Source organism: Clostridium aromativorans, from assembly GCF_020908015.1.
GTDB lineage: Bacteria > Bacillota > Clostridia > Clostridiales > Clostridiaceae > Clostridium_B > Clostridium_B aromativorans.
The window spans coordinates 57,672-102,616 of record NZ_JAJJPB010000013.1 but is presented as its reverse complement, the minus strand read 5'-3'; the positions used below and the strand labels follow the sequence as shown (position 1 = coordinate 102,616).

Below are 44,945 nucleotides of genomic sequence, written 5' to 3'. Positions count from 1 at the left end.
GAATGATTATTTGTATCTAAATCCATTTATTTTACCTCATTTATATATTTACCACTGATTTTAGAATACATCATATATAATAATTCGTCAAGTAGCTATTATTTTAGGCATCGAACCTAAAATAACAAGGACTATTCATCTCCCACTTATAGAAGATAGGAGAATTACGCCCTTTTTGTTAAATGAATCTATAACAAATTTAGGTAAAACATATAATATTTCGGAACCAATAAACGTAAAAATAGTAATAAAAGTAATAGAAACTAAAACTGAGCTAGCTATTCCTATTGTTGACATAACATCTCCCCTTTGAGTTCCTGATTCCACGCCTGATACCTCTTGAGCCATTGTAACCGCAGGAAGCCTAATATCTGCAACACTACCTGATAACCAGGCAATGTATGTTCCACTCGTTCCTAGAATACTATAGTATGCAATTGGCTGTACAATCCAAGATATACCAAATGTTCCTGCAGCCAGTCCCCATATCTTTAAAATATCCTTTCCTGAAGGTATTACTCCATAAGCTATCCATAAATATAACGCAGGAATAAAGTTAGCTATTATTGCAAAACATAAACTAATTATACCTATCTTTATTAATTTTCCATTAAAATCAGTTTCTTGATCAATCTTACTCATTATAATTTCCTCCTCTAGATAAAACATAAAAGCCTAATATATAGCATGTGTAACTAACATTCCTACTAACATAGCGATACCCAAAGACAACTCCTTAAGCCTCTGATGTCTTTTAAATAATTTCAACATAATTAACATAGTAATACCTGAAATAAAAGCAGCCACTAGGAAATCTACTTTGAAACCTGTATTAGTAACTAACTGACTTGATAGTAAAAATGCAAATAAACCTATAGATGCTCCAAACATTAAAAGTTTTATCCATTTTGGATCATATTTTGAATATAAAATTTTAACACCTTTACTCATTCTATGTGTAAGAAATAAAGCAACCAACAACCATCCTAAATCATTTAACGCCATGCCCCAAACAGAATAAGAAAATGCTTTCATCCCAAACCCTACAGATGATGGAGATACACCAAGTAATCCAGACGCCAATGTGACCATTGATAATTCTGTACGAGCTGCTCCAACATCACTTAATCTCATCCAAGTAGTAGGGGCTCCAATAACTGTAATTAAAGATATCAGAATAATGGCAGGAGAGAGAGATGGTCCAATTGAAGTGATAATTGCTGAACGAATACCACTTACATATTTATCCTTTGGAATTTTTATTCTCTTTGCTTCCTTTAAAGCTGCTTTTAAAAATATTACACTTTGAACAGCAACTGCAATAACAGTAAAGCACGATGCTATCCACAAACCTGGGCTATCCATTATATATTTTAAATTCATAAATGCTCCTCCTATATCAATTATCAATTAAAATTTTCAAAACATTTTATCCTATTTTAATTACATATATAGAAAGTGGAGTTATATCTATATAATTATAAATTTAAAATTATAACTCCAACTTTCTCATTTAGCTCTTATTATGCATTAGTTATTTATTTTAAAAAGCAACTATGCTACAAGCAAGAAGTTTTGCACGCTCATTAAGGCTATAAACTTGAATATATTCTCTTTCTCCATGATTTAATTCGCCGCGAGCCCCCATAGCACAAACTGATGGGACTCCCGCCATAGTAGTCCAACAAGCATCAGAGCCTCCTCCTACAAAGATCGGTTTTATCTCTGGTTCTATTCCAAGCTTACGTCCTTGTTCTTGAACTACTTTAAAAAGCTTCATTCCTTCTTCTGTTTGTTCCATAGGCATAAATGAAACTTTTTCGTGAGAAATAGTTGTATGAGTTCCTGGTACATATGTCTTTTTTACAACCTTTCTTAAATCATCAAGAGCTTTTTCTCCTTGTTCACAGGTTTTAAATCTTATATCAATCTTAGCATGTGCCTCCCCAGCAACAGCATTAGCTACCGTACCACCTTCAATAACACCTACATTATATGTTATGCCTGATTCATAATCTGTTAGATTATGTAAAGCTATAATTTTATGAGCTAACTCTAAAACTGCAGAAGCTCCTTTTTGAGGATCCTTACCAGCATGTACATCTATTCCCTTTACTGTCATGTCAGGATACATTACACCTTTTCTAGCTACAACTACAGCTCCATCGTCTGAACCAGTTTCCATATTGAATACAGCATCTTTCCCCTCTGCCTCTTTGGTAAATAATTCTGGTGTATCTAATACTGGATGACCTGATTCTTCATCACCACAAAAAAGTACAGTAATATTTTTTTCATTCCAATTTAAGTCGTGAAGCGCCTTAAGAGCTGAAAGTGCTATAACTACACCGCCTTTCATATCTAAAACGCCAGGACCATAAGCCTTGTCTTCTTTAATAGTAAAAGGTCTTTTTGCTGCTGTTCCTTTTGAAAAGACAGTATCTATATGACCTATCACCATAACATTTTTCTTTCCAGTACCTTCTTTGTGAGCTAAAACATGAGTACATATTCCTGGATGTTCTAAATATTCAACTTTAAATCCAATACTATTTAATATATCTCCTACAGCATGTGCAACCTTGTCTATCCCTTCCGGATTATCACGACCTGAATCAATATTAACCAATTTTTCTAGTAATAAAGCCATATCATTATTGTATTCGTCAACCTTTTTACTAATTTTCTCTATCATCTTTGCTCCTCTCCTTGTCTTCAGCTATTATGAATATTTTAATATTTTATTTAACTTTTTTGCTGTAAACAGCTTTTTTCACTGTAAACTTATCCATATAATAAATATCTGGATCAAAGCCAATACCACTTCCTTTGGGAACATCAATAAATGTGCCATCAAGCTTAATCATCGGATTAATGATATCATGTGCATAATAACGCTCTGATGCTGCAATATCATTCGGTAAAGTATATCCCCATAGTGTTGCTGCCGCAATATTATGAGCTCTAGCTATTCCAGAATCCAACATTCCACCACACCAAATGCCAATGCCATTATCATAACCTAACTTTTGAATCTTTTTAGCTTCAGTTAGTCCTCCAACTCTAGCCACTTTAATATTAATGATTCCGCAGCTTTTAAGCTTAATAGCCTTTCTAGCATCTTCCAGTGTTACAATACTCTCATCCAAACAAATCTTTGTTTTTATTTGGGACTGTAATTCAGCATGATCGACTATATCATCATGAGCTAAAGGTTGTTCAATCATTATCAATCCAAGTTCATCCAATTTTTTAAATGTATCAACATCATCTAATGTATACGCTGAGTTAGCATCAGCCATTAACATTATATCTCCAAATTTCTTTCTAACAGCTGTCATATACTCTACATCTTTTCCAGGTTTGATTTTGATTTTAACCCTGTGATAGCCATCTTCAATATATCCTTTAACTGCATCTAATAAGCTTTGAACATCTTTTTGAATTCCAATACTAACCCCTGTTTCGACCTTGTCCTTAGTACCTCCTAAAGCTTTAGCTAATGGCAATTTATTTTCTTTTGCATATAAATCCCAAAGTGCACAGTTAATTGATGATTTTGCCATTTCATTACAACGGTATCTTGAAAACAATTTAGATGTTTCATCTGGATGTTCCATTTTAACTGCTAACGTTTGCGGAATTAATGAATTTTCTAATAGTGCCCAAGCACCATCAATAAATTCTTCATTGTAATATGGTTTTGTAAAAGTTGAACACTCGCCATATCCAACATTGCCATCCTCATCATGGATTTCCACAATTAAGCAATTTTTAAATTTCATTGAATCAAAGCTTGTTTCAAATGCTTTTTTAAATGGCATTTGAACTTGTCTCATTACTATTTTGTTAATTTTCATAATACCCTTACTCCTTTTTAAAAATTATATTGTTTCTATCTCAAATTTCTCAGCATTTTTAGATTTTTTTCTAATTTCATTACTGTTTAACGTAAGTGAAACAACAAATGCAACCCCTACTGAAAACACTAAAAATAGAAAAGCTGCATTATAGGATCCATTAAACATATCAACCAAGAAACCCATTGCAAGCGGAGAAATAAAACCCGCCATTTGGCTTCCAAAATTCAGCAATCCAATTGATGAACCATAATTATCTTGTGTTATTATTTTGCTAAACAATGCGTACGTAGATGCAAATGTAATTGACTTGAAGAAATAGGTAATTACTTCAAAAATAATAACCGAAGCAAGCGATTCGGCATTATACATTTCGAAAACAAAAATCATAGTTAATAAACTTGAAAGAGCAATAATAAGTTTTTCTTTATTCTTGAAAAACCTGTCCATAATCCAACCACTGCTAAAAGCGCCTATACCTGCACCAATAAATGGAAGTGGTACCAAGTAAGAGATACTCTTTATGTTAATGTCACGCACTTTTAATAAATAAGTTGGCATCCATGAATCCAAACCTTTATTTACCATACTAATTCCAAGTGCAATAATAATAAATTGCCATACCATTTTACTTGTGAGTATACCCTTCCAATCAACTTTCTTATTTATCTTTTTATCATCACTTATAACCTTGCTTTTTCTAATTGGACGAACTGTAAGATAATAAATAGCTACAAACGCAATGCCTAAAATTCCAATTATGTGGAAAGTCGCTCTCCAACCCAAGGCAATAATAAGCGGCGCCACAATTATAGGAGCTATTGCACTGCCCACATAGTTGGAAGATAACATACTGGACGTTGCCTTTGAACGATCCCTATAATCAAAAACTTCAGATGTTTCCGACAAACTTGCAGCTGTATAAGGCCCTTCACCTATTCCAAACATAAAACGAATTATAAGTAACGATGTGAATGACCAAGAAAACCCAGTAAACATAGTGAATACTGACCACATTAGGATAGAAATGATAATTACCACTTTAGAACCAAATTTATCTGACAGCCACCCCCCTGGGACTTGTATAAAGGCGTAGCTTATATAAAAAGCACTTAAAACCAGCCCTGATTGTGATGCATTTAATCCAAAATCTTTACCTATAGATGTAAGTGCAATATTCATTGCTGCTCTATCGACATACAGTATACAATAGGCTATATAAAGCAATGCAAATATTAAATATTTCGAATTCTTTTTTGTCATTCTAATTAAATTTCCCCCTCATTTATATCAAATCAGCTATTTACAAAGCCATAGAACTATTAAAGTTCAGTGTTTTCCAATTTATATTAAAAATCTTTTCCGAATTCTTTTATCAAATAATAACTTGACTTAATACCATTAATGAATACACATTTATTCATATTTTCATTAGGTGCGTGATTATTTTGATCTGAATTTGCATAAGGTATAGTTAACGTTGGTTTCTTTAAAATATCCGTCCATACATAATTGGGCACTGTTCCAGCCATAACTGGCTCCACAATGGCTTTTTTATCTGAAGCAGCTTCCAGCGCTTTAATAGCTGTTTGAATATAAGGTGAATTTGAATCAGTCATAGTTGGTGGATATGATACAAATTCTCGTATAGTTGCAAATGGTGAAAATTCTTGTACTACTTTCTTAATATTAGACATGATTTCAACAGGATTCTGCTTTCTAACTAAACGTATGTCAAATTTTGCAACAGCCTCACTAGGTATAATATTTTTAGCCCCTTCTCCAGAGTATCCTGAATAAATTCCAGAAATATTAAAGGTTGGATTAAACATAAGTAAATCATAATATTGCCGTTTATTAAATTTAATTCTGGAAACACCAAATCTCTTTTCCACACTCGACTTGCCATAGGGTATTGCATCTATCCATTTTTTCTGCAGCTCAGTTGGCTTAATAACACCATCATAAAAATGTGGAATAGTAATACAGTCCTTATCAAATGAATATAATTTATTGATAATCTTGTTCAGCAATATAACTGGATTTTTAATAATATTTCCAGCATTTCCAGAATGGTTATCAAAATCAGATACCTTTACTTTAATTTCAAAACAAATTAGTCCTCTATTTCCCAGTCTCAAAACGGGTCGTCCAGATTCATGTATAGATCCATCAACAACCACAACAAGATCTGTATCTAAGAGAGTATCTCCATATTCTTTTACAACATTAGGCAAATGTACACTTCCCTGTTCTTCTTCACCTTCAACAAGAAATTTTATATTAAAAGGAAATTTTTTATGTAACTTTAAATAGCTATACATACCTAAAATTTGTGCAATTAACTGTCCCTTATTATCCCCAATACCACGGGCATAAAACTTGCTGTCTTTTTCTGTAAGTTTAAATGGATCTGAATTCCACTTATCTACTGGTTCTGGAGACATTACATCATAATGCCCATAGAATAGTACAGTAAATGAACTTTCTCCCGGCATACTTGCATATATTGCTGGATTTCCATTTGTCTTTAATATTTTAGTTTCAGTGTTCAACAAATTCATAAAAAGTGATTGAACATAGTCTACGGTATCTTGTATACCTTCACCGGTTGAACTCACCCCTTTCTTAGTAATCAATTCTTCAAGACTTCTTCGAAAAAAGTCAAAATTGTTTGAAACAAATTCATCAATATTTGCCAAGTTTAAAATCCCCCTTTTCATTAGGCGTTAACCGCTGTCAAAACTTTCAGTCCGTTATAAATTTAAAATTAAATAGCAAAACAATTTAACTACTTTTAATTTTAGTGCAAATATAATGTCTCTAAAACGTCTTAAATTTGACTTAAACAATAAAAAACATTGCATTATCTCCACGAGATATTAAACCTATTTTTAATACACAGACAATAATTTTACCGTCCTGTTCACATATAAGGCCAAAAAAATGCAGTCATTATAAATATTTATAATGACTGCAAATATCTTAATATTAAAAACTATGAATTCCCAAACTAAAATTTATCCTACCAACTGGCAATTCTTCTTTAAGGAATTGAAATTTTCAACCAACTTATAACCTGTTTCCAAAGCACGTTTATTTAAATCTTCTGTTCCCTTCGGAACCCTGTTTAACACAGCAGCTTCCAGAGATTTTTTTGAAGCAATGTGTAAAATGCCATTAATAGCTCCAATCGAAATTATATTGGCTACCATCAATTTACCTATTACTTTATTGGCAGTTTCCAATATAGGAATTTGCACAACTCTCTCGGCTCTATTAGTACCTGGAACTATCACAGATGAATCTACAAGCAGTATCCCTTCACTATCAAGTGATCCAATATATTTATTACAGGATTTTTGTGTTAAAGTCAAAAGCAAATTCGTTTTCAGAACCTTTGGAAAATCAATTTCCTCATCACTTATTATAACTTCAGCCTTGCTGGAACCTCCTCTGGCTTCTGGTCCATAAGACTGGGATTGAACAGCTTTTTTACCCTCCATTATTGCGGCTTCTGCCAAAATAACTCCGCCCAGGATAAGTCCCTGCCCTCCTGAACCCGTCAACCTCAATTCCAATTTATTGCTCATAATTCATTTCCCCTTTATAAATTACTTATTTTACAAATCTATCTATTATTTTCTGATATTCTTCAGTATACTCAGGTTCTGTAGTGTTTTTAAACTCACCGATTAAAAACTTCCCTTCAAGTTTTTCTGGTGAAAGATTTTTTGCTGCATCAATGCTTACAGCATTATCTCTTTGCCATTTCATCATGTTTACAGCAGAACCCTTTTTATTTTTTCTTCCATAGTATGTAGGGCATATGCTCACACCCTCTATTAATGAAAACCCCTTATTCCGGATACCTTTCTCTATAAGAGAAATCAACTGCTTCGTATGATAAACAGTACCTCTGGCTGCATAAGTTGCTCCTGCACCTACAGCGAGCTGCGGAATATCAAAAGGTTTGTCAACTGTACCATAAGGTGCAGTAGTTCCCTTATCACCCCTCGGTGTAGTTGGTGAATACTGTCCGCCGGTCATTCCATAGATATTGTTGTTAAAAATAACCGTTGTAATGTCAATATTTCTCCTGGCCGCATGAATCAGATGATTCCCTCCAATAGCTGCAGCATCACCGTCTCCTGAAATTACAATAACCTCAAGCTCTGGATTTGCCAGTTTCACTCCCGTGGCAAAAGCCAATGCCCTGCCGTGAGTAGTATGGAGTGTGTTAAAATCCATATATCCTACAGCTCTTGAAGAACAGCCTATTCCAGATACAATACATACTTTATTTTTGTCCAGTTTTAAATTATCTATGGCCTGTATAATAGCTCTCATCAATATCCCATGTCCGCATCCCGGGCACCATATATGCGGTAAATTTTCCATTCTTAAATAATTTTCAACCAGTGTACTAGCCATTTTAAATTACCTCCCTGATTTTAGATAGTATTTCCTGGGGGGTAATAACTTCACCGTTGATCTTTCCTATTTTAAAAATACTCGATTTGTTCTTCACAATTCTCTCGACTTCCAGAGCTAACTGTCCGTGGTTAAGTTCTGCTACAATTATATTCTTAGCCTGTTTACTAAGTTCTTTAACTGCCTTTTCCGGAAAAGGCCAGATAGTTATGGGCCTGAACAATCCAACTTTTAGGCCGCTTTTTCTTGCCTGTTTTACTGCACTTCTGGCGCTTCTTGCTGTCCCTCCATAGGAAATCACTACAGTTTCGGCATCTTTCATATAGAGTTCATCATAGGTTACAATATCATCTATATTGTCTTCAATCTTCTTTAAAAGCCTATTACAGAGAACATCAGCTACTTCAGTGCTGTTAGTTGTGAACCCTGATTCAGTATGAACAAGTCCTGTAACATTAAACCTGAATCCTTCTCCAAAAACTGCCATAGGAGGAACAAGCTCCCCTTCTTTAACATGGTAAGGCAAATAATCCTCATCACCTTTTTGAGGCTTTTTGCGGTTGATAATCTCTAAATTTTCCGGTTCAGGAATTTCGATTCCCTCTCTCATATGGGCCACAATTTCATCCATTAATAATATGACGGGTGTTCTATATTTTTCTGAAAGATTAAAAGCCCTGACTGTTAAATCAAAAGTTTCTTTGACTGAAGAGGGTGTTATCACTATTATTGGATGATCTCCATGAGTGCCCCACCTTGCCTGCATTACATCCCCCTGGGATGGTGACGTTGGGAGCCCCGTGCTAGGGCCGTGCCTCTGTACATCTACAATTACACAGGGTATTTCGGCCATTGCTGCATAGCCTATATTTTCCTGCTTTAGCGAAAACCCAGGCCCGCTTGTAGCTGTCATTGATTTTACTCCTGTAAGTGAAGCACCTACAGCCGCAGCCATCCCTGCTATTTCATCCTCTGTCTGAATAAATTTTCCTCCCACCATAGGTAATCTTTTAGCTGAAAGTTCTGCTATTTCAGTAGAAGGTGTTATCGGATATCCTGAGTAAAACCGCATTCCTGCTGCAATTGCTCCTTCTACACAAGCTTCATTTCCCTGCAGCAGTTTAATATTGTTTCCCATCTTTATTTACCTCCCAAAAAAATTGCATAATCAGGACAGCGCAGTTCGCATAGGCCGCATTTTATACATTTATCCTCATCTGCAATTGAAACCTTCCCATTTTTTAAAATCAGTACACTTTTAGGGCAGAATTCCACGCATATTCCACAGCCCTTGCACCAATTTTTTTCAAGCTTCAGATGCACATCATCTTCTACGCTAATCAATTTAAACATTACCTCTTTTCAAAAACATAAATTCTTATATTGCCCTTATTGGCTAAATTACTTTTTAAAATAAATTTTTTGAATTTTATAAAACCGCATACAATTGCAAGTTTTATTTTATTTCCACCATATGAAAATAGCTTCCACTAAATTATGTTTAGTATATCACACTCTTTTTGAATTTTCAACTTCATTATCAGTATCAATAAGAGCATTTTTACTGAAAAATACAAGTTTAGCGTCAAAATTTACTTATACTGTATTAAACGCGCTGGATGTTCTTTCATTTTTCAAAATTAAAATTGATAAGTTCTATACATTTTAAGTCCACATTAATATTGTATAAATTTTGTTATCATTTCTTGAATTTTTATATACATACATTTATAATTTAACCTATATAATATAGTAATTGTATCTTTAAAATATAGTAATTATATCCTTAAAAATACAATTACCGAAATCAAATAACTTCACAAAGGAGGCTAAAATGAATCTAACAGAATTATCCGTAAAGAGGCCAGCTGCAATAACGATGTTAATACTTTTCCTATTAGGTCTTGGTATATTTGGCTACACCCACATTGGGGCGGATCTTCTGCCATCTATCGATGTGCCTATAATCTCTATATCCACTACATATGCCGGTGCCAGTGCTGAGGACATCAAAAGTGATGTAGTAAAACCCATTGAAAATGCCGTTTCAGGTATAAGCGGCATTGATAAAATTCAATCTACATCCAGAGAAGGAATCGGACAAACTATTATAACCTTTAAAAGCAGCGCAAATATGAACACAGCCTTTTTAGACGTACAAAAGGCCATAGACAATGCCCAATCTCAACTTCCCAAAAATGCGGACAAGCCTGTATTATTTAAAATAGATACAAATTCCATGTCCGTATTGATGCTGTCCATATCAGGGAATGTATCCCAGGATGAACTCTACAATGAGGCAAATAATATAGTTGAATCTCTTCAAAAAGTGCAGGGTGTTGGAAATGTAACTCTACAGGGAATACAAAAAAAACAGCTTATAATAAAGTTGAACAAATCTGCCATGGAATTCAACGGTGTAAATGCAAATACACTGATTTCAAAATTGCAGGCTGACAATATAAATATTCCTGCCGGACAGATAAAACAGGAAAATTTAAATCAATCCGTAAGAGTTATGAGTGAATTTCAAAATATAGATGAAGTCAGGAACTTATTGATACCCACTTCCGCCGGAGGTACAGTTCGTCTTTCTGACATAGCAGATATCAACCTGGAATATCCTGAAGAAAATCAGCATATGAGGATCAACGGTAAAAACACTATAGGAATAAGTGTTCAAAAACAAAGTGATGCAAATGTAGTAGAGGCCGTAGACAATATAAAGGCGGAACTTGAGAAAATTAAAAAGCAGCTGCCAAGTGGCATTAAGCTTGAAACTGCCTATGACAGCACTACATTTATAAAGTCTTCTCTTTCCCAGATAAAACATACTTTACTAGAAGGTATATTTACAACAGCTATAGTACTATTGATATTTTTAAGGAGCTGGAAATCTTCACTCATAGTTCTAGTGGCAATACCAACCTCCCTTGTATCCACTTTCTTCATGATGTACGTTCTTAAATTTACCATGAATATGATGTCTCTAATGGCACTATCTCTCTGCATAGGTATCCTTGTGGACGATTCTATTGTTGTACTGGATAACATACAGCGGCATCTGGCCATGAAAAAGGATCCAAAATCCGCTGCCATAGATGGACGTATGGAAATAGGACTTGCAGCCATTGCAATAACCCTCTGCGATGTAGTTGTATATACTCCTGTGGCGTTTATATCTGGTATGGTAGGTCAATTTTTCAAGGAATTTGGTCTTACTATAGCTGTTGCGTCATTGTTTTCCCTGTTTGTATCCTTCACAATAACTCCTATGCTGGCATCCAGATTCTTTGGCAAAGTAGATGACAGACGCAAGTTATCCTCTGAAAGGCTGGAAAGATTCAAGAAGGGCAGGTTATACAAGATTTTCAATGCAATTTCCTCTTCCATAGATAACGTAACTGTGGTATATAAGAAGGCCCTTATATGGTGTCTGGATCACAGAAAAAGAGTGCTTTTACTCAGCATAGCAGGCCTAGTAGGCAGCATTTTGCTGATACCAGCGGGTGCCATTGGTACTGAACTCATGCCAGTTACGGATCAGAGTATGTTTACCATAAATATGACTTTTGATTCAGGCTCTACCTTAAATCAAATGGATAAAGCTGTTAAACAAGTTGAGGATCGCCTTCATAAAGTTCCCGAAGTATCCATGTATTATTCTTCTATAGGCTCTGATATAAGCAGTATAACAGGAGGAGGCAATACAAACTCCGCAAGCATATATGTAGAACTTAAACCCAAAAGCGAAAGAAAAAAATCTCAATCGGAGGTAGCAAAAGAGGTTAGAAACTGGGGTGCTTCTTCTCTATCCGGAACAGATTTTTCTGTAACTGAATCCGATACGGGAACCGGAAGTTCCAAACCCATATCAATCCAAATATTAGGTAAGGATACTGATACAATAAATGAAATATCCAGCAAAGTTGAAGACATAGTTAAAAACACTCCAGGAATTACAGATGTAAGCAATTCCTCTAAAGTCAGTGAAAGTGAATTGAGGGTGCAAATAGACAAATTGGCTGCTTCCCAGTATGGAATATCCACATCGGACATATCATCAGTACTCAGAATGGCAATTCAGGGTTCCTCCGGCGGTATATACAGAACAAATGGAAATGACTATGATATAACAGTAAAATTTCAGGATGGAGACATAAAAACTCCGTCAGATATAGGATTTATAAATGTACTCAATCAATCAGGTACATCTATACCACTAAATGAAATTGCCACTGTAGTAAAAGCAGATAGTCCACAGTCCATATCAAGAGAGGACAGACAAGACGTAGTTACCATATCTGCAAATATCCAGGGAAAAACTCTTGGAGAGGTAAATAAAATTCTATCTAAAAAATTGAAGTCATTTTCCATGCCGAACGGATACGAGATCAAATTTGGCGGAAATCAGGAGGATATGGCAGACAGCTTTACATCTCTTATAGAAGCATTGATTATTTCATTAGTTTTAATTTATATGATACTTGTTGTGCTCTACGAATCATTCCTCACCCCTTTTATAAGAATGATATCTCTGCCCTGCGCCCTAATTGGAGCCTTTGGTATATTGGCCATCACAGGAAAAACTTTAAATATAATGTCCATGATAGGACTTATAATGTTAGATGGTCTGGCATCTAAAAACGGCACTCTCCTAATTGACTATACAAATACACTCATGAAACGTGGAAAGAATTTAAGAGAAGCTCTAATAGAATCCGGTGAAAGAAGATTAAGACCTATCATAATGACTTCTGCAACTATGATTGTGGGTATGCTTCCTTCCGCTTTTTCCATAGGAGAAGGCAGTGAAATGAAATCAAGTATGTCCGTTATAGTTATTGGAGGTATGATTGCTTCCACTATTTTTACCCCTATAATATTGCCTATAGTTTATACATTGATGGATGATTTAAAGAACCACATATTCAAAAAGAAAAAACATGTAGAAATTGAGGAGGTATAATTATGAAGCCTAATATTTTTAAATCCAAAAAAATTATATGGAAAATAGTATTGCTTGTATTAATAGCTTTAATGGTATTTGCCATAGTTCACAATATAATTAAAAATAAAAAAACAGAATCTCAGAATCAAATTAAAAACGTAAAAGTAATTCAGGCAAAACTCGGTTCCATATCTACGACTGTAGATTATCCTGGAGAATTGGATGTAGATAAGCAAGTTTCTATATCTCCTAAAACACCTGGCAAAATCCAAAATTTAAATGTAAAAGTGGGCAGTTCAGTAAAAAACGGTGACATACTGTTTACCCTTGATTCAAGTTCGCTGCAGGCTCAGCTGGAACAGCAACAGGCAGGTGTAGATTCCGCCAACGCCAATTTAAATAAAACCCAGAGTTCCGGAGTTGAACAGCCTGTAGTACAAGCCCAACAATCTTTAAAAACAGCACAGATAAATTACAATGATGCAAAGACCAACTACGATAGAACCAAAAGTCTGTATTCTGCCGGTGCCGTGGCAAAGCAAGATTTAGACAATGCCAGTACAAAATTAAACACTGCATCTGCTGCATTATCTGCTGCACAGCAGAATTTAAATTTATTAAAACAAAAAGTTGGTCCTGAATCAGTTGCAGTTGCCCAAGCTCAAGTAGATCAAGCAGAAGCCGGTGTTAAATCAATTCAGTCCCAAATTGACGATACTATAATCAAATCCCCTCTTTCTGGAATTGTATCAGCTGTAAATATCCATGAAGGAGAAATTTCTCCCACGGCAGAACCATCCATAACCATACTGGACTTAAGTTCAACTATTGCAAAGGTCAGCTTACCTGACAGCATGCTTTCCAAAATTAAGGTAGGACAATCCATAGATATAACTATTCCCTCTGCCAAAAACAAGAAGGTCTCCGGCACTATAGACAATATATCTTCCAACATAGACAGCAAAACTCAAAAATATCTGGTTAAAATAAAAATAAACAATTCTGATGGCAGTTTAAAACCAGGTATGTTTTCTAAAATATCATTTGCCGATAAAAGGAAGGATAATATACTTGTAGTGCCCAACGAGGCCATAAAAGTTGAAAATGGAGTTTCTTATCTATATACAGTAAAAAATAGCAAAATAAAGAAAGTATCTGTAAATACGGGACTTTCAGATGATAAAAACACTGAAATAGTATCTTCAAAAATAAATCCAGAAGACAACATAGTATTGGGTGGATTGACTTTCCTCAATGATGGTGACAAGGTTAAAGTTTTAAATTAACTTAAAATTATAAACAGATTTAAAAGACATGAACCAGCTAAAATGGTTCATGTCTTTTATTATATTTTCTTAAATTTTAAAATTAATGTCACAAATTAACTCTAAATCATATTATAAATTAAGACTAGAATCCTGTACCTTACATTCAAAAATGGCACCATTAAAAAGGTGATGCCTAAATATCAAGTTCTCTTTAAGTTCAGGTGGAGTGAGTATTTCTCCATCTGAATCTTAAAGTAAATCATTCAAAAGTAAAACATTGCTTACTCCTAACTTTAAAAGAAATTAAAATGTTAGCAATGTGGTTCACCATATAAAATATGGTAATTTCCTATTATTTATGGAAAGGAGTTGAAGTATATTGAGCAGACACCACAGAAGTCATTCTAGAAGACAGCGTTCAAATATCAAAGACATTAACGATGAAAGCTATTATATTGACGATGAAAGATCAATTAAAAATTATGATCCCACAGACATAGATGAAAATCAAGAAGAAAGTAATACTACAAATTCAAATGATGAAAACACCTTAAATAACCTATCTGAAAATACTTCTATTGTTGGAGTTAACAATTCATCTTACAGCAACCATGAAAAACATCATTCTAATAGCCGCACTAGTATAAGATCCATTAGTTTTATAGATAACTTAAAAAAATATATAGGAAAGACAGTAACTGTATATACAACTGGTGGGGATTCCTGCAGATATAATTTTACTGGAACATTATTAGGAGTAAATAATTATTTTATAAGACTTGCAATTAAATCATGCCCATCTCCAGTTTATCAAACAAGAACTAATTTCAATGATAATTTAGATATCTCCAGCGATCCCTATTCTTCAGCTGACAATTGTAATTCAGAATCCAACCCATGCCCCGAAGATACAAACAGTGGTACCATAGCAGATATACCTATTGATAAAATTGCTGCTCTTCTTCGCAGCAATTTTTAAAAAAATGTAAGGGGTCTGACCCCCTTACAAAAAATGTAAGGGGGTCAGACCCCTTACATTAGTGAATGAATAACTCCATCTCTGCATTGATTTGGTGTAATCACATATGGTATGCTTTTGGAATCCCTCATATTGTGAGACCCAAGGAACCCCCCCGGCTCATACGGGAACATGGCAGTATCATACATATTTCCCAGAGCGGATACAATCTTTACAAGGATAACTTTACGCTTGCCCGGCCGCATAACATCGTTGAACTCTTCTCTTGTATAGGGCATATTATCCAGATTCACAAGTGCCTTCCGGATTTCCTGGACAATCCGGTCTGCTGCCCGATGTCCCGCCATAACACCTTCTGCCGTTCTTCCTTCACCCTCTTCAAACAGCACATCAACATGAAAGATATAATCAGTTGACTTTGGCGTGCCAGCACGGTCCAATACAACCTGATTTTTCAGTATTCCTTCTGAAGAACCAATATTGCAGGGCTGAAATCCGCTCTTATCCTCAACACCAGTTATCATGACGGTTATTCCTGAAAGCAAATGCGTAACGCCCTCCCCCAGTTCTCCCCGCACCTTGCAGGCAATGGGAGAGTAGTCCAAATTTGAATTGACAAATATATCATAATTTCCCGGCTCAATAATGCTGACCTTGATATCCTTGATCCTGGGTTCCGATTGAATAAGACTCTTTTCAATTCCCTTTCGTATAGTCAGCACACTATGGTCAATCTCTGTCTTATCACCCAAATGGACTTCATTAATGTGAAATACTTTGCGGGTCAGCCTGCGGAGATTCTGTTCCTGTTCATCCGGTGCCGTATCCAGCGGTTTTCCGGCTTTCCGGAGCTTATTTTTCACCAGTGCAACAGCCTTCATTGCGTCATAATCCGTCAGATTGTTCTCTCCCACAACGCAGGATTCATATCCGGATTCACTTTTATTAAAATCTATGACACAGTCCACGTAGCTGTTGGTGCAGACAAGCCGTCCCTGCTGGGCGATATAGCTGAGTCCAACACTGGGAATTCCCCGTATACCGAGCTGCTCAATTACATTGACAAAATCCACATGATGATTTCCCCATCCATCAATTGCAACAATTGCAGCATCTGCACGCATAACCTGTGCTATATCAGCCACCCGTTTTGCCGTATAAATTTTGTCATCGCAGACTTCGGATACACCATCTACAATAATACCTGTGAATTCAATATCTTTTTCCTTTGAAAGTGCCTCCGTTACCGGACACCGGAAGTGATGCAGTGTTGTCATTTTAATACTTGGCCCCAGCCCCATAATATACCTCCATTCTACATAATTCCTTATTCTGTATCTATAACGAAATTTACACAAGGAGGCTCGCCATAATATGGCAAGCCTCTTTGTAGTATTTTAATAAAACAGATTTATACGTTATGACGGTATTCGTAAGGCAATACTTTTGTCTGATTAAAACTTGGACAATCACGAACCCATTCCAGAGATTCTTTTACGATTGCTGTCTGCATTTCCACATTGTTTGGTTCGCCGGCATTTGATCCTATTGGCACATGAGGAGCTGTAATTCTAGGTGCTCCCTGCTGTCTTGCAATAGGAGGCAGTGCAGCAATTACGCAACAGCTCATGCCTGCTTCTTCGCAGCATCTGGTAACAATTGTTGCTGAACGATGGCAGGTTCCGCATCCACCTGTGCAAAGAACGATATCTACACCCTGTTCCCTTAACTTTCGGGCAATTTCCGGACCTGTCTCATTTCTGAATTTTTCAACATTTCCACCGCCGCCCATGAATGTATAAGTCTCCTTGGGCAGAGAGCCAATAAATCCTTCGTCTACTAGTTCATGAAGACGATCTATTGGAAACATAGCATTAACGTCTTTATTGATATCGGAGTTATCAAATCCGCCATGCGTTACCATCAACTGATCAGACGGCGTATCAAATGGAATTACACGATAAGAGAAATCACCAGATGTATTATATGGTGTCTGGTCTTTTTTATGAATTCCACCTGCTGTAATAAAAGCAACCTTGCACTCATTTAATGGTTTTTTCAATTCTGTAAATACTGGTTTCGGTGTAACCGGTACAAAGATCTCGGATTGCATTCCTTTTTTTGTTGTTAAACTCATTGTTTTTCCTCCTTAAATTGATTTTGCTGGGATATCCCGTTTGCCAATCACTTTCAAACAACTGAAATAAAACTCCACATTCTGTCCCTCTTCCATTGTAACTGGTGTAAATGCCCAACGTCGCGGCACTCCTATGGTTCCCAGATTATTCATTATTGCCACCTCTATGGCAGTATCATTTACCTGTGTTATTTTCCCTCCCAGTAAGCATGGAGTTATCTCATGATCCGTTTTCATATCCGAGCAGTCATAATCATATGGTTCTTCCACCACCTGAATATAGCTGAAATAAAATTCAAGCTCATGACCGATGACCAGAGCTTCATCGCTCATAATCAGACGCTTTGGAACCGTAATAACTCCCAAACGGCCATGAAGATGAACCTTTACCTGATCTTCAGACAACTCTTTCACAAGTCCTCCCATTTTCACGGGATTAATTATATAATCATAATCCATTAATGCAATGTTCCACTTTCAACAAGTTTTGTTTCTGGGAGCCCTAAAATCTTGTTGTTTGCATTAATAACATCATTGTTCCATTTCTTTTCAGCAGGTTTGATTTCCACGCCCTCCATTTTATTCTTCAGCATCTGGATTGCACGTGCAGCTACTTCTGGAGTTACACATGAGCAGCCTGCAATATCATTTTCAAATCCGCCCTTATCCATGTTTTCTTCAACCATTGCTGTAGCATATTTATTACCAACTACCAATTGACCCTGATATGCACAGAAGGATACACCAACTACCGGGATACCTCTCTTTCCTGCCTGGCCAATGTGCTGAATGAAATCAATATGGTTATTTCCAAAACCTTCTGTTGTGATGATGGCTCCATCAAGATCCAGTGATTCAAGCATAGAACCAAGTCTTTCGGATACCCAGAGTTTTTCATCGTTAACCTGTGGTGATCCAACAAAGATAACACCTACCAGATCCAGCTCATCATCTTTTGCCAGACCTTCTACCAGAGGTTCTCTGATGTAATGACGCGTCATTTCTTTTGTTGCAGGTCCAATGCAAGTCAATGCATGTATGGATCCGTCTCTTACCTGATTTGGCGTTAATATAATTGGAACATTACCGCAGTCTACATTCTTCTGTCCACCAAGAACTCCGGAAGGCTCTCTCGGGCAGATAATATTATCATGCATAGCTCCCTGTCCCATAATTTCTTTTACTAATACTACACGGGGATTTCCTTCTCTACGCACGTCTTCACAGATTTCTTCACGAACAACTTCACCTTCATAATTTTTGAGCTCATCACGAACTGCCTGAATAATGTGGTCCTGGCATTTATGTGCAGCAAATGGACCTGGTCTTGTCATGCCTGACAGTCTTTGAACAACTGCATGGCAACGGATAATAATATCATTTTCATCTGCGCATCCCGGATGTCCGAAATACATCTTCTCATCCAGATATCCTTCGGAGGAACCAAACTCATGAATCTGCACGCCGTCTTCATCTACACCGGTAAGCATGAATACAACACCATCAGCAACCTTTGTGATACCTTCGCCAAGCTCCCCTTCAACTTTTGTAGCAATTGGGCAAACATCCATGATTGTATCTGTATAGATATGCCTTTCATCTGGATGAATAACGTCCAACTTAAGCCTCTTGCACAGCACATCTTCTTTTACTGCACTCTTAACAATGTCTTCATCAATAGTAATAACACCATCTTTAATGAAAGTTTTGCTACCGAGCTTTACATCTGAAATTTTAATGTGCTTTTTCACAAGCTTATGAATGACCTTTTTCTCTCCAATTTTCTCTGCCTCTTCAACAGGTACTGCAGGTGCTGCTCCGGCAAATACTGGTACATCCAGCTTTAAACCTTCAAATTTTTCTGCCTTTCCAATTTCAATGTGAATCATTCCATTACCTCCTACTGACTGGATTTCCGAAACCTTTTCGATTTTCTGTGGTGCTTCAGATTCATCTACTTCTTTTACTTCTTCTACCTCATTGATCTTATCAAGTACATCTTTTGTAATCGGTGTAAGGGCCTCAACATCCTCCGTCAGTGTACTTCCGATTACCTGCTCAATACGCAGACCATCCGGACTCAATTTTAGGAGACCCGCATCCTGCATATCGTCAAATAATTCTGGATCTTCCAGATCTGCTGCACTTATGACCAAGCCTTTTTCTCTTCTGCAGCAAAATATTGCAGGATCTTTCAAGTGCTTCTGCAATGTTTCTTTTGTAATAGACATTTTTTGATTCCTCCCTGCTCTTATTTTCTAAATCTTCTTATCATCTTGCAATTAACAGCGCACAATCACACCGTCAGTACAATGATAAGCAAATGATTTTAACTATAGGCATTTTTAATTCCTCCTTATTCTTCTTCTCTTCTGAATCTTCTTATCATCCTGTAATTAACAGCCCGCAGCGCACCGTCAGTACAATGATAAACCGGTAATTTCAGCTGTGGCGCACAGGACATTACAGTATTGGTGCAGTCTGTACAGTTGCTGATGAGCACAGCCTGTGCTCCTGACTTCTTCAATGCCAGCACCTTTTGTACCTGTCCCGGACATTTCCCCGGATTCTCACATTTTCGGGTATTTTTAACTTGTTTTGCCTGCTTGCAGTACTCAACTCCCACTACCTTGGAGCCCATACTTGATGCCTGTTCTTCAAGACGTTCTTTGTTTGCACCGCAGGCACAGACCAAAAGCCCTATCTTTGGCGGTCCCGGCATAAAATTCTCAGCTGCAATAATTCCTCCAGTTGTCTTGATAATCGGTGCCTTCAAAGAAGTCCTCTTGCCGGTAAACGGACCTCCCATAATAAGCTCACCGTATTCGTCGCCAAGTCCTCCTGCCCTTTCCAAGGCCCCTGCTACACTTATTCCAAGCGGAACATCCAGTAATACATGAATAGATGCATTTTCCCTTAGCTTTCCACCTACGGTCACATCCTTGTCGATGAGCGGCTTTTTGTCTTCTACCGCTTCCCGAATACGAAATGTAGTTTCTGAATTAATGACTACTGCATCCGCTGCCATGGGAAGCTGTTCCGGCTCCAGAAGGATTCCAAGCGTCTCTCTTACAATTGCACGCTCTTCACCCATGGGATAAATATTATCCAGTGCATGAATGGAAACCCTGCCGTCTGTATTTGCCTTCTCCAGTTTTTCAATGGCTTCTTTATGGATTCCTTTCACAGCCACAATCCCTTTTTCGGCATTGACAAGCTTCATGACAATGGACAGTCCATCCAAAAGCTTTTCCGGTTCCTTTTGGATTCGTGTTATATTGTGTGACAAAATTGGTTCACATTCAGCTGCATTAACGATGACAGTTCCTTTTCCTTCAAAATGGAGATTCAGTTTCACAGAAGTCGGAAATCCAGCACCACCTAATCCTACAATTCCCGATTCTTCAATAAGCTCTCTTGGTGTTGCACCTTGCAAAGGTATGTATTTTGTAAAATCTGTCTCCAATTCTTCAATCACAATCCCATCTGTATCAACAGCTTTCACTCTGCCATCTATACTGGAGAAAATATTGGTTCCCAATGCTCCCTGTGGTTTTTTTGCTATAATCTGACCTCTTTTTACAAAATCATTTTCCTGAACCAGCGCTTCGGATGGAGCTCCAACGTGCTGCTTGAGTGGAAAAACAAAATCCACGACTATTCACCTACTTTCTGAAAAAAGCAGATAATTGTATAAATTGTCATACATTTCTCTGTTTTTTTGATTTTTTTACACTTACATTTACTCATTCCATACATAATATACTTGATAAAAAATTAACTCTGAATTAGAGCACTTACCTTTTACATTATTATTTAACAGCAATTCGCGTGCCAACCCACATAAAAATCCATCTAAAAAGATACTTTTATATGTAAACCATTGCAAAATCAACAATTTTTCACCTTACCACTATATTTTTTATATACAGGAAAAAACTCTTGCTCGTTAAAAATTTGTCCAAATCCATACAATATTTTTTTAGCATATTCCGATTATTTTCTTGAACATATTGCTGCTGCTGCTTTCAACGAAATAAAAACAAAGTGTCAATATTAATACACATAGTTCGAAAATTTGACGCTGTTTATAATTAACTCCACCATAAACAAAATACAAAAAAGTGGACTCATTAACAGTAAGTGATAAATTATCTGGTATGTGTATACAAAAAAGACCATTCATTTAGAGTGGTCTTTTTCTTTGCCATTTGTTCTTTTTGCAGGAAGATGGTGAAGCCATGGAATTCTATACTACCGGATATAGCATTGGGGATTTTTCTATATAAGAAAGTCCTTCCTTGCGGGATTTTTTCAACACTTTATTTTATACTCTTGCAATTTATGATATAAGGTAGTTCTTGGTATATTCAGCAGGCTTGCCGCCTTTGATTTATTATTTTTTGTTAATTTCAAAGCTTTTATTATACTATCTGTTTCAAGTTCCTCTATAGCTTTGGTTAAATCCAGTGGATATTCTTTGCGGCGGCCATTTTTCTTTAATTCCGAGACAATATACTCTGGAGTAGAACTTTTTTGTATAACCCCATTTTTTGTTGTAACAATAATACGTTCAATAACATTCATAAGTTCCCTTATATTGCCCGGCCACCTGTATTCATTAAGAATACTCAAAGCTTCTTTTTGAATTTTCACTATAGGCTTCGAATTTGCTGATGAAAACTCTTTAATAAAATGTTCTATGAAAATCGGAATATCTCCTTTTCTCTCTCTAAGGGGAGGAAGGTTAATTTCCACAACATTTAGCCTGTAAAATAAATCTTCTCTGAAGTTGTTTTGCTCTACCATTTTTCTTAAATCCTTATTAGTTGCTGATATTACTCTTAAATCAAGCTTAATATTCTTTTCTCCTCCAACTCTCACAATTTCCCTTTCCTGGAGTACTCTAAGCAGCTTTGCCTGCATGTGCAAAGGCATATCTCCTATTTCATCTAGAAAAACAGTACCTCCATTTGCTATCTCAAATATACCCATTTTCCCTTTTTTACTGGCACCAGTAAAAGCTCCTGAGCAATATCCAAAAAACTCGCTTTCAAAAAGTTCTGAAGGAATTGCATTGCAGTTCACTGGAACAAAAAGGCCTGTCCTTCCGCTTAACTCATGAATTCCCCTGGCAAAAACTTCTTTTCCTGTTCCGCTTTCTCCTGTAATCATGACACTTGCATGGGTTGGTGCAATTTGTCTGGCCATTTCGATTTTTTTCACTATATTAGGGCTTTTCCCTATAATATCACCAAAAATTCCTGAAATCTTCTTCACTTGATTTTCAAGAAAAATAAGCTTTGAATTTGCATTTTCAAGCTCCGCATATAATTTCTTTACCTCTGCATAATCCCTGTCTGTTGACACTGCCCCTTTAAAAACACCTTCTATATACAATGGCATTGAACTTGCAAGTATGTGAGAGCCTTTTCTGGGTGAATGATATTTATTTTCGATTGGGGCTTCGGTTTTTCTGACATTATTCACAATTGCATCAGGAAAGAATTCCTCAATACTTTTCCCTATAATCTGATCCTGACTAATATCATATAATTTTTCTGCAGCCTTGTTCCAGATAACTACAATTCCGTTTTCGTCTATTACACAGACGGCTTCATAAATGCAATCCATAATAGGTTTTAGTATCCGGTAATCTATGCTGATAAGTTTTTTTTTAGTATATACTTTTTTCACCCTGTCCTCCATGTTAATCTCTCCATTCTACAAAATATCTTCAACTACTTTTCATCTTACATTAAATGAAAAACAAATTCAATTATGGTATCCGGTATACGTTTATCATTTTTTTTAATCTTTTAATTTTAAATTATAGCAATTAATAATTATTACCTTAAAAAAAGGAAGAGAATAGTTTTTTGCTTTTTACCTTTTATTCTGATTAAAATATAATGTCAATCTACTCATAGTAAAACTTCTTTCTATTACAACCTAAAAACGCCATCTGTTCGATTAATATCGATCAAATGACGTTCTAAATTTGATTATAGAAAGGCTTTTTAATTAGTTGATATTGGTAATTTACTTTTATAACCTATTTATTGAAAGTTTTTAGAACGGCTAATTTTGCCATATCAAATATGGAATTTCTCTCTTCTACTATGGTGATCTTTTCTTCTATACATCTACCGTCTTCACTTAACATAAATAGTGAAGCCAAATTTCTTTTAAAAGAATTATTCATTAAATTTCTAAGCATAGGTTTTGTTTCCTCATTAAAATGAAGTACTTCACACAGTTTTTCAATGGTTTTGTCTATTTGTGTTATATATTTATCCTTCAATAATTTTTTCCTTTTCATCTTATTCAATGCCAATATAGACATCTTTATGATATCATATCTCACTTCAAAATTCACTTCAAAATAACTTTTGCATATAAAAGCTGCAGCTTTGTTCAACTGATTCGCATATATATCTATTTTTTCATCTCCAGTAATAAAAGCAAGCATGACCATGGATGTAGTCTCTATCTTATCTTCTATACTGCTGTCTTCATAATCCACAAAGGCACCATCTGCAAACTGATTTTTGGCAATTACCCGAAGAAGCTTTTCTCTCGCATACTTTTTATCCAAATATCTATTATCACTTGAATACTCTTTTTCATTTTCTTCAGTATTAAAACTCCTATACCAGAATCCAGACTCAACATCTTCATCTATCTTCTCTCCCAATGTAGTTTCATTTACCTTTATGGGTATTATGTTTTTAAGTTGAATCCCAAGCACTGGCTCCTCTCTAAGTTCCATAAATATAAAAGTGGTTTCCGGACTTATAAACCCATTCTGTTTAGAAAGCTCTATAAGTTCTCTTCTCATTTCTTCTCTTTTTTCTCCACGCTGAAATTTCATATTTATCTTTAAAGACCTTATCTTTTTTCTCGCCCATACTTTTTTTAACAGACTGGCATTTTCCTCTGTATTGAAATTGTCTATGTCTATTTTTCTCACATATTCTTTTCCATCAACTTCTCCAATTAGAGTTATTCTTCCTTCAACTCCTCCAGAAACATCGGCAAATATAGAAAATGGTTCTCTATCGTACATATAGTCAATAGTTCTCGGATAAGAGGATTTCACCTGCAGCTTTCCCCAGTCAATCTTTATATTATCTACTTGTGGATTTTGGATCCTATTAAATTGTCTAAGTACTATATCTTCAATTCTCTGATGTGCATCTATAAACTCGGCTTTCCCATAACTCTCATGGGCCAATTTGTTTAAAAAATAATTATTCGCGGAGGAATCTATACCAAAAGCGAATATTCTGTTGTCACCTATGTTATCTTTTACATATTCAAGTATTTCTTCTTCCTCATCTACCAGATCATCTGTAAAAAGCAATATTGTATTGTGAGAACCCTCTTTTTCCAGACTATATTTTATACCTTCAAATATAACTGCATCCTTTTCTATATCAAGGTCATCTATCCATTTAGAAGCCTCCCTCAACGAATCGGCATTGAATTCTATCAATCCGTTTTGGGAAAAACTGGTTAATTTAACTCCCATGGCTATTATATCAAAAGTATCCCCCTCAGACAAATTTCTCAGGCACAGCTGAAGTGCATTCTTTGCCTGTTCTAGTTTCTCACCTTTCATAGTATCGGAAATGTCAATTAAAAATACATAATTTTCCTTTACTTCGTCCTCATAGGGATCTAGTTTTGGCATCATCCTTATATAGACTATACCCTTTTCCTCATCATTTTCCTTGTACTCATATATCATCCCATCTGCCTCAAGAGTTTCCCTTTCATCTATGAAAAGTATAAAATCCTTATCAATAAAATGATAGTTTTCATCCAGACTTATCTTGGCTACTGTATCTCCCTCTCTTTCCACATCTATGGTATGATAAGGACATCTGAAATCAACTTTGCTCAGAGATTCAACTATTATATTGACCTTGAATTCAAAGTCATCCCCCAGCCTTTTTATCCCAAACCTATTTGCAAAGCTATCTTTTAAAGTTTCAATTCTAGATCTGCTTTTTATTATCTTAGGTTCTGAAACTGCTGGAATTGTAAGTTTAAAAGTGCTGTCCTTATAATCTAATTCCTCCACATAGGATAATCTTATTTTCACAGTTTCGCCAGATATTATCTTGCCTATGCCTATCTTAAAATAATGAGGACTGAACTCCTCCAGAGAAAAAATGCTATCTCCATGAATTCGGGCATTTTCATAGATTTGAAAGGCCTTATCTTTTTCTTCCACTACCGCCTTTAAGGTTCTGCCTCCTATTTCTGCTTCAAATCCTGAAATAACCGCTGTAGTTGGCAGTGGGAATATGTAAACTCCCTCTATATCTTCATTACTGCAATTTTGATATAACTGGTTTACTACAATCTCTCCATATCCGGCACATAGGTTTCCCACAATATTAGCTTTTTTTAACAGAATTCCCTCATCATTTCTTCTATTTCTCTTGATATACTGGAACATTTTATGCTTACCCCTTTTAACTTTATTTTATCCAAATACACACTGTATATAATATCCAACTTTATTTATATTATTATATCATATTTACCATATTTATTTAAAAAATATTATATACACTGAAAGTAAAATAAGTTTAAAAAAGGCTGAATATATTAAATATTATCTTCTATAGGATATTTCCCATAAGTCCTGGCAGCATCCATGAGAAATTCAATATTTTCTCTGGAAGTTGCCATAGGCACCTTGCATCCAGTACTTAATACAAATCCCTTGGGATTGTCGTAAGCTTTTCTAATACATTTTCTAGCCTCCTGAAAAATTTCATCTTTAGTTCCGTTGCATACTATCTCTATGGGTTCCACATTCCCCATTAATCCCACTCGGTCACCAATGGACCTCTTAACTTCCTCCAGATCCACCACATTGTCCACACTAAACATCTGTATTCCGGTATCCGCTATATCTTGCCATACTCCCTTTGTATTTCCGCATATGTGAATTGTCGGTGCACTTCCAAACTTTTCTACTATTCTATCAACACATCTTTTCAGATAAGGTTTGACAAAAGTCCTGAATTGTCTGGGACTGATTACCGTGAGAGAAGCTACTGGTTCAGAAATACATGGTTTTACACCTATATCACAAACTGCATCTATATAGTTGAAAATGCTCTCTGTAGCTATATTCAAGAGCTTATGTACCCATTCGGGATTTCTCAGCGTGTCTCTTAAAAAAACATCAACCCCCCTCAAAGATGCCGCCGTAGTAAAAGGTCCTCCGAAGTCGCTTGAGATATCAACTTCTCTACCTATTTCCTGATTTATTATTTTTGCAGCCTCTAAAAACAGCGGAAGTCTCCCATCCTTATGTGGATCTGCTGGTTTAAGTTTATCTATATCGTCATACTCTTTCACTACGGGTATATCTACATAAGGCATGTCATCATCAGGATAGGCCAGTACCGTACCCATGGCCTCCGCAATGCCAAACAGATTGGGACCTCCTCCTGCAGAGTCAAATCCAAAAGTTCTATAGAGATTTATTTCATTTTTGGCCAGTAATTTATAATCATGGCATAATTCAGATATCTTAACCCCGATAAACTTTGCCCCCACTTCACCTACAAAAGGGCAGCATTGAATACGATCTGCCATCTTTCCAGAACTTATGGCTGTTTCTCTTTCTTTTGGTGTCATTTCATCTTTATAAAGTAAATTTTCCATTAATTTCACCCCACACCCTTTATTATAATTCACATTATATTTTAATTATAAACTTAAGTATAAACAATAAAGATAAATAAACCTTATTTTTCATATACATACTATCACATTTATAAATACGCTATTTTCAAGCAAAAAATAATGGAGCTATAGCTCCATTATTTAAAGTCATTATCAAGTAATTTAGAATGTCATAAAAACTGTAGAATAGTCACAGCTATCATTTAAACCATCTGATTTCATATCTCTCAAATATTCATAGTAGAAATTTGTATTTTCGTATATTACAGAATTATCCTGAGCATTTTTTTGCAAATCAGCTTTAGTAAACTTTTTAGAATCAAACATTTTAAATCCTCCTTTAACATATTTTGATAGGTAATATATAAATTTTCACTGGCCAGATGAAAATATATCTATCTTATATAAAACTCAAGGGTAATAAAAAAAACAGTCCTTCTGCCTGGGGCGAGAAGTCTGTTCGCGGTACCACCCAATTTTTTACTCAATTACATAACGGCTTGCACCGGCACAGCTTACTCTTGTTTCAGCCTGCAGCTTAAGGGTGATCTTCAATGCGAAGCATTTATGAGTTTTCACCATTCCTCACTCTCTTTAAAATATTTTTCGCATTTACATGTCCCTTTCCTCGCTGTTAAAATATAAAATTTTACATCCATTTTAAACTATAAAAAAAACAGTCCTTCTGCCTGGGGCGAGAAGTCTGTTTCGCGGTACCACCCAATTTTTTACTCAATTACATAACGGCTTGCACCGGCACAGCTTACTCTTGTTTCAGCCTACAACTCAAGGGTGATTTTCAATATGAAATATTTATGAGTTTCCACCATTCCTCACTCTCTTCAAAATATAATTCATATTTACATATCCCTATCTTTGTTTTTAATTTGTATGTAATTTTACTACATATGTTCATATAAGTCAATACTTTTTTATAAAATTTAAAAAATTCTATCTATCCGAACCCCACCACTTTATTATAAAGTTCAATGGGTAAGCCGACAGAAGAAGTTCCACAGAGCATGCGGCGGGATGTGATGGATCTGATTGCCCAGTAACCAATAAAACTTTGGATAATTATTTAAGAAAATAAGATCTGCCATTACAGACAGATCTTATTTTCTAGTTTAATTTTCTCTGTTTCAATTTTTCCTTGAGTTCTTCAATGGAATTGCTTTTCACTGCATCTTCAAATACGGAATTCAAAGTATCTTCATCTTCTATTTTCTTTATTCTGGACATATAAGACGTATCTGAAAATTTAATATTAAGAAGCGTCTGTAAATTACTTATCAGAGTTTCTCTGCGCCCTTTTTCAATTCCTTTCTTCTCTACTGCTGGATCGTAAAAAGACTTTAGCATCTTACTCACCTCTTCTTCTACATTTTTATTATTACAATAGTTTCGATTCAGATATGCCATTAAATTCTGAATAGCTATAAGCATACTATTAAAATCATTATCCATAATTTCTTTCCTGCTGTTAAGCCTGGATATTTCTTTGGCAAGTTTATACGACAAGTTCTTGGCTTCCTTAAGTACATCGTCAAATTCGGACCTGCCGGTATCTTTCTTACGTTTCAGGTGCTCAAATATTTTTCTGAATTTAAATACCTGGAGCGGCAGCAATATATATAGCTTTTCTTCAATCAGATTTATATCAGTATATTCCCAATATTTCATAACAGGGACACTATAATCGACCTTCTCTCCACCTGGAAATATAATCTTAAGTCTCAATTCATCCTTTATTTTTGAATTTTCCTCTATAAAGATAACCAGCTGTTTGGGAAAATATACTACTTTAATATTATTTTCCAATATACTGTTGTTTTTACCTATGTGAAACCCATATTGAAACATCCTTATCGCCATTGAAGTATCATTTTTTGTCTGGAACTCTATATGATATACTGTTTTTTTCTCTTCCTACAAAAAGTTCAGGATCAAATCAGCCTTTATAAAATCATAATTGAAATCTTCCAGTGGAAATTCCGTCTTCCCGTATGTAACAGCCACATCACCATAGCAATAATCTGTACCAAACATCCTGTTTATAAAATTTATAAGTACCTGCTGTGATGTTGAAAACAGTGCCTTTAAAATTCCATCCAGTTTCACTTCTTCGTTTTTGCTCATTTATATTTCACCTACTTGTATTATACCAAATTTTTAGATAACTTGGAATATAATTTAATTAGATTGAGTAAGTAAAATATTTTTAGGCAGAAAATAAGGAAAGGCCTCCAGCAATTACCTGACTGGAAGGTCTTTTATAATAAAAAACAATTGACATATATATTCTACATATGTAGAATATATATAAAGGAGGTGACTTATGTTGTCAATTAAAAAAATTCCGGAATCGGAATTAGAAGTTATGAAAGTCATCTGGTCTAGCAAGATTCCTGTATCTTCAAAAGAAATAGTTAAAATTATGGAAGAAAAAAAAGGTTGGAAAAATACAACCATATTAACGCTTCTTTCACGTTTGGCAAAGAAAAAGTTTATAACTGTAGCAAAGGGAAAGAAGATCACTTATTATACACCGGTTGTACTAGAAGATGAATACCGCAGATTTGAAACCAGGGAATTTTTTAAAAAAGTTCACAGAAGTTCTTTAAAAAGTTTCATTACTACCCTGCACGAAGATAATGATATTACCGATGATGATCTGGATGAACTGGATAAGTGGATTAAAAGCAGGTGACAGTTATGATGGAAATGTTCATGAAAAATCTATTACAGATATCTTTATTCGGGAGCATAGAAATTGTTGTTATTATAATTTTCGAAAAAACTCTGTCTAAAAGATATACATGTGGATTTTGTTATTATATATGGTTAGCTGTAATAATCAAAATGATTTTACCTTTTAAAATTCCAATTTACGTATCACAAGAAATATATAAATTCTTTGGATATTCGCCTAATAATGTCAAAACTATGATGAATAATATAATTTGTCTAAATGATAATGTAGTAAATTATTTTATAATACTATTTTATTTATGGTTGACCGTTTCAATAATATTTCTAGTTTATCATATTATTTCTTATTTTGCTTTCAATAACAAAATCAAACATTTTATTTACGATGTATCTGACAATAATACTAAAAATATATATTTAAAGTTATTAAAAGAAATGCATATTAAGAAAAAAATTTCATTAAAGTATTGTACAGCAATTTCAACACCGTTAGGTATAGGAATATTCAATGCCAGCATAGTAATCCCCAACGTCTCATATGATGCTCATGCTTTAAAATATATTTTAAAGCATGAGCTTATGCATTATAAAAGGCATGACATAATATATAAGGTTGTAATATTAATAACTTTAGCAGTACATTGGTTTAATCCTTTAATTTACATAATGTTTAAGGCAATAAACAATGACTGTGAATTATCTTGCGATGAAGCTGTACTTAAAAAATCAAATGTGAAAGAAAGAAAATTATATGCATCAACCCTTGTTAATTCTTTAAGACTTAATAAAAATAATATAGCAAAACAGAATTTAATTACAAGTTTCAATAATAAGAATATGTTAAAAAGGAGACTAGAAAATATGTTGAATTTAAAAATAAGAAAAAAAGGTATAATTATAGGCGCTTTGGCTGCTATTATAACTGTATGTTCATCAGTAAGTTTAAATACTTTGGCACAAAGTAATATAAATGAAATCAATGCTGATAAAGCCAATACTAATGAAATAAGCACCAAAAAATTTCATGCAGGAGAAACTATACAGGGTATTACTATAATATCAGTTGATGAAGATGGGAAACCAACTAAAGTTAAGCATAAAAATAACTCTGTTTTAAATGAAGAAAAAGTTTTGAAAATTTTAGATCAGCCTGTTGAAGATAGTATAAAAGTCAAATCTTATAGTACTAAACCAGTACAATTTAGTGTATATACTTATGAAAATGCTCCTGCAGATGTAAAAGCACAATATGAAGCTGATGTTAGAGCTGTAAGTGGTAAAGTTTCCCCCTCAGATGAAATACTTGTACCTTTACCTCAACATTAATTCAATTACATTTACTAGAGCTCTCACTAAAATTGCTGTGTCAACTTACTGATACTATAGATTTCCCCTATAATATTAATCCAGGCTCCCTTAAAAGCTTTAAGTATATCACTTAAAATTGTTTTTCGACTATATTTATTATCTGTTGCATTAGCTACCTCAGATATAATATTTTCTAAGATTATGTTTATTTATAAATTTTCTTCGGACACATAGTAAATCCTGATATAATCTTGATTTCTAATCCGTTTGATAATATTATCAAGTCCAGCAGGCTTGCCTAATTTCTTAAGGCTTTATAATTTATTTTTTCCAGTAATTTAATAATAATTTGGGGGATGATATATTTGATTAAAAAAAAGGAATTCAATATTACGAGATACACTATGCTTATAACAATTATGCTGATTATTTTTTCTACTATCGCAGGAAGACTTTTTTTTCTGCAGGTGGTAGAAGGTCAGGAATATAAAGAGCGTTCCAACAATAAATCCATAAGACAAATTCCCAATGCAGCCCCCAGGGGAAAGATTCTGGATGTGAAAGGCAGTGTTCTGGCTACCAGTACCCAGGGATATATGCTGGTGTACAATCAGACAGATGATAGTGATAAGGTTTTTTTCACTACAATGAGCGAGGTATTTAAGATATTGGACGAAAGCGACGAAAATCAGCAGGACGATTTTGAGCTCAAGATAAATCCCTTTAGATTTGAATTCAGAAGTGACGATGAGGAAACCAGGAAAAATCTTGAAATTAAATTTAAAAGGGACAGGGGATTAAATGAGGATATCGAGAAAAGCATCAAAAGCAAGAATAAAAATATTTCTGATGATGAGCTAAAAGTTTTAGTCAACAAAGAACTTCTGAAGATATCTCCGGAAGATACTTTTAAAAAACTTGTGAAACAGTACAATATAAGCAGTGCCTATTCCCTGGAGCAGCAGAGAAGATTCATGATCGTGAAAGATACTTTATCAAGGATCTAGTGAAGAATTCCATAAAGGAAGGTAAAAGTGCTTTCAACAGGTCAAAGTACAGAGAGTTGTTTTTAGAGCTTGTAAAAGCAGATCCGAACAACAAAAAGGACATAAGCGGCAGCCAGATGGATAGCATGCTTGATGTATTGTACAGTATAACCATATCAGATGCCAATGCCCAGCTGAAGGTGCCGGCAAATATAGAAAATTCCGCCATAGGTCAGGGACTGAACCAGTTTACCCCTCTTCAGATAGCAAACTATGCTGCCACTATTGCCAACGGCGGCACCAGATATAAACTTCACCTGGTGAATCAATATCTGAATGTAGACGGCAAAGTCATCGAAAAGGTGAAACCTGAAATAATAGAGAAAACAGGTGTTAAAGCCGAGACAATATCATCAGTTAAACAGGGAATGAGTGCCGTTAATCAAAGCGGTACGGCTGCCCAGGTATTCAGCGGATTCCCCATAGCTACTGCAGGTAAAACAGGTACCGCCCAGAGTCTTGGCAATCAGGAGCAGGTGGGAAGAACCGACTATGCCGAATACATCGGTTTTGCTCCTCTTGACAAACCCCAAATAGCCGTATGTGTAGTGCTGTTTGACGGTGGCCAGGGAGGAGTGGGAGCAGCTTCTGTAGCCAGGGATATTTATTCTGCATATTATTCTATAAAATAAAATTCTATAACTTCATTTATTTCTGAGTAATATTCTATTATCTGTATACTGCCATGTTACTCTAATACTCATTTTAATTGTCATCTCAAAAATATCTTTACTTCCTTGTATTCTCTTTATACGTAAAGATGGATGAGATTGGTCAACATTCAGAGCCCTCAAAAGAACGCCTGCACAAGGAGGCGTTCTTGACATACATGCTTTTACAATGTATATTTTTAAAAACGCAGAATTAAATCACTGTCTCAAGCCGTTTTTCAATTCTCCAATAAATTCTTTCACACTATCCAGTATATCTCCTTTGCTTTTTCCTTCTGCTATCCTGTCAATCAGTGCACTTCCTACAATTATACCCTGGCAGTAGGGTTTGAATTTTTCGGCCATGGCTGCCGAGGATATTCCGAACCCAAGTGCCCTAGGTATATCAGTATAGCTTGAAACAATTTTCATGTATTCTTTTATGTCAGTGTTTATGGAGTTTCTCGCACCTGTGACTCCATTTACGGAAACGCAGTATACAAACCCTCTGGCACCCCTCACTATTTTTTCTATTCTCTCCTTGGATGTTGGTGCCACAAGAGGAATAAGGTATACTCCATATTTTTCTCCCATTGCTATAATATCTTTTCTCTCCTCTATTGGAAGATCCGGTATTATGAGGCCATCTATGCCGCAGCTGCTGCATTCTTTTATGAACTTCTCCATCCCATACTTGAATATGGAACTGTAATAAACCAGATATACGAGGGGCACCTGTGTTCTTTTCCTTATGTTTTTCACTGTGTCCATTATTTTGAATATCTTCACTCCATTTTTAAGTGCCCTGTTTGAAGATGCCTGTATTGTAACTCCATCTGCCAGAGGATCCGAATAAGGTATGCCCAGTTCTATTATATCCGCTCCTGAACTCTCCATAGCAAGTACGATTTCTACGGTAGTTTCCAAATCCGGATCACCTGCCGTTATAAAAGGTATAAGTGCCTTTTCACCTTTTTCCTTTAACTGACTGAATTTCAAATCTATCCTGTTCATTATAATTCCACCCCCATTATAGCTGCCATGGTATTCATGTCCTTGTCTCCTCTTCCTGATAAATTTATGATGATTATCTTGTCCTTGTCGAGTTCTGGAGCCAGTTTCATGGCATAAGCCACTGCATGTGCACTTTCAAGGGCAGGAATTATTCCCTCCACCCTTGAAAGATAGGTAAATGCTTCTACTGCCTCACTGTCCGTGGCGGATTCATAAACTGCCCTCTTTACATCATTGTAATAGGCGTGTTCCGGCCCCACTCCAGGGTAATCAAGACCTGCAGATATGGAATAGGCCGGAAGTATCTGCCCATCTTCATCCTGGAGTACATAGGTCATCATTCCGTGGATTACGCCTACAGAGCCCTTTTCTATAGTTGCTGCATGCTGATCCGTATCAAGTCCTTTTCCTGCTGCTTCCACTCCTATGAGTTTTACTGATTCATCTTCTACAAAAGGATAAAAAATACCCATGGAGTTACTTCCACCGCCTACACAGGCTATAATGTAATCAGGCAGTCTTCCTTCTTTCTCCAGGATCTGTCTTCTGGCCTCATCTCCTATGACTCTCTGGAAATCCCTCACCATGGTGGGATATGGATGAGGTCCCATTACGGATCCTATTACATAAAAAGTATCCTCTATATTAGAAACCCAGTTTCTCATGGCCTCATTTACCGCATCCTTCAGTGTTCCAGTTCCCGCAGTCACAGAGGTCACATCTGCCCCAAGTATTTTCATCTTGAATACATTAAGAGCCTGCCTTCTTATATCCTTTTCACCCATGAATATCTCACATTTCATTCCGAACAGAGCCGCCGCGGTTGCAGTTGCCACCCCGTGCTGTCCTGCACCTGTCTCAGCTATAACTTTCTTTTTACCCATTCTTCTGGCAAGGAGTACCTGTCCCAGGGCATTGTTTATCTTATGTGCCCCCGTATGGTTTAAATCCTCTCTTTTAAGGTATATCCTGGCTCCTCCCAGTTTTTTTGTCATATTCTCGGCAAAATACAGAGGATTTTCCCTTCCCACATATTCTTTAAGGTAATATCTGTATTCCTCCATGAATTTTTCATCCTCTATGGCCTCACTAAATTCCCTTTCCAATTCTGTAATTGCATTCATTATGGTTTCAGGAACGTATTGACCGCCGAATTTTCCAAATCTTCCTTCCATTATATACTCCTCACTTTCCCTATAAAATCTTTTATTTTCTTAAAACTTTTCATACCATTTTCCTCCACACCACCGGACACATCTACCACCTCCGGCCTCACAACTTTTATGGCCTGAACAATATTTTCTGAATTCAGTCCTCCCGCCAGTACCAATTTTTTGTCTATATGAATACCTTCCAGTACATTCCAGTTAAAACTCACGCCGGTACCGCCGTTTTTGCCTCTTACACTGCTGTCCAGCAGCACGGCTTCAATATCCAACTTGCATGTACTGTGTATTTTCTGCCAAATATCATTTTTGGACACATAGTTCACATTTACATGAACTGTTTTCCAGATATTAAAAGGGGTCAAACTGCTCAAATATTTTCCACCTTCAGCTCCATGAAGCTGAACTGCATCCAGCTTCAAAGCCCTGGCTGTATCAACTACTTCATTCACATCATTGTCTTTAAAAACTCCCACTCTTTTGATGTTGTTGTCCAATTTTTTTACAAGATCTTCTGCCTCACTTAAAGTTACCTTTCTTTTACTGTCACAGAATATAAATCCTGCATAATCCGGCAGCAGTTCATTTAAAATTTCTATATCAGCGCTCCTCCTTATCCCGCATATTTTTACCAGAGTCACAGGCTGCACCCCTTTCCATCCTGTTCACATCCTTGCATTTTTTACAAGCTCACGAATCCTGGATACATTATCTATATTTCTCATAAAAGTCTCACCTATAAGCACTGCATCTGCTCCAACACTTTTCAGATATTTTATATCTTTCTCATTTTTTATTCCACTTTCCGATACAATGGTAATGCCTGTGGGCATTCTTTTTATAAGCCTCTCCGTATTTTTTAAATTCTCCGAAAAGTCCTTCAGATTTCTGTTGTTTATACCTATGATATTACATTCTGCCTGCAGTGCAGTTTCAAGTTCTCTCTCGTCATGCACCTCCACCAGACATTGAAGTCCGATTTTTTCTGCCAGCTTGTAATACTCTTCCAGCTTATCTTTTAAAATTGCAGTTATAAGCAGCAGGGCATCTGCTCCAAGGGCCTTTGACTGATATATCTGGTATGGATCAACTATAAAATCCTTTCTCAGCACAGGTTTTGAATTTACTTTTTTAACCTCATCTATATACCTGTCATTTCCCTGGAAAAAATTCTTTTCCGTAAGTACGGAAACCGCATCTACATCCAAATCTTCATATATCCTCGCTATCTTCACCACATCAAAATCTTCCAGTATTACCCCCCTAGATGGAGAGGCCTTTTTTATTTCAGCAATAATGGATATCCCACTTTTGTCCAGTGATCTTTTAAAATTTCTTCTACTTGAATTTCCTGAGCTTTTGGCAAGTTTTGTCGCAGGCACAATCTGTTTTTCCACTTCAATCTGAGGTATTTTTTCTGCAACTATATCTTCAAGTATCACCTTATTTATCATCTCCTCATAATATAGGTATCTCTAACCGACAGCCCTGCTGCAATTCACAAGCTCCTGCAGCTTTTCATAGGCCCTTTTTGAATCTACAACTTCTCTTGCCATATCTATTCCCTCTGCTATGCTCCCGGAAACTTTTCCCACATAAAGGGCCGCTCCACTGTTCAAAAGCACAATATCCCTTTTGGGGCCTTTGCTGCCCTTGAGAATTTCAAGTATGAACTGTGCATTTTCAACGGCTGTGCCGCCTGCTATGTCATCCATACTGGATATCCTGATGTCAAAGTCTTCAGGATTTAAGGTATAATCTCTTATCTCACCATTTTTAAGCTCACTTGCATAGGTCTTCGATGTAGTACTTATCTCGTCCAGGCCGTCCTCTCCGCAAACCACCAGAGCTCTTTCACAGCCCAGATTCACAAGCACTTCAGCTGCCACATGGGTCAAGTTTTTATCGTATACTCCAAGTACCTGACCTTTTACAAATGCAGGATTCGTAAGAGGTCCCAGCATGTTGAACACGGTCCTTGTTCCCAATTCTCTTCTGGGACCTGCCACATTTTTCATGGCACTGTGATATCTCTGGGCAAAAAGAAATGCCATACCATTTTCATCTATGCTTTTCCGGGCATCCTCCGGATTTAAATTTATATCAAATCCCAGCTTTTCAAGTACATCTGCACTCCCGCTTTTACTGGACACCGCTCTGTTGCCGTGCTTTGCCACCTTCACTCCTGCTGCAGCAGCAACTATTGCAGCAGCAGTTGATATATTAAAAGTTCTTCCGCCATCTCCGCCGGTTCCACAGGTATCGATGACATACTCAGAGTCAAGCTTTAAAGGCAGGGCATTATCTCTCATTGCTCTGGCAAAGCCCGTTATCTCCTGAACGGTTTCCCCCTTTATCCTGAGAGCTATCAAAAATCCTCCTATTTGAGAGTCAGTTGCCTTTCCCTGCATTATCTCATTCATGGAATCATAGGCTTCTTTTTCTCCCAGATCATTTCCACTTATAACATCTCTAATTATTTCCTGCAGCATTACAAATCCCCTCCACAAAATTTTTAATAATTGTCTTTCCACTTTCCGTAAGAATGGACTCAGGGTGAAATTGAAGTCCATAGACTCTATATTTTTTATGTCTTACAGCCATTATTTCCCTGTCATCAAGGCTTTCACCAATTATGTCAAGTTCCCCGGGAAGACTTTTTCTCTCTAACACCAGAGAATGATACCTCATCACATCTATGGAATTTTTCAAATGTTCAAATATTTTGCTCTGCTTTAAAGCTACTTTTGATGTCTTCCCGTGCATTATATGCCCTGCTCTCACCACACTGCCTCCATAGGCACAGCCTATAGCCTGATGTCCAAGGCATATGCCCAGAATCGGTACCTGAGGTCCAAATTTCCTGACAACATCTATGCATATACCTGCATTTTCAGGTATTCCAGGTCCCGGGGACAGTATTATCCCCTCCGGATTAAGCACATCTATTTCTTTCAAAGATATCCTGTCGTTTCTCACAACTTTTATATCTTCATAGATCTCTCCAACATACTGGTAGAGATTGTAGGTAAAAGAATCATAATTATCTATCAAAAGTATCATCATATCACCTCTATCATGGCTCTGGCCTTGTTTAACGTTTCCCTATATTCATTTTCGGCAACGGAATCATAGACGATACCTGCCCCGGATTGAACATAAGCATATCCGTCCTTAAAAAGTATGGTCCTTATTGCAATACAGGTATCCATATTTCCATTAAAGGAAAAATATCCTACAGCCCCTGAATAAATTCCCCTTTTGCTGTTTTCCAGTTCGTCAATTATTTCCATGGCCCTTATCTTTGGAGCTCCGGATACAGTTCCCACTGGAAGGCAGGATATCAGGGCGTCTACATCTCCTAGATTCTTCTCCAGTCTGCCTGATACCTTTGAAACTATGTGCATTACGTGGGAATAAAGGCCCACATCCATAAATTTATCCAGATTTACACTTCCGAATTCACTTATCTTTCCTATATCATTTCTTCCCAGATCCACCAGCATCACATGCTCTGCTCTCTCTTTTCCATCATTTAAAAGTTCCTGCTTAAGCTTTATATCCTCCTCTGCACTTTTGCCTCTGGGCCTGGTGCCTGCTATGGGGTTGGTGATCACTGTGCCGTTTTTCACAGATACAAGACTTTCAGGTGACGACCCGGCTATTTCAAATTCCCCAAAATCAATATAGAATAGATAAGGGGATGGATTCTCCGATCTGAGTCTTCTGTACACATCAAAGGGATGGGAAGTGCTCTTTGATTTCAGCCTCTGGGATAAAACCACCTGGAATATGTCACCGGATTTTATATACTCTCTGGCTTTTTCCACCATTTTGCAGTATTTCTTCTCAGTGACATTGGAAGTAACCTGCTTTTCAGTGCCTTTTTCCTCCAGTCTGTGAAATGAATTTCCTCTGCCCACCATATCCTTTAGCTGCTCCAGCTGAAGCTCTACTTCCTGGTAAGTTATACTGTCACCTTCCATAAAATTGTAAATTAAATAGATCTCATGCTTGAAGTGATCATAACAGATAAATTTTTTATAAAACATCATGTAGGATTCCGGTGTTTCAATATCATCTTTATTTTCATCAGGTAATTTCTCATACTGCCTTACAACGTCGTAGCCTACATACCCTACTGCCCCCCCTGTAAATGGAATGGAAAGTCCCGGAGCTTCATAGGGAACATTTAAATATTTTTTAATGTAATCAAGTATTTTCCCTTTTATATTTTTAAATAATCCTTTTTTCTCCACGCATATGTTACTTCCACAGCTTTTCATTTTCATATAGGGATCCATACCTATAAAAGAGTATCTTCCTATTTCATTTTCAGAATATATGCTCTCCAGCAGAAATTTATTTTTTCCGTCTAAGTTGTAATAAATACTTATAGGAGTTGTCTCATCCCCGCTGCTCTTTATGAACAGGGGAAAATTTTTCTTTAAGCTTTTATATCTGTAAAACTCCTCTTCAGATAAATTTAACATTTTACCACCTTCTCCATATCGATTAGTAAATTAAATACAAAAAAGCCATTTCATCCACAAACTGGGACGAAATGACCGCGGTGCCACCCATTATTAATTTGTAAAACAGATTTTGAGAAATAAAAAAGCATTCCATCCAAAAGGACGAAATGCAAAATTTCGCTGTACCACCTATCTACAAACTATCTCATTCAGGTACGGATTTTACTCGATACCCTGTCCTTTTAACGGTAGACTACCGTCTCCTGCTACTATCATTTCGCAGGGCACCTCGAAGACCCATTCAATACAGGCTACAGCATTCGGCTCACACTGCCCCGAACTCGCTTGAACTAAATTCCTCTACCTACTCTTTCTTCTCATAAGTTTTAGCAGTTAAATTATTTTATATACTATACCACTTTTTCAGGATTGTCAATATAAAATTTTAATTTTGTTGCTAACTTGACAACTAAAAAATGGAGGTATACAATAAGTTAGTATTCTTAAGATTAGAATTCTAACTATATGAAGGGCGATGTGTATGACATACGAAGAACTACAAGAGTTACATGAACTGTTGTTTAAAACCATGGGTTTGTTCCACGAAAAATTTCTCCGCCAATTTCCAAAAGAAAGTCGTAAGTATCAAGGAATTAAAAAAAATCACATCATGATCATAGGCTTCCTCTATCAGAATCATGTTCTCACTGCAACCCAAATTGCAAAGATGCTCAATATGGAGAAAGGTAGCTTAACCACCTTAATCGATCAATTAGAGAAGTCTGGTCTGGTTATTCGCTGTGATGACGCTAACGACCGCCGAAAAACCTTGATATCCCTTACAAATGACGGAAAATTAGAAATAGAAGATATAATGAAAAACTCCATTCAGTGTATGGGAAAAATCTTAGGTAATACAGAACCCAGTGAGCTAATGAAGTTTGTTGATAGTCTTAAATATGCTGTAGAATTCATGCAAAAAATTAAGAAGGTGAATTGAAAAATGGATAGTACAATGGAACTTAGAGATGCAAAAATTAGTAGACTGCTGTGGAAATTTTCCTGGCCAGCTGTTATCGCCATGCTAGTAAACTCTATATATAACATTATCGACCGTATGTTTGTAGGCCGTGGGGTAGGTTCAATTGCTATTGCAGCTATAACCGTAGCCTTTCCAATTATGCTTATTCTCATGGCGGTATCTGTTCTAATTGGTGTTGGAGCTACATCGCTTATCTCCATCCGCCTGGGAGAAAAAAAGCCGGAAGAAGCTGAAAAAATCGCTGGAAATGCTCTGTTGTTGTTAATATTGCTGCCAATATGTATAAGCATTATTTATTTTCTTTTTACTAATCCTATTTTAAGTTTTTTTGGAGCCAGTGCTAAAACTTTACCTTATGCCAAAGATTTTACCCATATTATAATGCTAGCTTCGGCTTTGGGCTCTATAAGCATGGGAATGGTCAATTTTATCAGAGCTGAGGGTAATCCTAAAATGGCCATGTATACCCAGGTGATTGGAACTGTAATCAATATAGTCTTAAATTATATTTTTGTAATAAGATTAGGCATTGGAATTAAAGGATCAGCATTGGCGACTATCTGCGGTCAGATATTTTCATCGATTTGGGTGTTAAGTTATTTCCTTTGGGGTCATAGTTTACTTAAAATACGACTTAAGAATCTCAAATTGCAGAAAAATATAGTCATTAGTATCGTATCTATTGGCTTTGCCCCATTTTCAATGCAATTGGCCAATAGTCTTCAAAATCTTATCTTGAATAGAGCATTAACAACCTATGGTGGCGATATAGCACTTTCAGCCATGGGCATTGTTGGAAGTATATCCACCCTAATGTTTATGCCTATTCTCGGTATCAGCCAAGGCGCCCAGCCTATAATCGGTTTTAACTATGGCGCTCAGCAATTCGATAGAGTAAAAGAAGCCTTGAAAAAGGCAGTAATTGTGGGTACAATCATAGCAGTAGTCAGCACTGCAGTAGTGCATATATGGCCTACTCAAATTGCCAATATGTTTAATAACAATAATATAGAGCTAACCCGACTCGCTGCCCATGCAATGTCAATCTTTTTTTTAATGTTTCCTGTGGCCGGCTTTCAAATTGTCTGTTCCCAATACTTTCAGGCAGTTAACAAGCCAATTCAATCCACAATTTTAGGATTATCCAGACAGTTGTTGTTATTGATTCCTCTATTGCTGATATTGCCGCATTTTTGGGGCATTGAAGGTGTATGGAGGACTCCGCCTATAGCTGATATTTCATCTGCTCTCATAACTGCAGGTGTTATCTACCTGGAAATGAAACACATAAATAGAGAAGAAATTATTCAAACTGTTGAGTTGGAAAAAGCTGTCGTTAAAAAATAAACACAAAATTAATGTAAAAAACTTTATTTTTGGTGAGGAGATACTTGACTTTTTATTCTCTTGTATTCTCCCAATTTGCAACATATTCTTCTAGTATGCTGTGAATAATTTCTCCTATTTGTGAATAGGATTCATCATCTAAATTTGCAAGAGATATCCTTATGGACCACTTAGGACCATGAAACCCGCTTCCCCCCAGAAGTACTATTGAAGATTCCTCTGCCAGCTTCAAGAGAACATCTATAGGTTTATAATTATCTTTCAAGTAATCTGCAAACTCTCCTCCATAGTTTTGTTCTGCCCATTCCAGGAGATCAAACTGGGCATAATATGAAGCATCAAAGGAATTTTCATCTAATTCAAGCCCCAGCCCATTAAATAACAACTTTTTCCGCCTGTGACATATGGAATTGACCAGATCCTTATATCTATTTCTTTTATCCACCAAAGCAAACAGCGCGAAAAAAGCCATTTGAACCTGCTGCGGCGTAGACAATCCTGCTGTATGATTAAGGGCTACCTGTCTGCTGTCCGCCACTATTCTGTCTATAAAAGGAATTTTTTCAGATTCCGTTGAAAGTGCCGCATACCTCCTCTTTGCCCTTTCTTTTTTGTCCTCATCCTGCTGGCCCAATAATTTATCAAATACATTGTCTTCATACAGTGCAATAGTTCCAAGTCTCCATCCCGTTACTCCAAAGTACTTGGAAAATGAATACACTCCTATGGTATTATATGGCAGATCTGCCATCAGAGAATGAAAATTCTCTACAAAAGTTCCATACACATCATCTGATATAATCATCAAATCAGGATTACTCTTTTCTACAATCTCCTTCAATCCTTTTACTATAACAGGCCTCATAGCTATAGAAGGCGGATTACTTGGATTCACTATAAATAATGCTTTTATACCAGGATCTGAAATCTTTTTTAATTCTTCATAGGAATATTGTCCTGTAACTTCATTGGCCATCAGTTCCACAACTTCAAAATCATATCTTGGCAAGTGCGGAATTTCCAGATATGGAGTAAAAATGGGAACCATAATTGCTATTTTATCCCCTTTAGACAGCATGTTATTGGCTATAAGGCTGTCAAAAATATAGCACATACCTGCAGTGGCCCCCTCTACCGCAAAAAGATTGAATTTCCTTTCAAGTGGTTCATTATAACACAATTCTTGAATAAGATAATCGTGGACAACGCTTTCTACATGCCTGAGTATCCTTCCTGGCTGTGGATAATTGTCCCCAATAATTCCATCTGTCAGCTCATATATCCATTCGTCCTCATCAAATCCCTTTATGGTAATTCCGTAATTTATCATCTTCTCAAGTGTTTCCATCCCCGGTTCACTTTTGTTTTTTCTCATGAAATTTAAAAATCTAGCTGCAATTCCATCCCTTTTCGGCATACCTGCCAGATCATTGTCATTCCATACCCTCCTACTCTCTTCTACAGCAAAATGCCCAAAGGTAAAAAAGGCCTCTCTGGGTGCAGCTGAAATCCAATTTGGATTTCCTCTTCCTGCATCTAAAAGGGAATGTATTCCTGCCTCCTTAGATTCTTCGGCCAAGCTTATCAACCTATTTTTAAGTTCAAAGGGACTTACTTTTCCATATATAGCTTCTATTTCTCTACGTTGAATGTTATAATTACCCATGATTTTCTCTCCTACAATCTATTATTTTAATATTTCCTCACTTTACATCTACCATACATCGATTGGTTCATTTAAAAATATATGCTACTGTATATTATTTTCATGAGAAAATATATTATGTATCCATAAAAAAGGATTTAGCAACTGCCAAATCCTTTTCTCCCCTATATCCTGAGCACGTCTTCCATACCATAAATTCCAGATTCTTTCGCTTCTAAAAAAAGTGCTGCCCTGCATGCTCCTCTGGCAAAACATTCCCAATTGTATGCATGGTGAGTAATTTCAAGTCTCTCTCCCATAAGACCAAATATAACAGTGTGGCTGCTTGATATGTCCCCGGCCCTTACCGAGTGAAATCCTATGGTTCCCTCTTTTCTTGGCTCTTCGCCCTCTCTTCCATAAACGGCCACCTCTTTTAGATTTTTTCCAAGAACTTTAGCCATAATCTCTCCCATTTCCCTTGAAGTTCCGCTGGGGGCGTCTTTTTTATATCTGTCATGCATTTCTATTATTTCTATATCCGACATGTTTCCTATAGCTTGTGCTGAAATTTTCAAAAGTTCATACATGAGATTTACCACCATGGAAGTATTAGCGGCAATTATAAGTGGTATATGCTTTGAAAGCTTCTTTATCTCATCGTATTGATTTTCCGAAAATCCAGTGGTACCGCAAACAACTCCTTTCTTATACTCCAATGCTTTTCTCATAACCTCCATGGAAAATTTCGGTGTAGTATAGTCAATTACAGCATCACATCTTTCTATAACGGATTCCAAATCATCTGTCACTTCAGCCCCTATAGATTTGCCCAACCCAGATACCAATCCCACATCCTTTCCTATATAATCTCTTCCCTTTGGAGCCACAGCTGAGACTACTTTCAATCCATCAGTATTCTCAGCCATTTTTACAATAAGTCTTCCCATTTTCCCCCTAGGTCCCGTCACTAGTATATTCATATACAATCCCACTCTCCATCCTCTGTTCACTTTTAATTTCACTCTATAATATACCCATATAAAAGGCAATACACTATGTAAAAAATTTCTCAAATTCTTATTATTTCAGCCCTTTCCAACGCACTGTAATGAGTATATCCTGCTATATGAAGAGGTGTGTCACCAAGTTCACCATCTATATGCATATCTCCAAGGCAAGGATAACTATGCCAAT

40 protein-coding genes and 3 other annotated features (1 of these 43 only partly in view) are annotated in these 44,945 nt (G+C 36.2%); of the genes, 9 read left to right on the top strand and 31 right to left on the bottom strand.

Annotated elements, in window-relative coordinates:
• Positions 1 to 135: 135 nt before the first annotated feature.
• The 10 genes from LN736_RS11260 to LN736_RS11215 form a co-directional block, all read right to left on the bottom strand.
• The gene (locus LN736_RS11260; RefSeq protein WP_150356091.1) at positions 136 to 642 is read right to left on the bottom strand and encodes a hypothetical protein; all 507 of its coding nucleotides are present in this window, start codon (positions 640 to 642) and stop codon (positions 136 to 138) included.
• Positions 643 to 675: 33 nt separating this feature from the next.
• Complete coding sequence (locus tag LN736_RS11255; RefSeq protein ID WP_150356092.1) at positions 676 to 1,383, bottom strand: DUF5058 family protein; 708 nt, start codon at positions 1,381 to 1,383, stop codon at positions 676 to 678.
• Positions 1,384 to 1,543: 160 nt separating this feature from the next.
• Positions 1,544 to 2,695 (bottom strand): M20 family metallopeptidase, encoded by a 1,152-nt coding sequence (locus LN736_RS11250; RefSeq protein WP_179977528.1) that lies wholly within the window; start codon positions 2,693 to 2,695, stop codon positions 1,544 to 1,546.
• Positions 2,696 to 2,741: 46 nt separating this feature from the next.
• Positions 2,742 to 3,860 carry an o-succinylbenzoate synthase gene (gene menC, locus LN736_RS11245; RefSeq protein WP_179977529.1) on the bottom strand — a complete coding sequence of 373 codons (1,119 nt, stop codon included), beginning with the start codon at positions 3,858 to 3,860 and terminating at the stop codon, positions 2,742 to 2,744.
• A gap of 24 nt (positions 3,861 to 3,884) precedes the next feature.
• Entirely contained in the window at positions 3,885 to 5,123 is a 1,239-nt protein-coding gene (locus LN736_RS11240) for an MFS transporter (protein ID WP_150356095.1), read from the bottom strand.
• An 86-nt stretch (positions 5,124 to 5,209) separates the two neighbouring features.
• Entirely contained in the window at positions 5,210 to 6,562 is a 1,353-nt protein-coding gene (locus LN736_RS11235; RefSeq protein ID WP_179977530.1) for a M20/M25/M40 family metallo-hydrolase, read from the bottom strand.
• 318 nt (positions 6,563 to 6,880) lie between these two features.
• On the bottom strand, positions 6,881 to 7,453 hold the full coding sequence (locus LN736_RS11230) for a 2-oxoacid:acceptor oxidoreductase family protein (RefSeq protein ID WP_229981554.1): 573 nt from the start codon (positions 7,451 to 7,453) through the stop codon (positions 6,881 to 6,883).
• A gap of 25 nt (positions 7,454 to 7,478) precedes the next feature.
• Positions 7,479 to 8,294: a 2-oxoacid:ferredoxin oxidoreductase subunit beta gene (locus LN736_RS11225; protein ID WP_150356098.1), complete on the bottom strand. Its 816-nt coding sequence runs from the start codon at positions 8,292 to 8,294 to the stop codon at positions 7,479 to 7,481.
• 1 nt (position 8,295) lies between these two features.
• On the bottom strand, positions 8,296 to 9,432 hold the full coding sequence (locus LN736_RS11220; RefSeq protein ID WP_150356099.1) for a 2-oxoacid:acceptor oxidoreductase subunit alpha: 1,137 nt from the start codon (positions 9,430 to 9,432) through the stop codon (positions 8,296 to 8,298).
• Between the two features lie 2 nt (positions 9,433 to 9,434).
• On the bottom strand, positions 9,435 to 9,647 hold the full coding sequence (locus LN736_RS11215; protein WP_150356100.1) for an indolepyruvate ferredoxin oxidoreductase subunit alpha: 213 nt from the start codon (positions 9,645 to 9,647) through the stop codon (positions 9,435 to 9,437).
• Between the two features lie 481 nt (positions 9,648 to 10,128).
• Here LN736_RS11215 and LN736_RS11210 point away from each other — a divergent pair, with 481 nt between their 5' ends.
• The 3 genes from LN736_RS11210 to LN736_RS11200 all read left to right on the top strand — a co-directional run bounded on the left by LN736_RS11210 (position 10,129) and on the right by LN736_RS11200 (position 15,492).
• Positions 10,129 to 13,263, top strand: coding sequence for an efflux RND transporter permease subunit (locus tag LN736_RS11210; RefSeq protein WP_229981553.1), 3,135 nt, complete (start codon positions 10,129 to 10,131; stop codon positions 13,261 to 13,263).
• Positions 13,264 to 13,265: 2 nt separating this feature from the next.
• A complete protein-coding gene (locus tag LN736_RS11205; RefSeq protein WP_150356102.1) occupies positions 13,266 to 14,531 on the top strand; it encodes an efflux RND transporter periplasmic adaptor subunit in 1,266 nt (421 codons plus the stop codon).
• Positions 14,532 to 14,892: 361 nt separating this feature from the next.
• Positions 14,893 to 15,492, top strand: coding sequence for a hypothetical protein (locus tag LN736_RS11200; protein WP_150356103.1), 600 nt, complete (start codon positions 14,893 to 14,895; stop codon positions 15,490 to 15,492).
• Between the two features lie 53 nt (positions 15,493 to 15,545).
• Here the strand turns inward: LN736_RS11200 and LN736_RS11195 are convergent, their stop codons facing one another.
• The 11 genes from LN736_RS11195 to LN736_RS11145 all read right to left on the bottom strand — a co-directional run bounded on the left by LN736_RS11195 (position 15,546) and on the right by LN736_RS11145 (position 29,482).
• A complete protein-coding gene (locus LN736_RS11195; RefSeq protein ID WP_229981552.1) occupies positions 15,546 to 16,793 on the bottom strand; it encodes a glycine/sarcosine/betaine reductase component B subunit in 1,248 nt (415 codons plus the stop codon).
• A 110-nt stretch (positions 16,794 to 16,903) separates the two neighbouring features.
• Positions 16,904 to 17,629, bottom strand: coding sequence for a D-proline reductase (dithiol) protein PrdB (gene prdB, locus LN736_RS11190; protein WP_150356105.1), 726 nt, complete (start codon positions 17,627 to 17,629; stop codon positions 16,904 to 16,906).
• A 12-nt stretch (positions 17,630 to 17,641) separates the two neighbouring features.
• A complete protein-coding gene (locus LN736_RS11185) occupies positions 17,642 to 18,088 on the bottom strand; it encodes a CBO2463/CBO2479 domain-containing protein (RefSeq protein ID WP_150356106.1) in 447 nt (148 codons plus the stop codon).
• The gene (prdA, locus tag LN736_RS11180; protein WP_229981551.1) at positions 18,088 to 19,860 is read right to left on the bottom strand and encodes a D-proline reductase (dithiol) proprotein PrdA; all 1,773 of its coding nucleotides are present in this window, start codon (positions 19,858 to 19,860) and stop codon (positions 18,088 to 18,090) included. The genes LN736_RS11185 and prdA overlap by 1 nt, the downstream gene beginning before the upstream one ends.
• 125 nt (positions 19,861 to 19,985) lie before the next feature.
• Positions 19,986 to 21,284: a proline reductase-associated electron transfer protein PrdC gene (prdC, locus tag LN736_RS11175; RefSeq protein WP_229981550.1), complete on the bottom strand. Its 1,299-nt coding sequence runs from the start codon at positions 21,282 to 21,284 to the stop codon at positions 19,986 to 19,988.
• Positions 21,285 to 21,943: 659 nt separating this feature from the next.
• Positions 21,944 to 23,338: a sigma 54-interacting transcriptional regulator gene (locus LN736_RS11170; RefSeq protein WP_229981549.1), complete on the bottom strand. Its 1,395-nt coding sequence runs from the start codon at positions 23,336 to 23,338 to the stop codon at positions 21,944 to 21,946.
• 346 nt (positions 23,339 to 23,684) lie between these two features.
• Entirely contained in the window at positions 23,685 to 26,099 is a 2,415-nt protein-coding gene (locus tag LN736_RS11165; protein ID WP_150356110.1) for a VIT and vWA domain-containing protein, read from the bottom strand.
• Positions 26,100 to 26,251: 152 nt separating this feature from the next.
• On the bottom strand, positions 26,252 to 27,322 hold the full coding sequence (locus LN736_RS11160; protein ID WP_150356111.1) for a uroporphyrinogen decarboxylase family protein: 1,071 nt from the start codon (positions 27,320 to 27,322) through the stop codon (positions 26,252 to 26,254).
• 183 nt (positions 27,323 to 27,505) lie between these two features.
• The gene (locus tag LN736_RS11155; RefSeq protein WP_179977541.1) at positions 27,506 to 27,670 is read right to left on the bottom strand and encodes a hypothetical protein; all 165 of its coding nucleotides are present in this window, start codon (positions 27,668 to 27,670) and stop codon (positions 27,506 to 27,508) included.
• A 113-nt stretch (positions 27,671 to 27,783) separates the two neighbouring features.
• Positions 27,784 to 27,981: a binding site (T-box leader), on the bottom strand.
• Positions 27,982 to 28,030: 49 nt separating this feature from the next.
• Positions 28,031 to 28,229 (bottom strand) — a binding site (T-box leader).
• Positions 28,230 to 28,465: 236 nt separating this feature from the next.
• Complete coding sequence (locus tag LN736_RS11150; RefSeq protein WP_229981548.1) at positions 28,466 to 29,206, bottom strand: hypothetical protein; 741 nt, start codon at positions 29,204 to 29,206, stop codon at positions 28,466 to 28,468.
• A gap of 66 nt (positions 29,207 to 29,272) precedes the next feature.
• Complete coding sequence (locus LN736_RS11145) at positions 29,273 to 29,482, bottom strand: hypothetical protein (protein ID WP_229981547.1); 210 nt, start codon at positions 29,480 to 29,482, stop codon at positions 29,273 to 29,275.
• A gap of 202 nt (positions 29,483 to 29,684) precedes the next feature.
• On the opposite strand from LN736_RS11145, the gene LN736_RS11140 reads away from it, so the two are divergent.
• From LN736_RS11140 to LN736_RS19205, 4 genes are all read left to right on the top strand, one after another.
• On the top strand, positions 29,685 to 30,053 hold the full coding sequence (locus LN736_RS11140; RefSeq protein WP_150356133.1) for a BlaI/MecI/CopY family transcriptional regulator: 369 nt from the start codon (positions 29,685 to 29,687) through the stop codon (positions 30,051 to 30,053).
• 20 nt (positions 30,054 to 30,073) lie between these two features.
• On the top strand, positions 30,074 to 31,381 hold the full coding sequence (locus LN736_RS11135; protein ID WP_229981546.1) for a M56 family metallopeptidase: 1,308 nt from the start codon (positions 30,074 to 30,076) through the stop codon (positions 31,379 to 31,381).
• Positions 31,382 to 31,728: 347 nt separating this feature from the next.
• The gene (locus LN736_RS19210; RefSeq protein WP_407647154.1) at positions 31,729 to 32,370 is read left to right on the top strand and encodes a hypothetical protein; all 642 of its coding nucleotides are present in this window, start codon (positions 31,729 to 31,731) and stop codon (positions 32,368 to 32,370) included.
• Positions 32,370 to 33,041 carry a penicillin-binding transpeptidase domain-containing protein gene (locus tag LN736_RS19205; protein ID WP_407647153.1) on the top strand — a complete coding sequence of 224 codons (672 nt, stop codon included), beginning with the start codon at positions 32,370 to 32,372 and terminating at the stop codon, positions 33,039 to 33,041. The genes LN736_RS19210 and LN736_RS19205 overlap by 1 nt, the downstream gene beginning before the upstream one ends.
• Before the next feature lie 237 nt (positions 33,042 to 33,278).
• On the opposite strand, the gene trpA is transcribed toward LN736_RS19205, so the two are convergent.
• Genes trpA through trpE form a run of 7 tightly spaced genes read right to left on the bottom strand, consistent with a single transcriptional unit; the run spans position 33,279 to position 39,732 of the window.
• The gene (gene trpA, locus LN736_RS11125) at positions 33,279 to 34,073 is read right to left on the bottom strand and encodes a tryptophan synthase subunit alpha (RefSeq protein WP_150356114.1); all 795 of its coding nucleotides are present in this window, start codon (positions 34,071 to 34,073) and stop codon (positions 33,279 to 33,281) included.
• A complete protein-coding gene (gene trpB / locus LN736_RS11120) occupies positions 34,073 to 35,248 on the bottom strand; it encodes a tryptophan synthase subunit beta (RefSeq protein ID WP_150356115.1) in 1,176 nt (391 codons plus the stop codon). Before trpB ends, trpA begins: the two co-directional genes overlap by 1 nt.
• A complete protein-coding gene (locus tag LN736_RS11115) occupies positions 35,248 to 35,880 on the bottom strand; it encodes a phosphoribosylanthranilate isomerase (RefSeq protein WP_229981545.1) in 633 nt (210 codons plus the stop codon). The genes trpB and LN736_RS11115 overlap by 1 nt, the downstream gene beginning before the upstream one ends.
• 24 nt (positions 35,881 to 35,904) lie before the next feature.
• The gene (gene trpC / locus LN736_RS11110) at positions 35,905 to 36,681 is read right to left on the bottom strand and encodes an indole-3-glycerol phosphate synthase TrpC (protein WP_150356117.1); all 777 of its coding nucleotides are present in this window, start codon (positions 36,679 to 36,681) and stop codon (positions 35,905 to 35,907) included.
• Between the two features lie 33 nt (positions 36,682 to 36,714).
• Positions 36,715 to 37,731 (bottom strand): anthranilate phosphoribosyltransferase, encoded by a 1,017-nt coding sequence (gene trpD, locus LN736_RS11105; RefSeq protein ID WP_150356118.1) that lies wholly within the window; start codon positions 37,729 to 37,731, stop codon positions 36,715 to 36,717.
• A complete protein-coding gene (locus LN736_RS11100) occupies positions 37,712 to 38,302 on the bottom strand; it encodes an anthranilate synthase component II (protein ID WP_150356119.1) in 591 nt (196 codons plus the stop codon). The genes trpD and LN736_RS11100 overlap by 20 nt, the downstream gene beginning before the upstream one ends.
• On the bottom strand, positions 38,302 to 39,732 hold the full coding sequence (gene trpE / locus LN736_RS11095) for an anthranilate synthase component I (protein ID WP_150356120.1): 1,431 nt from the start codon (positions 39,730 to 39,732) through the stop codon (positions 38,302 to 38,304). The genes LN736_RS11100 and trpE overlap by 1 nt, the downstream gene beginning before the upstream one ends.
• Before the next feature lie 59 nt (positions 39,733 to 39,791).
• Positions 39,792 to 40,104, bottom strand: a binding site (T-box leader).
• A gap of 151 nt (positions 40,105 to 40,255) precedes the next feature.
• On the opposite strand from trpE, the gene LN736_RS11090 reads away from it, so the two are divergent.
• The gene (locus LN736_RS11090; protein WP_150356121.1) at positions 40,256 to 40,714 is read left to right on the top strand and encodes a MarR family winged helix-turn-helix transcriptional regulator; all 459 of its coding nucleotides are present in this window, start codon (positions 40,256 to 40,258) and stop codon (positions 40,712 to 40,714) included.
• A 3-nt stretch (positions 40,715 to 40,717) separates the two neighbouring features.
• Entirely contained in the window at positions 40,718 to 42,103 is a 1,386-nt protein-coding gene (locus LN736_RS11085) for an MATE family efflux transporter (protein WP_150356122.1), read from the top strand.
• 52 nt (positions 42,104 to 42,155) lie between these two features.
• Here the strand turns inward: LN736_RS11085 and aspD are convergent, their stop codons facing one another.
• The 3 genes from aspD to LN736_RS11070 form a co-directional block, all read right to left on the bottom strand.
• Entirely contained in the window at positions 42,156 to 43,769 is a 1,614-nt protein-coding gene (aspD, locus tag LN736_RS11080; protein WP_229981544.1) for an aspartate 4-decarboxylase, read from the bottom strand.
• A gap of 164 nt (positions 43,770 to 43,933) precedes the next feature.
• A complete protein-coding gene (dapB, locus tag LN736_RS11075; protein WP_229981543.1) occupies positions 43,934 to 44,731 on the bottom strand; it encodes a 4-hydroxy-tetrahydrodipicolinate reductase in 798 nt (265 codons plus the stop codon).
• Positions 44,732 to 44,820: 89 nt separating this feature from the next.
• Positions 44,821 to 44,945 carry the final stretch of a DUF166 domain-containing protein gene (locus LN736_RS11070; protein WP_150356125.1) on the bottom strand. 682 nt of this gene lie beyond the right edge of the window, so 125 of the gene's 807 nt are visible here — the last part of the coding sequence; its start codon lies off the right edge, out of view — the gene reads right to left on this strand; the stop codon is at positions 44,821 to 44,823.

Excerpts from the sequence above, each read along its gene's own strand:
- LN736_RS11260 (WP_150356091.1), bottom strand. The coding sequence starts at position 642 with ATGAGTAAGATTGATCAAGAAACTGATTTTAATGGAAAATTAATAAAG.
- LN736_RS11255 (WP_150356092.1), bottom strand. The coding sequence starts at position 1,383 with ATGAATTTAAAATATATAATGGATAGCCCAGGTTTGTGGATAGCATCG.
- LN736_RS11250 (WP_179977528.1), bottom strand. The coding sequence starts at position 2,695 with ATGATAGAGAAAATTAGTAAAAAGGTTGACGAATACAATAATGATATG.
- menC (WP_179977529.1), bottom strand. The coding sequence starts at position 3,860 with ATGAAAATTAACAAAATAGTAATGAGACAAGTTCAAATGCCATTTAAA.
- LN736_RS11240 (WP_150356095.1), bottom strand. The coding sequence starts at position 5,123 with ATGACAAAAAAGAATTCGAAATATTTAATATTTGCATTGCTTTATATA.
- LN736_RS11230 (WP_229981554.1), bottom strand. The coding sequence starts at position 7,453 with ATGAGCAATAAATTGGAATTGAGGTTGACGGGTTCAGGAGGGCAGGGA.
- LN736_RS11225 (WP_150356098.1), bottom strand. The coding sequence starts at position 8,294 with ATGGCTAGTACACTGGTTGAAAATTATTTAAGAATGGAAAATTTACCG.
- LN736_RS11220 (WP_150356099.1), bottom strand. The coding sequence starts at position 9,432 with ATGGGAAACAATATTAAACTGCTGCAGGGAAATGAAGCTTGTGTAGAA.
- LN736_RS11215 (WP_150356100.1), bottom strand. The coding sequence starts at position 9,647 with ATGTTTAAATTGATTAGCGTAGAAGATGATGTGCATCTGAAGCTTGAA.
- LN736_RS11210 (WP_229981553.1), top strand. The coding sequence starts at position 10,129 with ATGAATCTAACAGAATTATCCGTAAAGAGGCCAGCTGCAATAACGATG.
- LN736_RS11205 (WP_150356102.1), top strand. The coding sequence starts at position 13,266 with ATGAAGCCTAATATTTTTAAATCCAAAAAAATTATATGGAAAATAGTA.
- LN736_RS11195 (WP_229981552.1), bottom strand. The coding sequence starts at position 16,793 with ATGGGGCTGGGGCCAAGTATTAAAATGACAACACTGCATCACTTCCGG.
- prdB (WP_150356105.1), bottom strand. The coding sequence starts at position 17,629 with ATGAGTTTAACAACAAAAAAAGGAATGCAATCCGAGATCTTTGTACCG.
- LN736_RS11185 (WP_150356106.1), bottom strand. The coding sequence starts at position 18,088 with ATGGATTATGATTATATAATTAATCCCGTGAAAATGGGAGGACTTGTG.
- prdA (WP_229981551.1), bottom strand. The coding sequence starts at position 19,860 with ATGTCTATTACAAAAGAAACATTGCAGAAGCACTTGAAAGATCCTGCA.
- LN736_RS11170 (WP_229981549.1), bottom strand. The coding sequence starts at position 23,338 with ATGGAGGACAGGGTGAAAAAAGTATATACTAAAAAAAAACTTATCAGC.
- LN736_RS11165 (WP_150356110.1), bottom strand. The coding sequence starts at position 26,099 with ATGTTCCAGTATATCAAGAGAAATAGAAGAAATGATGAGGGAATTCTG.
- LN736_RS11160 (WP_150356111.1), bottom strand. The coding sequence starts at position 27,322 with ATGGAAAATTTACTTTATAAAGATGAAATGACACCAAAAGAAAGAGAA.
- LN736_RS11155 (WP_179977541.1), bottom strand. The coding sequence starts at position 27,670 with ATGTTTGATTCTAAAAAGTTTACTAAAGCTGATTTGCAAAAAAATGCT.
- LN736_RS11150 (WP_229981548.1), bottom strand. The coding sequence starts at position 29,206 with ATGTTTCAATATGGGTTTCACATAGGTAAAAACAACAGTATATTGGAA.
- LN736_RS11145 (WP_229981547.1), bottom strand. The coding sequence starts at position 29,482 with ATGAGCAAAAACGAAGAAGTGAAACTGGATGGAATTTTAAAGGCACTG.
- LN736_RS11135 (WP_229981546.1), top strand. The coding sequence starts at position 30,074 with ATGAAAAATCTATTACAGATATCTTTATTCGGGAGCATAGAAATTGTT.
- trpA (WP_150356114.1), bottom strand. The coding sequence starts at position 34,073 with ATGAACAGGATAGATTTGAAATTCAGTCAGTTAAAGGAAAAAGGTGAA.
- trpB (WP_150356115.1), bottom strand. The coding sequence starts at position 35,248 with ATGGAAGGAAGATTTGGAAAATTCGGCGGTCAATACGTTCCTGAAACC.
- trpD (WP_150356118.1), bottom strand. The coding sequence starts at position 37,731 with ATGCTGCAGGAAATAATTAGAGATGTTATAAGTGGAAATGATCTGGGA.
- LN736_RS11100 (WP_150356119.1), bottom strand. The coding sequence starts at position 38,302 with ATGATACTTTTGATAGATAATTATGATTCTTTTACCTACAATCTCTAC.
- trpE (WP_150356120.1), bottom strand. The coding sequence starts at position 39,732 with ATGTTAAATTTATCTGAAGAGGAGTTTTACAGATATAAAAGCTTAAAG.
- LN736_RS11090 (WP_150356121.1), top strand. The coding sequence starts at position 40,256 with ATGACATACGAAGAACTACAAGAGTTACATGAACTGTTGTTTAAAACC.
- LN736_RS11085 (WP_150356122.1), top strand. The coding sequence starts at position 40,718 with ATGGATAGTACAATGGAACTTAGAGATGCAAAAATTAGTAGACTGCTG.
- aspD (WP_229981544.1), bottom strand. The coding sequence starts at position 43,769 with ATGGGTAATTATAACATTCAACGTAGAGAAATAGAAGCTATATATGGA.
- dapB (WP_229981543.1), bottom strand. The coding sequence starts at position 44,731 with ATGAATATACTAGTGACGGGACCTAGGGGGAAAATGGGAAGACTTATT.